At 56.5% G+C, this 56,650-nt stretch carries 57 protein-coding genes and 1 tRNA gene (2 of these 58 cut by a window edge); 10 read left to right on the top strand and 48 right to left on the bottom strand.

The annotated features are described in order from the left end of the window. From HNR64_RS12485 to HNR64_RS12470, 4 genes are all read right to left on the bottom strand, one after another. On the bottom strand, nucleotides 1-1,372 hold the 5' portion of the coding sequence (locus tag HNR64_RS12485) for a long-chain-fatty-acid--CoA ligase (RefSeq protein ID WP_204996769.1). It extends 1,355 nt beyond the left edge of the window; only the first 1,372 of its 2,727 coding nucleotides appear in the window; its start codon is at nucleotides 1,370-1,372; the stop codon falls past the left edge of the window. Between the two features lie 9 nt (nucleotides 1,373-1,381). Then, a complete protein-coding gene (locus HNR64_RS12480; RefSeq protein WP_204996768.1) occupies nucleotides 1,382-2,560 on the bottom strand; it encodes an acyl-CoA dehydrogenase family protein in 1,179 nt (392 codons plus the stop codon). Nucleotides 2,561-2,682: 122 nt separating this feature from the next. Then, nucleotides 2,683-3,456, bottom strand: coding sequence for a 3-hydroxyacyl-CoA dehydrogenase (locus tag HNR64_RS12475; protein ID WP_204996767.1), 774 nt, complete (start codon nucleotides 3,454-3,456; stop codon nucleotides 2,683-2,685). 35 nt (nucleotides 3,457-3,491) lie between these two features. Beyond that, nucleotides 3,492-4,664 (bottom strand): acyl-CoA dehydrogenase family protein, encoded by a 1,173-nt coding sequence (locus tag HNR64_RS12470; protein ID WP_204996766.1) that lies wholly within the window; start codon nucleotides 4,662-4,664, stop codon nucleotides 3,492-3,494. Between the two features lie 288 nt (nucleotides 4,665-4,952). On the opposite strand from HNR64_RS12470, the gene HNR64_RS12465 reads away from it, so the two are divergent. Together HNR64_RS12465 and HNR64_RS12460 are read left to right on the top strand one after the other, a co-directional pair. Continuing rightward, complete coding sequence (locus HNR64_RS12465; protein WP_204996765.1) at nucleotides 4,953-6,311, top strand: cytochrome P450; 1,359 nt, start codon at nucleotides 4,953-4,955, stop codon at nucleotides 6,309-6,311. A 206-nt stretch (nucleotides 6,312-6,517) separates the two neighbouring features. Beyond that, nucleotides 6,518-6,955 carry a PaaI family thioesterase gene (locus tag HNR64_RS12460; RefSeq protein WP_204996764.1) on the top strand — a complete coding sequence of 146 codons (438 nt, stop codon included), beginning with the start codon at nucleotides 6,518-6,520 and terminating at the stop codon, nucleotides 6,953-6,955. A gap of 55 nt (nucleotides 6,956-7,010) precedes the next feature. Here the strand turns inward: HNR64_RS12460 and HNR64_RS12455 are convergent, their stop codons facing one another. From HNR64_RS12455 to HNR64_RS12330, 26 genes are all read right to left on the bottom strand, one after another. Further along, entirely contained in the window at nucleotides 7,011-7,226 is a 216-nt protein-coding gene (locus HNR64_RS12455; RefSeq protein ID WP_204996763.1) for a TIGR02450 family Trp-rich protein, read from the bottom strand. A 143-nt stretch (nucleotides 7,227-7,369) separates the two neighbouring features. After that, nucleotides 7,370-8,086 carry an NYN domain-containing protein gene (locus HNR64_RS12450; protein WP_204996762.1) on the bottom strand — a complete coding sequence of 239 codons (717 nt, stop codon included), beginning with the start codon at nucleotides 8,084-8,086 and terminating at the stop codon, nucleotides 7,370-7,372. A 424-nt stretch (nucleotides 8,087-8,510) separates the two neighbouring features. Continuing rightward, the gene (locus HNR64_RS12445) at nucleotides 8,511-9,740 is read right to left on the bottom strand and encodes a TonB-dependent receptor domain-containing protein (protein ID WP_204996761.1); all 1,230 of its coding nucleotides are present in this window, start codon (nucleotides 9,738-9,740) and stop codon (nucleotides 8,511-8,513) included. Continuing rightward, on the bottom strand, nucleotides 9,718-10,875 hold the full coding sequence (locus HNR64_RS12440; RefSeq protein WP_204996760.1) for a TonB-dependent receptor: 1,158 nt from the start codon (nucleotides 10,873-10,875) through the stop codon (nucleotides 9,718-9,720). Before HNR64_RS12440 ends, HNR64_RS12445 begins: the two co-directional genes overlap by 23 nt. A gap of 181 nt (nucleotides 10,876-11,056) precedes the next feature. Beyond that, nucleotides 11,057-13,429: a TonB-dependent receptor gene (locus HNR64_RS12435; protein WP_204996759.1), complete on the bottom strand. Its 2,373-nt coding sequence runs from the start codon at nucleotides 13,427-13,429 to the stop codon at nucleotides 11,057-11,059. Between the two features lie 112 nt (nucleotides 13,430-13,541). Next, nucleotides 13,542-15,431, bottom strand: coding sequence for a CocE/NonD family hydrolase (locus tag HNR64_RS12430; RefSeq protein WP_204996758.1), 1,890 nt, complete (start codon nucleotides 15,429-15,431; stop codon nucleotides 13,542-13,544). Between the two features lie 322 nt (nucleotides 15,432-15,753). After that, on the bottom strand, nucleotides 15,754-16,629 hold the full coding sequence (locus HNR64_RS12425; RefSeq protein WP_204996757.1) for a lysophospholipid acyltransferase family protein: 876 nt from the start codon (nucleotides 16,627-16,629) through the stop codon (nucleotides 15,754-15,756). A gap of 229 nt (nucleotides 16,630-16,858) precedes the next feature. Then, a tRNA-Lys gene (locus HNR64_RS12420) sits at nucleotides 16,859-16,933 on the bottom strand. A gap of 78 nt (nucleotides 16,934-17,011) precedes the next feature. Then, nucleotides 17,012-17,683 (bottom strand): 7-cyano-7-deazaguanine synthase QueC, encoded by a 672-nt coding sequence (gene queC, locus HNR64_RS12415; protein ID WP_204996756.1) that lies wholly within the window; start codon nucleotides 17,681-17,683, stop codon nucleotides 17,012-17,014. 15 nt (nucleotides 17,684-17,698) lie between these two features. Continuing rightward, entirely contained in the window at nucleotides 17,699-18,346 is a 648-nt protein-coding gene (gene queE, locus HNR64_RS12410; RefSeq protein WP_204996755.1) for a 7-carboxy-7-deazaguanine synthase QueE, read from the bottom strand. Nucleotides 18,347-18,498: 152 nt separating this feature from the next. Continuing rightward, nucleotides 18,499-19,293, bottom strand: coding sequence for a tol-pal system protein YbgF (gene ybgF, locus HNR64_RS12405; RefSeq protein WP_204996754.1), 795 nt, complete (start codon nucleotides 19,291-19,293; stop codon nucleotides 18,499-18,501). 18 nt (nucleotides 19,294-19,311) lie between these two features. Beyond that, the gene (pal, locus tag HNR64_RS12400; protein WP_027874345.1) at nucleotides 19,312-19,809 is read right to left on the bottom strand and encodes a peptidoglycan-associated lipoprotein Pal; all 498 of its coding nucleotides are present in this window, start codon (nucleotides 19,807-19,809) and stop codon (nucleotides 19,312-19,314) included. Between the two features lie 72 nt (nucleotides 19,810-19,881). Continuing rightward, nucleotides 19,882-21,177, bottom strand: coding sequence for a Tol-Pal system beta propeller repeat protein TolB (gene tolB, locus HNR64_RS12395; RefSeq protein ID WP_204996753.1), 1,296 nt, complete (start codon nucleotides 21,175-21,177; stop codon nucleotides 19,882-19,884). Then, complete coding sequence (locus HNR64_RS12390) at nucleotides 21,177-21,938, bottom strand: energy transducer TonB (RefSeq protein WP_204996752.1); 762 nt, start codon at nucleotides 21,936-21,938, stop codon at nucleotides 21,177-21,179. The genes tolB and HNR64_RS12390 overlap by 1 nt, the downstream gene beginning before the upstream one ends. A gap of 2 nt (nucleotides 21,939-21,940) precedes the next feature. After that, complete coding sequence (tolR, locus tag HNR64_RS12385; protein ID WP_027874342.1) at nucleotides 21,941-22,381, bottom strand: protein TolR; 441 nt, start codon at nucleotides 22,379-22,381, stop codon at nucleotides 21,941-21,943. Nucleotides 22,382-22,392: 11 nt separating this feature from the next. Further along, nucleotides 22,393-23,067: a protein TolQ gene (gene tolQ, locus HNR64_RS12380; protein WP_027874341.1), complete on the bottom strand. Its 675-nt coding sequence runs from the start codon at nucleotides 23,065-23,067 to the stop codon at nucleotides 22,393-22,395. A 28-nt stretch (nucleotides 23,068-23,095) separates the two neighbouring features. After that, nucleotides 23,096-23,512, bottom strand: coding sequence for a tol-pal system-associated acyl-CoA thioesterase (ybgC, locus tag HNR64_RS12375; protein ID WP_275587353.1), 417 nt, complete (start codon nucleotides 23,510-23,512; stop codon nucleotides 23,096-23,098). Then, nucleotides 23,509-24,528, bottom strand: a complete 1,020-nt coding sequence (gene ruvB, locus HNR64_RS12370) for a Holliday junction branch migration DNA helicase RuvB (RefSeq protein ID WP_204996751.1) — start codon at nucleotides 24,526-24,528, stop codon at nucleotides 23,509-23,511. The genes ybgC and ruvB overlap by 4 nt, the downstream gene beginning before the upstream one ends. A 17-nt stretch (nucleotides 24,529-24,545) precedes the next feature. Beyond that, the gene (gene ruvA / locus HNR64_RS12365) at nucleotides 24,546-25,145 is read right to left on the bottom strand and encodes a Holliday junction branch migration protein RuvA (protein WP_204996750.1); all 600 of its coding nucleotides are present in this window, start codon (nucleotides 25,143-25,145) and stop codon (nucleotides 24,546-24,548) included. Beyond that, a complete protein-coding gene (gene ruvC, locus HNR64_RS12360) occupies nucleotides 25,142-25,684 on the bottom strand; it encodes a crossover junction endodeoxyribonuclease RuvC (protein ID WP_204996749.1) in 543 nt (180 codons plus the stop codon). The genes ruvA and ruvC overlap by 4 nt, the downstream gene beginning before the upstream one ends. Before the next feature lie 68 nt (nucleotides 25,685-25,752). Further along, the gene (locus HNR64_RS12355) at nucleotides 25,753-26,499 is read right to left on the bottom strand and encodes a YebC/PmpR family DNA-binding transcriptional regulator (RefSeq protein WP_204996748.1); all 747 of its coding nucleotides are present in this window, start codon (nucleotides 26,497-26,499) and stop codon (nucleotides 25,753-25,755) included. A gap of 40 nt (nucleotides 26,500-26,539) precedes the next feature. Continuing rightward, entirely contained in the window at nucleotides 26,540-28,309 is a 1,770-nt protein-coding gene (gene aspS / locus HNR64_RS12350; RefSeq protein WP_204996747.1) for an aspartate--tRNA ligase, read from the bottom strand. A 56-nt stretch (nucleotides 28,310-28,365) separates the two neighbouring features. Then, nucleotides 28,366-28,605 (bottom strand): FmdB family zinc ribbon protein, encoded by a 240-nt coding sequence (locus HNR64_RS12345; protein ID WP_204996746.1) that lies wholly within the window; start codon nucleotides 28,603-28,605, stop codon nucleotides 28,366-28,368. A gap of 224 nt (nucleotides 28,606-28,829) precedes the next feature. Further along, nucleotides 28,830-29,225, bottom strand: coding sequence for an HU family DNA-binding protein (locus HNR64_RS12340; protein ID WP_027874333.1), 396 nt, complete (start codon nucleotides 29,223-29,225; stop codon nucleotides 28,830-28,832). A 208-nt stretch (nucleotides 29,226-29,433) separates the two neighbouring features. After that, the gene (gene lhgO, locus HNR64_RS12335) at nucleotides 29,434-30,633 is read right to left on the bottom strand and encodes an L-2-hydroxyglutarate oxidase (protein ID WP_204996745.1); all 1,200 of its coding nucleotides are present in this window, start codon (nucleotides 30,631-30,633) and stop codon (nucleotides 29,434-29,436) included. An 8-nt stretch (nucleotides 30,634-30,641) separates the two neighbouring features. Continuing rightward, on the bottom strand, nucleotides 30,642-31,067 hold the full coding sequence (locus HNR64_RS12330) for an HIT domain-containing protein (RefSeq protein WP_204996744.1): 426 nt from the start codon (nucleotides 31,065-31,067) through the stop codon (nucleotides 30,642-30,644). Between the two features lie 98 nt (nucleotides 31,068-31,165). Between HNR64_RS12330 and HNR64_RS12325 the strand changes: the two genes are divergently transcribed. Together HNR64_RS12325 and HNR64_RS12320 are read left to right on the top strand one after the other, a co-directional pair. Further along, nucleotides 31,166-32,893, top strand: coding sequence for a proline--tRNA ligase (locus tag HNR64_RS12325; protein ID WP_204996743.1), 1,728 nt, complete (start codon nucleotides 31,166-31,168; stop codon nucleotides 32,891-32,893). Next, nucleotides 32,862-33,479: a transglycosylase SLT domain-containing protein gene (locus HNR64_RS12320; RefSeq protein WP_338061853.1), complete on the top strand. Its 618-nt coding sequence runs from the start codon at nucleotides 32,862-32,864 to the stop codon at nucleotides 33,477-33,479. The genes HNR64_RS12325 and HNR64_RS12320 overlap by 32 nt, the downstream gene beginning before the upstream one ends. On the opposite strand, the gene HNR64_RS12315 is transcribed toward HNR64_RS12320, so the two are convergent. The 6 genes from HNR64_RS12315 to HNR64_RS12290 form a co-directional block, all read right to left on the bottom strand. Beyond that, entirely contained in the window at nucleotides 33,473-33,946 is a 474-nt protein-coding gene (locus HNR64_RS12315; RefSeq protein ID WP_204996742.1) for a periplasmic heavy metal sensor, read from the bottom strand. The two genes, HNR64_RS12320 and HNR64_RS12315, sit on opposite strands and share 7 nt — an antisense overlap. Then, the gene (locus tag HNR64_RS12310; RefSeq protein ID WP_204996741.1) at nucleotides 33,946-34,374 is read right to left on the bottom strand and encodes a hypothetical protein; all 429 of its coding nucleotides are present in this window, start codon (nucleotides 34,372-34,374) and stop codon (nucleotides 33,946-33,948) included. Before HNR64_RS12310 ends, HNR64_RS12315 begins: the two co-directional genes overlap by 1 nt. Then, nucleotides 34,367-34,930 carry an RNA polymerase sigma factor gene (locus HNR64_RS12305; protein WP_204996740.1) on the bottom strand — a complete coding sequence of 188 codons (564 nt, stop codon included), beginning with the start codon at nucleotides 34,928-34,930 and terminating at the stop codon, nucleotides 34,367-34,369. The genes HNR64_RS12310 and HNR64_RS12305 overlap by 8 nt, the downstream gene beginning before the upstream one ends. Nucleotides 34,931-34,957: 27 nt before the next feature. Next, on the bottom strand, nucleotides 34,958-35,383 hold the full coding sequence (locus tag HNR64_RS12300) for an EF-hand domain-containing protein (RefSeq protein WP_204996818.1): 426 nt from the start codon (nucleotides 35,381-35,383) through the stop codon (nucleotides 34,958-34,960). Between the two features lie 115 nt (nucleotides 35,384-35,498). Then, a complete protein-coding gene (locus HNR64_RS12295; protein WP_204996739.1) occupies nucleotides 35,499-36,176 on the bottom strand; it encodes an NUDIX hydrolase in 678 nt (225 codons plus the stop codon). Continuing rightward, nucleotides 36,173-37,012: a peroxiredoxin family protein gene (locus HNR64_RS12290; RefSeq protein WP_204996738.1), complete on the bottom strand. Its 840-nt coding sequence runs from the start codon at nucleotides 37,010-37,012 to the stop codon at nucleotides 36,173-36,175. The genes HNR64_RS12295 and HNR64_RS12290 overlap by 4 nt, the downstream gene beginning before the upstream one ends. Nucleotides 37,013-37,271: 259 nt before the next feature. On the opposite strand from HNR64_RS12290, the gene HNR64_RS12285 reads away from it, so the two are divergent. The 6 genes from HNR64_RS12285 to HNR64_RS17485 all read left to right on the top strand — a co-directional run bounded on the left by HNR64_RS12285 (nucleotide 37,272) and on the right by HNR64_RS17485 (nucleotide 42,246). Continuing rightward, complete coding sequence (locus tag HNR64_RS12285; protein ID WP_204996737.1) at nucleotides 37,272-38,690, top strand: wax ester/triacylglycerol synthase family O-acyltransferase; 1,419 nt, start codon at nucleotides 37,272-37,274, stop codon at nucleotides 38,688-38,690. Between the two features lie 118 nt (nucleotides 38,691-38,808). After that, entirely contained in the window at nucleotides 38,809-40,797 is a 1,989-nt protein-coding gene (locus HNR64_RS12280) for an SDR family oxidoreductase (protein ID WP_204996736.1), read from the top strand. A 332-nt stretch (nucleotides 40,798-41,129) separates the two neighbouring features. Then, nucleotides 41,130-41,306 carry a DUF1328 domain-containing protein gene (locus HNR64_RS12275; RefSeq protein WP_204996735.1) on the top strand — a complete coding sequence of 59 codons (177 nt, stop codon included), beginning with the start codon at nucleotides 41,130-41,132 and terminating at the stop codon, nucleotides 41,304-41,306. Nucleotides 41,307-41,396: 90 nt separating this feature from the next. Then, nucleotides 41,397-41,597 (top strand): CsbD family protein, encoded by a 201-nt coding sequence (locus HNR64_RS12270; RefSeq protein WP_204996734.1) that lies wholly within the window; start codon nucleotides 41,397-41,399, stop codon nucleotides 41,595-41,597. 88 nt (nucleotides 41,598-41,685) lie between these two features. After that, nucleotides 41,686-41,883, top strand: a complete 198-nt coding sequence (locus HNR64_RS12265; protein ID WP_204996733.1) for a BON domain-containing protein — start codon at nucleotides 41,686-41,688, stop codon at nucleotides 41,881-41,883. A 6-nt stretch (nucleotides 41,884-41,889) separates the two neighbouring features. Further along, nucleotides 41,890-42,246 carry a BON domain-containing protein gene (locus tag HNR64_RS17485; RefSeq protein WP_204996732.1) on the top strand — a complete coding sequence of 119 codons (357 nt, stop codon included), beginning with the start codon at nucleotides 41,890-41,892 and terminating at the stop codon, nucleotides 42,244-42,246. Nucleotides 42,247-42,353: 107 nt separating this feature from the next. On the opposite strand, the gene HNR64_RS12255 is transcribed toward HNR64_RS17485, so the two are convergent. The 12 genes from HNR64_RS12255 to HNR64_RS12200 all read right to left on the bottom strand — a co-directional run. Next, nucleotides 42,354-43,268: an SDR family NAD(P)-dependent oxidoreductase gene (locus tag HNR64_RS12255; RefSeq protein ID WP_204996731.1), complete on the bottom strand. Its 915-nt coding sequence runs from the start codon at nucleotides 43,266-43,268 to the stop codon at nucleotides 42,354-42,356. A gap of 19 nt (nucleotides 43,269-43,287) precedes the next feature. Further along, nucleotides 43,288-43,749: a MaoC family dehydratase gene (locus HNR64_RS12250; protein ID WP_204996730.1), complete on the bottom strand. Its 462-nt coding sequence runs from the start codon at nucleotides 43,747-43,749 to the stop codon at nucleotides 43,288-43,290. A gap of 24 nt (nucleotides 43,750-43,773) precedes the next feature. Next, a complete protein-coding gene (locus tag HNR64_RS12245; protein WP_204996729.1) occupies nucleotides 43,774-45,579 on the bottom strand; it encodes an acyl-CoA dehydrogenase in 1,806 nt (601 codons plus the stop codon). A gap of 96 nt (nucleotides 45,580-45,675) precedes the next feature. Next, entirely contained in the window at nucleotides 45,676-46,506 is an 831-nt protein-coding gene (locus tag HNR64_RS12240; RefSeq protein WP_204996728.1) for a helix-turn-helix domain-containing protein, read from the bottom strand. Nucleotides 46,507-46,577: 71 nt separating this feature from the next. After that, a complete protein-coding gene (locus HNR64_RS12235; RefSeq protein ID WP_204996727.1) occupies nucleotides 46,578-48,353 on the bottom strand; it encodes an acyclic terpene utilization AtuA family protein in 1,776 nt (591 codons plus the stop codon). Continuing rightward, entirely contained in the window at nucleotides 48,350-50,311 is a 1,962-nt protein-coding gene (locus tag HNR64_RS12230; RefSeq protein ID WP_204996726.1) for an acetyl/propionyl/methylcrotonyl-CoA carboxylase subunit alpha, read from the bottom strand. Before HNR64_RS12230 ends, HNR64_RS12235 begins: the two co-directional genes overlap by 4 nt. Next, nucleotides 50,308-51,135, bottom strand: a complete 828-nt coding sequence (locus HNR64_RS12225) for an enoyl-CoA hydratase/isomerase family protein (RefSeq protein WP_204996725.1) — start codon at nucleotides 51,133-51,135, stop codon at nucleotides 50,308-50,310. Before HNR64_RS12225 ends, HNR64_RS12230 begins: the two co-directional genes overlap by 4 nt. 8 nt (nucleotides 51,136-51,143) lie before the next feature. Then, nucleotides 51,144-52,757, bottom strand: coding sequence for an acyl-CoA carboxylase subunit beta (locus HNR64_RS12220; protein WP_204996724.1), 1,614 nt, complete (start codon nucleotides 52,755-52,757; stop codon nucleotides 51,144-51,146). Nucleotides 52,758-52,777: 20 nt separating this feature from the next. Then, nucleotides 52,778-53,935: an acyl-CoA dehydrogenase family protein gene (locus HNR64_RS12215; protein WP_204996723.1), complete on the bottom strand. Its 1,158-nt coding sequence runs from the start codon at nucleotides 53,933-53,935 to the stop codon at nucleotides 52,778-52,780. A 26-nt stretch (nucleotides 53,936-53,961) separates the two neighbouring features. Further along, nucleotides 53,962-54,636 (bottom strand): glutathione S-transferase family protein, encoded by a 675-nt coding sequence (locus HNR64_RS12210; protein ID WP_204996722.1) that lies wholly within the window; start codon nucleotides 54,634-54,636, stop codon nucleotides 53,962-53,964. Between the two features lie 9 nt (nucleotides 54,637-54,645). Continuing rightward, complete coding sequence (locus HNR64_RS12205) at nucleotides 54,646-55,821, bottom strand: acyl-CoA dehydrogenase family protein (protein WP_204996721.1); 1,176 nt, start codon at nucleotides 55,819-55,821, stop codon at nucleotides 54,646-54,648. Between the two features lie 105 nt (nucleotides 55,822-55,926). Then, nucleotides 55,927-56,650, bottom strand: the 3' portion of a protein-coding gene (locus tag HNR64_RS12200) for an AraC family transcriptional regulator (protein WP_204996720.1). The gene runs 284 nt beyond the window's last position; 724 of the gene's 1,008 nt are visible here — the last part of the coding sequence; its start codon lies off the right edge, out of view; its stop codon occupies nucleotides 55,927-55,929.

Below are 56,650 nucleotides of genomic sequence, written 5' to 3'. Positions count from 1 at the left end.
AGTTGTCCAGGGAGTTTTTGCTGAGAATGGCCACTCGGTCACCCTTGGTGATACCGCGCGCCTGCAAGCGCGCCGCGACGTGACCCATTTTCTGCCAGGCCTCGGCGTAGCTTAAATGGCTGTCTGCGTCATTGCCGAAGGGCGCTTCGGGGCGCATTTTTGCCTGAAAGGCCAGGTACTCAACAAAACTATCAAACATGGATGTATTCCTTATCGTTTTTATCAGAGGGCGCGCGCCCCGCTGCGCAGCCTGCGGCCCGTAGCGCAGCGCCGCAAACCGCCGACGTTGCCAATCACTGTCACCGAACAGGGTGTCGATAACCATTAGTCGCTTTAAGTAGTCGCCAATACTCAGCTCTTCCGTCACGCCCATACCGCCGTGAAGCTGCACCGCTTCCTCGGCGACTGCGCGGCCGTGTTTGCCGACCATGGCTTTCAGCGCCGCCGTATCACTGGCTGCCTGCGCTTCGCCACCACTGTGCGAACACAGCGCACGCACCAGTAGCGAACGGCATTGCTCAGTGGCCGTGTACATATCCACCATACGGTGTTGTAGCGCCTGGAATTTGCCGATGGGCTGGCCAAACTGCTTGCGGGTATTGCTGTATTCCACCGTTTCCTTCAGCAGCTTTTCCATCGCGCCAACCGCTTGAGCCGACACCGCAATGGTCGCTTCGGCAATCACCGTTTCGACCATTGCCAGGGCGGCATCGCCATCGCAGATCACGCTATCGCCGGTGAGCTCCACCGCATCGAAATGAATATTCGCGACGCGCTGGCCGTCCATCAATTTGAAGGCATCGCGCTGTACGCCATTGCTTGTCGCGGGCACCGCAAACAGTGTGTAGGCGTCATCCAGCCACGCGGCCACAACCAGCACATCGGCGGCCGCGCCGTTGAGCACCAGCGTTTTACTGCCGCTCAGGCGATACCCGTCAGCACTGCGCTCAGCGCGGCAGTCCATGGCATCGAGCTGGTGGCGGCTACGACGCTCCTGATAGGCAAACGCGGCGTGGCAGCTGCCCGCCATAATTTCTTCCAGATAGCGGCCTTTTACTGCCGCGTTATTGCCGCGCGCAATCAACTGAGCGCCCAGCAGAATCGAACCCAGATAGGGCTCAACGGCAACGCTGCGGCCCATGGCTTCCATTAGCACAGAGGTATCCACCACCGAACCGCCAAAACCGCCTTCCGATTCAGGCAGGGGCACGGTCAGCCAACCCAGCTCGGCGTAGTCCTGCCACACCTTGCCGGAAAAGCCTGTCTCTTTAGCCAGGTACTGCCTGCGTTGGTCGGCGTCGTAACGCTCGGCCATATATTTATCGATACTGTCTTTGAGCAGTTGCTGCTCAGCATTGAGTGAAAAGTCCATAACGCCCTCCTACAGCCCCAGCCCAAATTTCGCGATGATATTTTTTTGTACTTCGTTACTGCCGCCGTAAATGGTGCAGGCCCGACCGTACATATACTCCCGTCGCGCTTGGTCGCCGTAGTCATGGCCCAGCGATGACAAATCGGCATCGGCCGGCAGCACGCTGCCGTACAGTCCCGCCACATCGAAAAACAAATTCTGCACAGCCTGTTGCAGCTCCGTACCTTTGAGCTTGAGCAAGGACGACTCCATGCCCGGTGCGCCGCCATTGGCCACGGTGGCCAGCACGCGCAGCTCGGTGTATTCCAACGCCATCAACTCCATTTCAATATCGGCCATGCGCGCCTGAAACGTGGGGTTATTCAACAGCGGCTGGCCGTCGTCGTTCTCATCGGCCGCCAGCTTGCGCACGTTGTTCAGCACTTGTTTGCAGTAAGCGATGCCAGACAGCGCAGTGCGCTCGTGGCTGAGCAGCGCCTTGGCATAGGTCCAGCCCTGATTCTCTTCACCGATGCGGTTTACCACTGGCACCCGCACGTTTTCAAAGCTGACTTCGTTTAAATGATGCTCACCGTCAATGGCAATAATCGGCGACACGGTGATGCCTGGCGTGCGCATATCAATCAGCAAGAAGCTGATGCCCTGCTGCGGCTTGCCGCTGTTGTCGGTGCGTACCAGCGCAAACATCCAATCGGCATACTGGGCGTATGTGGTCCAGATTTTAGTGCCGTTAATCACATAGTCGTCGCCATCGCGTTCGGCGCGGGTTTGCAAACCGGCCAGGTCACTGCCCGCGCCCGGCTCGGAGTAGCCCTGACACCACCATGTGTCGCCGTTGAGAATGCCAGGCAAGAATTGCTGCTTTTGTTCCTCGGTGCCAAAGGTGTAAATCACCGGCCCGACCATCTTCAAACCAAAGGGCGGCACATCCGGCGCGCCGGCTTCAGCCAGGGCGCTGTCGAAAATGTATTTTTGGGTATCGCTCCAACCACAGCCGCCATGCTCAACCGGCCAGCCCGGCGCCACCCAACCCTTGTCAAAACGCTTTTTCTGCCACTCAATGGTCGCGGCTTTAAAGGTCTTGGGGTCGCGAATTCGCGCGGCCATGTCGTCGTTAAAGTTGTCGCGCAAAAACGCCCGAACTTCCTCTTGGAAGGCGAGCTCTTCTGCAGAAAATGTCGCGTGCATAGCTTTCTCTCTATTATTGGCAGGCCACGCTGCATCCTGAATTTAGGCTATCAGCAGCGTAAAGAAAGGGGTTAGTCCCCGGGCGCCGTTTGTTGGCAGCGGCCGACCCGGGGCAAGCAGACTTACCGCGGCTGCATGCGAATGCCGCCATCCATACGGATCACTTCAGCATTGAGGTAGTCGTTGGCGATAATGTGCATCGCCAGGCTGGCAATTTCCTCGGGCTGGCCGAGGCGCTTGGGGTTAAGTACCGACTGCGCCAACGACTGGCGCGCTTCTTCAGGCAAAGACGCCAACAGGGGCGTGTCGATCAAACCCGGTGCAATGGTGTTAACGCGAATGCCATAGCTCGCCAGGTCGCGAGCGATCGGCAGGGTCATGCCGACAACACCGCCCTTACTGGCGCTGTAGGCAGCCTGGCCAATTTGGCCGTCGAAGGCGGCAACCGATGCAGTGTTGATAATCACCCCGCGGCCACCAAATTCGTCGATGGGGTCTTGCTTGGCCATGGCCTCGGCCGCCAATCGCAGCACATTGAACGAGCCCACCAGGTTAATGTCGATCACACGCTTAAACTGGTCCAGCGGGAAGGCGCCTTGCTTGCCCACTGTTTTAATAGCGTTGCCAATACCGGCGAAATTGCAGCAGATGTGAATCGCGCCGAAGGCCTCCAAACAGGCCTTCACCGCCGCTTCAACAGAGGCTTCGTCCGCCACATTCGTGGCAACAAACAGCGCTTTTTCACTGCCCAGCTGCTCAGCCAGGGCCTGACCGAGGGCTTCATTCATATCCAGAATGGCGACCTTGCCACCCGCTGCCACAATCGACTCTACCGTCGCTTTACCCAAACCCGATGCACCACCGGTGACCAGGGCAACTTTTCCGTTTACATCCATCTTTCTACTCCTAAACGTGATGAGTGAAACCGCGCTTAGGCGCGATCAACAAAGGGAACGAAGCTGTCGGCGAATACATCGCGGGCAATAATCAGCTTCATAATTTCTGAGGTACCGGCAAAAATGCGGGTAATACGCGCGTCGCAGTACATACGGGAGATCGGATACTCGTCCATGTAACCCGCACCACCGTGCAGCTGCACGCCTTCGTCAACCATGCGGCACAGCAACTCACTGGTATACAGCTTGGCTTTGGCGGCATCTTCTGCGGTTAACTGGCCACGGTTATGCACCGCAACACACTGGTCAACATAGGCCTGAGCCACGTCCAACTCGGTGCGCAGTTCAGCCATTTTGAACTGGGTGTTCTGCATTTTTGACAGCGGCTTGCCAAACACCTTGCGCTGCTCACAGAATTCACGCGTCACTTCAAACGCCTTCTGCGCTGAAGACAAAAAGCCGCAGGCGCCAATCAAACGCTCTTCAGCCAGACCTTCCATCAGGTATATAAAGCCCATAGTTGGGTCGCCCAGTACGTTCTCTTTGGGAATACGCACTTCATTGAAGAACAGTTCCGCAGTGTCCTGGGCCTTCATGCCCATCTTCTTCAAATTGCGACCGCGCTCGAAGCCTTCCATGCCGCGCTCCACCAAAAACAGGCCCATCGCGTGGGGGTTGTTTTCCGGATCGGTCTTGGCCGCTACGATCACCACATCGGAATTAATGCCGTTGGTGATATACGTTTTGTTACCACTCAGCAGCCAGTGGTCGCCCATGTCTTTAGCCACGGCGCGCATACCCGCAAGGTCGGAACCGGCGTCGGGCTCGGTCATCGCCACTGCCAGAATCACCTCACCACTCACACAGCGCGGCAAAAAGCGCGCCTTTTGTTCTTCACTGCCAAAGCGGTCGATATAGGGGCCAACCAAACGGCTGTGTAGGGTATTCGCCCAGTCACCGGCGTAAACGTTGGCGGTTTCTTCAATAATGATCTGCTCAAAACGGAAGTCGCGGTCGCCCATGCCGCCGTACTGCTCGTCGGGCCAAACCATCAAAAAGCCCTGCTCACCGGCCTTTTTAAATACCTCCCGGTCAACAATGCCCTGCTCGCGCCAGGCATCCACATTCGGGGCCACTTCCTGTTCCAGGAATTTGCGGTAGGCCGAACGAAACATTTGCTGCTCTTCTGTAAAATCTCTGGGAAGCATGGTTCTTCTCTCGTTATTCAATCGGCGCGCTGGCGCCGAGGTTTGTTTTTCCTGCCAGAGCCGAGGCTCGGCACTGCGTGTCGACGCACAGCATCGCCTCGCCGCCCCCAAAGCGGCAATGATTGACCGTGACAACCACTTGACATTTTCTTACAAAAAACGGGAATCCCCCGCCCACTGGCGCGCATCGACCACCGCCGTCGCCTGCCGACTAGACCCTAAAAAACGCCTGCCCTACTGTGTCTGCCAAGATGTGCCGCACTGCGGCTAGCCACAACGAGGAACACCATGAACAGCACCAGCGTTGACTACCAAGACTACCCGCGCCAACCCAATCGCAAGCTGACGCATATTCCCGGTGACAGCGGCCTGCCCCTGTTCGGCCAGACCTTCAGTTTTTTGAAGAACTACAAAGCGCTCACCGAAATGCGCTACCGCAAATACGGCAAAATTTCGCGCGGCAATACCCTGTTCCAACACAGCCTGACCCTGCTCGGCCCGGAAGCGAACGAACTGGTACTGAAAAACAGCGACGGCCAGTTCTCCAGCATGCTGGCCTGGAACCCATTACTGGACCGACTCTTCCCCAACGGGCTGATGCTGAAAGACGCCGAGGCCCACCGCTACGACCGTAAAATTTTGCAAGGTGCTTTTAAGAAGGCATCGATCGAAGGCTATTTGCACACCATGAGCCCGCACCTGGAGCGCGGCCTGGAAGAATGGCCCAAGGGCAAAGAGTTCCACTTTCAACACGCCGTAAAACAGCTGCTGCTGGAAGTGGCTGCCGAGGTGTTTTTAGGTGTGGAAATGGGCGAAGAAGCCAGCGGTGTGAATACCGCCTTCGTGGACACCATGCTTGCCTCAATGGCGGTATTAAAGCTCCCCATCCCCGGCACGCTTTGGCATCGCGGTCTGACCGGCCGCAAGCATTTAGAAGACTTTGTGATGGCGCATATCGACGACAAGCGCAAACACGAAGGCCGGGATATTTTCTCGCAGATCTGCCACGCCACCGATGAAGACGGCAACTACTTCTCCGACGAAGCGGTGCGCGACCATATTATTTTCCTGCTGTTCGCTGCCCACGACACCACAACCAGCACACTGTGCTCCATTGTTTACGCACTGGCCAAGAACCCCGAGTGGCAGCAGCGACTGCGCGAGGAATACGCAGCCATCGGCAAAGACCAGCTCGACTACGACGACCTGAATAAACTCGACGACAGTAAGCTGGTGTTTAAAGAAGCCCTGCGCATGTATCCCCCTGTGCCGGCCATTCCGCGCCGCACTCTGAAAGACATGGACATTTTTGGCTACCACGTACCCAAAAACACCGCGGTGGCCATCTCGCCACTACTCACCCACTACATGGAAGAGTATTGGAGCAACCCCAACGACTTCGACCCCGAGCGCTTTTCCAAAGAACGCGCCGAAGACAAAAAGCACTTCTTCCAATGGGTACCCTTTGGCGGCGGCGCTCACAAATGCCTGGGCCTGAACTTTGCCGAAGTACAAACCAAGCTGTTCCTGTTCCACATGCTGCGCCGCTACAACATAAAAGTGAAAGACGGCTATGAAATGCCCCGCAGCTGGGTGCCGCTGATCTTCCCTGCCGACGGCCTGCCCGTGAGTTTTGAGCCCATCTAAAACCGCTAGCAAAACCATCTAACGGCGGCTCGCGTACACGGGCCGTCGTTTTTATTTTCAGTGGATACTCATGCTTAGCAACGCTCCGCTATCGCGATGCGCGAACGTCCTGCGCGCCTTCACGCCAATCACCGCTGTGCGCCGTTAGACAGCACAGCGATGAATAAGTAGGCCACCGCACAACATAACTGAACGAGAAAACCACCATGCCCGCTCCTTACTTCCCCGAATGCGAAAGCTCAGACTGGCAAACCATGCCAATGGTAGAAGGCACCTCCTTCGACAGTCACCTCGGCGCATTTGAATTTCGAAAACTCGGCAATAACACCGCCCAGGCCCGCTTTGGCTGCGACGACAACAGTAAAAACATTCAGCACGGCATACACGGCGGCTACCTCGCCGCCCGCGCTGAACAAGTGTTTTACCTGCCGCTCTATACTGAGCGCTGCGTAGCACTGGGGCGCGTTGTCACCATCGATTTCAGTATGCAGTTTTTACAGGGCGGCAAGCTCGGGCAAGACATAATCGCCGATGTTGAGCTACTTCAGGAAACCGGCCGCATGGGTTTTACGCGCGGCACGCTCAGTCAGGCTGGAACGATACTGTGCAGCTTTAGCGCCACACTACGAAAGTTGCCGGCTTAAGGTTTAATCGGCAAGAGAGCGGTAGTGGAACGAAATGGTGTAAGCGGAGCAAACGCTACTTCCACCCCTGCCGCCAGTTATCCGTATTCTTCAACACCGTCCAGTCAATCGACTCGGTGCGTTTGGACATGACCGCTTCTATCACACAGTCCACCACCACACCCTCTTCATCAAACTCCACCTCCGTCACCATAAAGTGCTTTTCTTTGTTAACCGGCTGTACCGCCGTCCACTTGCTGAGGAGGAGTTTTTTGGGATTGATGGGGTTCATGGTCAAGCTTGCTCCTTTACTGCTCGTTGGTACTAAGACCACGCCGCTATATGGGCGGTGGTATTCTGGCAGGTCTACGCATCCTGAACCATACGAGGAATCGCATCAAACCGGGGTACTAAGCGAGCGCATACCGCGCCTTTTTAGGGCTTTCTACACTTTCTAATATCTCGAACTAAGAAAGAATTCCCCTGCCCTCGCTTAAGCTCGAACAGATCAATTGCTTTGAACAGACTACTCAGATTTTTGAACCCGTAGTTTCTACAATCGAACGACGTCCTGTTAGAGATGTTTGCACCAACAGGCCCTAGAGGCGCCCAACCATCGTCATCTTCAGTCGCCTCAATTGCCTGGCGTAGAAGGTTAATTAGCTTAGTATCAGATTTTATGTTCTTCGGTTTAGAACTCTTTTCAGACTCTATCTCTTCGGTATGATCCAGAAAGAGAAATTTTGAACATGCATTTACAAAAGGTGCAGGTGTCTTTCGTTCACCGAACCCCAATACCACCTTCCCCTCGGCCAATGCTCTCGTCACCATTGGAGTGAAATCACTATCCGACGAAACAAAGCACATAACATCAATGTCTTTGGTGTACATGACGTCCATCGCGTCTATGACCAAAGCTATATCAGACGCATTTTTACCCTTGGTTAGGTTATACTGCTGCACTGGCTGGATAGCATACTCATGAAGCAGGTCTTCCCAAGGCTTGAGACTTGGTGACTTCCAGTTTCCATAAGCTTTACGGATCGTCACCACTCCGTACTTTGCTACCTCGCTGAGGACATCTTCGAACCTGCTGGCCGGCGCGTTGTCAGCATCAATAAACAGGGCTATCTTTTGTTTTATCTCGTCCATTCTTAACTCGTGTATGACTTATTAGCCTTAACATTTGTATATCGCGCACGCTCGGTTTGCCCGAGCACCACTCGACCGTCCAATGGCACATAGCATTAAATCTATTACTAAACCGACGTATTCACGCAAAATCTGGAGCTGGCATAACGCGCATACGCGTTTATCTTGAAGGCGGGGTGTCATAGCTCTTGCCCGTATTTCCTTATGTGGCTGTTTTGCCGCGCGTTTTTGAAAATCGTTCAGGATTAACGCGCATTCCTTGCTGGAAATACGAGCATAAAGGCTTGGCGTGCAAAAAACTATAGGCGGTGTGTATGGCTCGTTTGCCAGCAGACAACAGCGCGAACGCTGGGCTTTATTGCCAGTGCTGGAAACAAAAAGGCCCTCGAAAGAGGGCCTGTTAGGTGGTTTACACGCGAGAGGTTTAGAAGCGCAGTACCCCTTCCACGGCGACGCTGCGCGGCGCGTCGGTAGAGGCAAAGTGAGCGCCTACAAACAGCGGAACGTCGTTACCGTGTGAGGTGGTGATTTCGTTGGTGAGGTTTTTACCCAGCAGGGCCAGCTCCCAACCCTGGGCAAAGCTCATCAGCGACAGGCGGCTGTTGATTTTATAGAAGGCGTCTTGCTTGTCTGCTTCGTCGCGGTCCTGCGTGGTGTAGTACTCCTCGGTGTAGTTCAGGTCCAACTGGAAGCGCATTTCCATGCTGTCGCCAATGGGCCGAACATATTGCCCGGTGAGGCTCGCCGTGACCTCCGGCGCGTAGTCGGTGCCCTCGCCAGAGAGGTCCTGGCGGCAGTCGGGGTTACCAGCGCGGAAGGCGGCATCGGTTTGCACAGCGGTACAGGGGCCATCTTCAAAGGAGGTGAAGTAGGAATCCAGCCACGCTGCCGACGCGCCAATGGTGAGTCGTTCACTCAGGGCCATGCGGAAGTCCGCCTCTACCCCTTGGGTGATCGACTCCGCAGCGTTGCCCACCACATAGCCGGTAAGGGTGAAGTTACTCACCTGGCGATTGGCAAACTCGGTGTAGAACGCCGCGGCATTGAAGGTAGCGGCACCGTCAAACAAGGTGGTTTTTACCCCTAGCTCGAAGGTGTCGGCTTCTTCGTCTTCATAGGTGAAGGCGTCCTGACTGGAGGTGGTGTCGCTGGCGTTAAAGCCGCCGTCTTTAAAGCCTTTGGCGTAGCGGAAGTAGCTCATCACATCTTCAGTGGCGTACCACTGCAGGTTGAAAGCCGGTGAGACGTTCTCCACGCTGCGTTCGTTTTCGATATCGTGGTTTTCGGAGTTGTTCAGTGCGCCAGCGATGACTGCATAGAGCGGGTTGATGGCCCGCTCTTTGGAGCGGAAGCGCGCAACATCCAAGTACTTAGTGGCTTCTTTTTGGTCTTCACCCCAGCGCAAACCTAATGTGGCGCTAAGTGTGTCGGTGATATTCCAGGTGGCCTGACCAAATACCGCGAGGCTGTCGGTGGTTTGTTCAAACTCGGTAAAGGTCGCTAACTGGGTGGGCAGCGATAGGCCCAAGAGCGAGCTGGGAATCCCCACGGCGTCGAAGTCCAGGTTCAGCCACAGAGTGCTGGTCAGGTCTTGGGTGTGGGCGTAAATACCGCCTATGTAGTCGATGCGCTCACCCCACAGTACCCGCGACACGAAATTCCTGACTGATTTGGGTGAAGTCTTCGGTGTTTTCGGTGCCGATAAATTCCAGGTCGGTAAAGTCGGCGTCCAAATTAAAGAAGAAGTCGAAGTGGGAGTAACCGGTAATGCTGGTTAAGGTCACGGTGTCAGTGAGTGCATACTCGAGCGTAAACACAGCAGCTTCACTGTTGTTTTGGGTGAAGGCCGGTTGCCAGTCGAACTGCTTGTCGGACTTGCGGCGGTCAAACTTGCCATCTTCACGCGGGTCGATTTCGTCTTCCAGGTTGAAGGACAACAGCGGCAGTGGCAGGTTTATCGGCAAGTTGATGGGCAGTGAAATATTCGACTGGTACAAGTTAAAGGTACCGGTGTTGTCGGTGAGCTGGAAGGTGGTGCCTTGAATACCGAAGTCGGATTTTTCCAGCTTGAGGTTTACATCCAGCTTGTCGGTGGCGTCCCAGCGCAGTGCCAGGCGCAGCGAGTCTTCGGCGCGCTGGGCTTCGTCGCGGTCGAGAATAAAGTTGTCGATATAGCCGTCTTCTTCTAGGCGCTTGTAGGCAGCACGCGCTGAGAAGTTACCCCCTAGCGGCGTATTCAGAATGGCGGTCACTTCCCGCGCACCGATCTCGGGGTTGTATTGGTAGGCAATTTCACCGCCCAACTCGTCGTTGGGGCGGCTGGTGCTGATATTCACCGCACCGGCGATGGTGTTCTTACCAAACAGGGTGCCCTGCGGGCCCTTGAGCACTTCAACCAGTGCAATATCCAGGAAAGGCGCTTGGAACTGCTGGCCGCGACCGGCGTAGATACCGTCGATAAACATCCCTACCGACTGTTCAAAGCCGCGGTTGTCACCCGAGCCAACCCCGCGAATATAGATGGCGTTACCCTGACCGGTAACGGCCATTTTAAAGTTGGGTACGTAGGCGGTGAGCTCTTCGATACGCTGCAAGCCGGCATCGCGAATTTTGGCGCCATCTACTGCGGCAACGGCAATGGGAACATCTTGCAGGCTCTGCTGTTGTTTCTGGGCGGTGACAATCACTTCTTCGAGCTGGGCGCGAGGTTTACCTTCAGCCGCGAACCCGGCGGCTGGCAGCACGGCCAAGGCCAACGCGGTAGTGCACCATCGTCTGGGGTGTACCATAGCAATTCCTTATTAGTGTTATTCGCCAGCATAGTGACGCAAACAGGCATAAGGAAGATTGTTCAACGGTGCCGGATGTGTCGCGGCGCGACACATCCGTTATCCGCTGGCGGTATCAAGAAAACCCCATCGGAATTGCGCAGCGCCCCATTGCAGGTGCGCTGAGGCGATGCCTACCCCGCTAGAAGCGCACAACGCCTTCCAGGGCCAGGCTGCGCGGGGGATCGGTGGCGGCAAAGTGGGCGCCAACAAACAGGGGAACATCGTTGCCCGCCGGGCGCGTCATTTCGTTGGTGAGGTTTTTGCCGACCAAGGCCAGCTCCCAGCCCTGATTAAAGTGTGCCAAGGACAAACGGCTGTTTATTTTGTAGTAGGCCTCCTGCATATCGGCGGCGTCCCGGTCCTGGGTGTAGAAGAATTCATCGCTGAAATTCACATCCACCTGCAGGCGCAGTTCCATGCTGTCGCCAATCGGTTGCAGATACTGACTGATGAGGCTGCCGCTGTATTCCGGCGCGTAATCGGTGCCCTGGCCGCTGAGGTCCTGGCGGCAATCCTTATTGCCCTGCTCCGACGCCGTGCGGGTTTGCTCGGCGGTACAGGGGCCGTCGGGAAAGGCGGTGAAATACGAGTCCAGCCATGCCACAGAGGCGCCAACAAGCAGCCGCTCGGTAAGCGCCCAGCGCATATCCGCTTCAAAGCCCTGGGTAATGGACTCGGCGGCATTGCCCACCACGTAGCCGGTCAGCGTAAAGTTACTGACCTGGCGTTCCATAAACTCGGTATAAAACAGCGCCGCATTCACAGTCATGGCGCCGTCGAGCAAGGTGGTTTTGATACCCAGCTCGTAGGTGTCGGCCTCTTCGTCCTCGTAGGCAAAGGCGTCCTGACTGGCGGTGGTGTCGTTGGCGTTAAAGCCGCCATCTTTAAAGCCTTTGGCGTAGCGGAAATAGCTCATGACATCTTCATTGGCATACCACTGCAGATTGAAGGCCGGTGAAATATTGTCGACTTTGCGGGCGTTTTTAATGTCGTGATTTTCCGAGTTATTGAGCGCACCAGCCAGCACCGCATAAACGGGATTGGGGGTGCGCTCCTTGCTGCGGAACTCGGCAATATCCAAATACTTGTGGGCCTGCTTCTCATCCTGCCCCCAGCGCAAACCCAAGGTGGCACTCAGCGACTCGGTAATGGCCCAGGTGGCCTGACCAAATACCGCCACGCTGTCTGTGTCTTGCTGGTATTCGGTAAACGTGGCGAGTTGGCTGGGTAGGGAAATGGTGGTGCCCGGCAGCGAAATGGAACTGGGTACCCCCAGTGCCTGGAAGTCCAGGTTTAGCCAAAGCGTGCTGGTAAGCTGCTGCTTGTGGGCGTACACGCCGCCGATAAAGTCGATGTTGTCGCCGATATTCCCCGCCAGACGAAACTCCTGGCTGAGCTGGCTGAAGTCTTCAGTGTTTTCGGTGCCGATGAACTGCAGGTCGGTGAAGTCGGCGTCGAGGTTAAATCGAAAATCAAACTGGGAATAGCCGCTGACGCTGGTGAGCGTGAGGGTTTCACTCAGGGCGTATTCCACCGTGAATACGGCGGATTCACTGTTATTTTGGGTAACTGCGGGTTGCCAGTCGAACTGACGGTCTGACTTGCGGCGGTCCAGGCGGCCGTCTTCGCGGGGATCAATTTCGTCTTCAAGGTTTACCGAGTACAGCGGCACGGGCAGTGACACTGGCGGCGTGACGGGCAAGCCGAAATTCGACTGGTACAGTGAAAAGGTGCCGGTGTTATCCACCAGCTGGTGGGTGGTGCCCACTTGGCCAAAATCCGACTGCTCCAGTTTGAGGTTGATATCGAGATCATCGCTGGCGCGCCAGCGCAGGCCCAGGCGCAGCACATCTTCGGCGCGCTCGGTTTCATCCTGGTCGAGAATAAAATTATTCACGTAGCCGTCTTCGGTTAAACGCTTATACGCTGCCCGCACTGCAAAGGCATCGCCCAGCGGCACATTAACGGTGGCGGTGACCTCTTCTGCGCCAATTTCCGGGTTGTGCTGGGCGCTGAATTCGCCGGAGAAGGCATCACTGGGTTTGGCGGTACTGATGTTGACGGCGCCGGCGATAGTGTTTTTACCGAACAAGGTGCCCTGCGGTCCTTTTAGTACTTCCACTAAGGCAATATCGAGGAACGGCGACTGGAACTGCTGACCGCGCCCGGCGTAGATGCCGTCGATAAACATGCCCACCGATTGCTCAAAGCCGCGGTTGTCACCCGAGCCCACACCGCGAATGTACACCGCATTGCCCTGCCCGGTGACCGCCATTTTAAAATTGGGCACATAGGCGGTGAGCTCTTCAATACGCTGAATACCGGCATCGCGAATTTTAGCGCCATCGACGGCGGCCACGGCTATTGGCACATCCTGCAAGCTTTGCTGCTGCTTCTGAGCGGTGACCATCACCTCTTCCAACTGCGGCCGCGATTTGCTGTCCTCGGCCAGCGCCGCAGCGGGTAATACGGCCAGCGCCAGCGCACCGATACAGCATTTGCGAACTCCCATAGTCACTCCTTATTTGTATTATTTTGGTATGGAGGATCAGTGGCCTTAATGAGTAAGGCCGTAAATTGCGTTACGACTTTTAGTTATCAGTTATTTATTTGCCAGCCACCGCCTATTCACCACTGGAGACGATAGGCAAGGCCTCGATAGGTATCACCGGCAGCACCACACTGGAGGGCCGGTCGGCATCGCTGTATACAGTCATCACCCCCGCCAGCTGGTCGACAAGGTCTAGCACTGGCGGGATGCCGCGCGGGAAGTCACTGGCACCGACGGAGATGCGCAGCGCGTGCCCGCGTTTAATCACCGCGCTGGTTGAAAATATCTCCACATTGATGGCCACCACCTCGTTCATTGCCAGGGGCTGACGGCTCTCGGCGGTATATAGGTGCCAGGGCTGAATCATATTGCCGGCAACATAGCGCGACTGGTTAGGGTCCACCGCCCGCGCCGACGCCGTAAGCAAACCACTGGTCAGTTGCCGCGATACGCCGTCGGGGGAGACATCGCTCACCCTCACCACTACGCCGGCATCCAGAGCGGTGGTGGATATCCACAAATCGGCCTGAATGGGGCCGTTAATAAAATAGTCCTCCTTCATCGGCGCACTGGTGTAGGTGACTTCCAGGGCCTCATTGATTCGGTTGTCGTCGTAGCAGGGAGAGGGAAGCAAACCGAGAATGCCCGCCGACCACTGGGCCGTGCTATCTGAGCAGATACCGGCAAAGGGTTGCTGCAAGACAATCTTGCTCCCCTCATCAGCGGCAGCGCCCTGCTGGCTTAGGCTGCCATCGCCACGCAAATACCAGCGCTCACTTTGCAACTGTGGGTGTGGCCAGTCTGGCAGCGTTACATAGCGCTCTTCGCCATAGAGATATTGGGTGACGGCGGGCATGTCTTCTGCCCCGTTGTTCATGCCCTTCAGGTAGTGGTCGAACCAGGCCAGCGCAATATCGTCGCCGTGGGGAATGCCATCGACCGGCAGCCCCTCTAACTGTGAGCCCTGCAAATGATCCCAGGGACCGATAAGCAGTTTGGCATTGGTGTTGTCCTTTAGCCCTTCATAGGCCATTGGTTCGCTGCGCTGAAAAATATCACGCAAGCCGCCAACCACGAAGGTGGGCACTTTCACTTTGTCGATATGAGTCAGAGGCGAGCGCACACGCCAGAATTCACTGTCGTAAGCGGTTTCATCACTGCCGGTAAGGCCACCGATCAAGGTTGTTGCCTGAAATTCCGTCACCGCGTTGGCGGTGTGTTCGGCAAACACACTGAGCAGTTGCTCGGGGTCCTGGAAACTTTCCTGCGCGGGAATTAACGACAAACCGGTTACCAGGCCCAGCCATGCCGGCACAAAGGCACCGTTGATCTGACCACCGGCAAAGGTGATATCGCGATAGACATCCCCCGGCGGTACGATTGCAAACAGGGCTTTGTGTGCTGGGTGATTGTGCTGCGCGGTAAGCAGCTGCGTGATGGCCATAAACGATGGCCCCCAGGTACCCACGTTGCCGTCTGACCAGGGTTGCTTGGCTACCCAGTCCATTACTTCCAGGTAGTCAGCCTGCTCAACCGGCCCCCAGGCTTCCCACACGCCTTCAGAATTTCCGGTGCCGCGCACGTCGACATACACCTGCGCGTAGCCGCGTTGAACAAAATACGGGTTGGCAGCCGTTACACCACCGGTACTGCTGTTGTATCCGGTCTGCGTGAGAATCACCGGCAGCGGTGTCTCGACGGGATTCCCCGCCTCATCGGCCGGTAAGGTGATATGGGCCGACAGGCGAACGCCGTCGCGCATTTCGATAAATTCGCGGGGCAGGGTCACCATCGCGCTGAATTCCTGCGGACGCTCGTAGGGCTGCCACCCTCGTGTTTCTGCCGAACCGGTGTCATTGGCTGTGGTGGTTTGGCCGCTGCTTGAAGAGCCGCCGCAAGCCGTTAACATTGCACCGAGACAGATCAATAGCCCGGCCACTACTTGGTCACGCAAGCCCATCATGATGATTCTCCGCGTTGAGAGCGCACCGGCCGATAATTGCCGGGCGGATTCTTATCTTGTTTATTATTGTTATTGATTCGTTGCGAGCGAGAGCTGTGCCTGAGTATCCATGCTAAAGCGAGCCGCTACACAGCGAGACAAACCTGGCGCCTCGCCAGCATTATTATGATTATGTTGATCAATACTGACCCAAAACCCTGGCTGTGGATTGTCTGCCAATGCCACGCAGTGTCCCACACCGCCAAATACACTATACGGTATATTTGCTACGTAGATATCGACGAACAAAAAAAAATGCCGGGCTTAGCCGACATTTTTAACATTAAGCGCTGAGCACTCGCCGCCAGAATTTATCTTTGAAGCGCTGCTGAGCGCGCTTGAGAAACAGCGAGGAGATCATCCCTTCAATCGTTTCAGCAACCTCGCTGCGAATCGCCATTTGCTGTGCCTTGCTGGGCACTTTGCCTTTGTATTCGCTCAGATCAACGGGGTCGCCAAACTGAATAAAACAGCGCTGGGGTTTGGGCAACAGCGTACCGAACAAGCCAACCGGAATCGGCCCCATCAGATCAGTGCGGGAGTTTTCATTTAACAAGCCAAAACGGGTGAGCAATTTACCCAGCAGCGAGTTTGGCAGGTCGCGACCTTCCATTAAGTGGCGGTAAAACTCCTCCGGGCCCACTACCGCCGTGGGAATAATGGTATAGCCATGCTTAGCGGCCATGCGCACAAAGCCGGTGCGCTCTTTCCACTGCAGAGTGTATTTCTGGTCGGCTGGTTTGGTGGCCTCGTGGGCACCGCCGGGAAATACCAGAATATCCTGGCCGCCTTCCATCAGCGCACTGCACACCTCTGGGTGGCCGATGACCGCGCCCTGGTTAAGCAAGAACTGCTCATTGACGCTGTTCCACATCCATTTATCGCTTAAGGCACGCAAAAAGCGGCCATGTTCTGCCAGCATCGGCAGGCCGAGAATCGGGCCATCGACCGCGTAGATGGAATGGTTAGCGACAAACAGGCAGGGCTTGTCTGGCAGTTTGTCGGCATCGAGAAACGTCGGGGAAAACAGGTATTTGAGCAGTTTATATACCCAGTCCCGCGCGGGGTGGGTGGGCGGTTCAACCGCGATTACGCGCTCGATGTAGCGCTGCATATCTTCGCCCTCGTAGGGCACATAATCCTTGTCGTTGATACTCATAACGCTATGTCATGCCTTTTTCGGTTGTAGTTCGCCCCGCCCTCGTGGCGGGTCGTACGCTTACGCAATAACTCCATGTCTCGTTGCGCAACGCGCCAAGAATACCGAGACAGCGCAGCTACATCGACGTTTTATTCGTCAATAAATACGCACTTGGCGAAATTCGTGTCGGAAAAGTAAGCGGCAAAAAAAAAAGCACTGCAAATGCAGTGCTTTCTTCGGAATTTGATGGTGGGCCGTGATGGATTCGAACCATCGACCAATTGGTTAAAAGCCAACTGCTCTACCACTGAGCTAACGGCCCCGAAAGAGGCGCTTATAATACGGATTTTGAGATCAAAAACAACAGCATAAGCATAAAAAAATTGTTTTTTTTACCCGATTAACGATAGCGCGTCGGATCGCTGACACCGGCCTCGATAAAGCCTTGTCGACGCAGGTGACAACTGTCGCAACGCCCGCAGGCATAGCCTTCATCATCGGCCTGATAACAGGATACGGTGAGGCTGTAATCCACACCCAGGTCAGTGCCCAAACCAATGATCTGCGCCTTGCTGAGGTCGATAAGCGGCGTGGCGATATGCATGGCCTGCCCCTCTACCCCCACTTTTGTGGCGACATTCGCCAAGTGTTCGAAGGCGTCGATAAAGGCGGGGCGACAATCGGGGTAGCCGGAATAGTCCACCGCGTTCACGCCAATGTGGATGCTGTTGGCGCCGATTACCTCGGCCCAGCCCAACGCGATGGATAAGAACACGGTGTTGCGCGCAGGCACATAGGTGATAGGTATGCCTTCGCCACCGGCATCGGGCACATCAATACTGGCGTCGGTCAGCGCCGAGCCGCCAATGCTGCTCAGGTCCAGTTTGATAATCTTAAATTCTTTCGCGCCGTGCGCATCGGCAACGCGGCGGGCGGCAATCAGTTCGGCGTGGTGGCGCTGGCCGTAGTCAAAGGCCAGGGCATAGCATTCATAACCATCGGCGCGGGCCTGAGCGAGCACGGTGGCGCTGTCGAGACCGCCTGATACCAATACAATTGCTTTCTTTGTCACTACTCTGCCTATTGCTTAATGTCCGGGGGCGTCCTGCCATAGAAGTTTGTGTAGCTGAAGCTGGAAACGCACCGGCAAGTTGTCGCCGATGATCCAGTCGGCGAGGTCGCGCGCCGGCAACTGTTCAAAACTCGGCGAAAACAGCACCTCGCCAACGCGCTCCGGCAACCGGTGCTGGTCGACCTGGAAACGCGCCCAGTCGTAGTCGTCGCGATCACAAATAACGAACTTCACCTGGTCGTTTGCGCCGAGGTGGTCGAGATTTTCCATCAAATTGCGGTGTTGTTCGCCCGAGGCAGGGGTTTTTAGATCCACGACTTTCGATACGCGTGGGTCGACATCGGCAACGGGCATGGCGCCACTGGTCTCCAGGGACACCTCGTAACCGGCATCGCACAGTGCCCGCAATAAGGTTAAGCACTCCGGCTGGGCAAGCGGCTCGCCCCCTGTTACGCAGATGTACCGCGGCGAATAACTGGCAACCTGCGCAAGAATGTCGTCGATGCTGCGACGTTCACCGCCGTGAAAGGCGTATTCGGTATCGCAGTAGGTGCAACGTAGCGGGCAACCGGTTAAGCGCACAAAGACGGTGGGCAGGCCAATGGTTCTGGACTCGCCCTGTAAAGAGTAGAAAATTTCGGTAATTCGCAGACTGGCGCTCATGCTTGTGCCGCTCCGGGTGAAACGGCCTGGCCGTTAGACGGGCTGGTAAACCCAAAGGGCGCTATTTTAAGAGCTGAGCCGCCCGAGGGCAACGCGCAGCGAATGCGGTGGCTCTTTATGAGTCACTATTGGCTATTAGCAACTCTTGGCTGTTAGTAATTCTTGCGCAGGAATTCGCGGGCTTTTATCACCGCCGAATTACCGGTGTTGCCGTAGCGGTCGATAACATGGGTGAGCATTTCACGCGCTTTGTCTTTGTCATCCTGCAGGAAGTAGACCGTTGCCAGCTTGTACATGGCGGCGGGTACTTTGCCGTTTTCGGGGTAATCGGCTAACAGCTTTTGGAAAGCGGCAGACGAAGCCTCCAGGTTTTGTGGTGAAATCGCCACATAGAGCTCTCCCAGCCAATACCAGGCATTAGGCGTGTAGCGCTCGGAGGGATAGGCTTTTACGTAGGCTTCGAAGGCGGTAATGGCGTCGGTGTATTGGCGCGCCTTCACCAGGCTGTATGCCTGTGCATAGTCGACCGAGGGTTTGCCGGTAAGGCCATTATCGGTGCTTGCCGGAGCAGGTGCCTCAGTGCTTTGTTGATCTGCCGGTGCAGTGCTTGTCGCAGGCGCCGCAGCGGGAGGAAGCGCGTCAGTAGCAGAAGGGGCAGCTGCCGCCGCGCCACCCGCCACACTACTGAGCCGTCGATCCATATCGATATAACGGTCCAGACTTTGTTGCTTCAATTGACGAAGCTGATGCCCCTGCTCTTCTACCGTTCCACGCAGCGCCATAATCTCTTGCTGGAGCTGCTGAAGCTGCTGGTAGATGCCCGCTTCCAGGCCCGCCCCGGCATTGTTGCGCCGGTTTGGGTCATTGATATCCTCCACCGGAGCCTGAGCCCATACCGAAGGGCCAGACGCCAGCAGGGCGATCATCACGGTTTTTTTCAGTTGCATCAGCTTGCCTTATTTCTATTACTTAAGTTCTACGCGACGGTTTTTAGAGTACGCAGACTCAGACTGACCGAAAGCGATAGGACGCTCTTCACCGTAGCTTACGGTTTCAATACGGTAGCGAGCAATGCCGTTGATTGCCATGTAGTCGGCAACAGAGTTGGCACGACGCTCACCCAGGGCCATATTGTACTCGCGAGTACCGCGCTCGTCAGCGTGACCTTCCAGGCGAATAGGGCCAGTGGTTTTTTGCAGACGGGCAATCTGTGCATCCAGGTTACGGCGCGCTTCAGCAGTCAGCGTGGCTTGGTCGAACTCGAAGTAGAAGATGTTTTCCAGAACCACTTCTGGCTCTTGCGCTTCGTATGCCGACACATCAGATTCCATGCTCTGAGTTGGCTCAGAGTAGGTGTTCATATCGCTGGTTTGGCCGCTGCTGTCAGTATCGTTTGACGCACAACCTGTGAGCAAAGCACCGGCTAAGGCAACACCCAGGAACAACTTAGATTGGTATTTCATTGTATTTCCCCACTTGCAAAGTTTACTTTCAGTAGCAGATAAACCATTTATCTGCAGGATTTTATCCGGCCACTACTTATACAGAAAAGGCGACCACGCCGGCTCACGCACATCTCCAAACCGGGATGGCAAGCGGTAACGCACACCGCCATCCACAGATACTGCTGCCAACACCCCTTTGCCGTTGTACGTTGTAGAATACAACAACATACTGCCATTGGGAGCGACACTGGGCGATTCATCCAAGTCGGTGGAGGTTAGTATTTCCACTCGGTTGCGCTTGAAGTCCTGCACGGCAATATGAAACCTGCCCTGCACCCTGTGTACCATAACCAGTCCCAAGCCGTCGCCCAATATTCTGGCGCGGGCATTGTAGTCACCTTCAAAGGTGACACGTTCGACACTTCCTGACGCCAATTCTACTCGGTAAATTTGCGGTTTGCCGCCTCGGTCCGACGTAAAATAGATCGACTTTCCATCCGGTGCCCAAGCGGGCTCAGTGTCGATGGCAAAGTGATTGGTCACCTTTTTCAGGCTCTGGCTTGCCAGATCCATCACGTATATATCGGGGCTACCATCTTTAGATAGCACCATGGCCAATTGTTTTCCATCCGGCGAAAATGCCGGAGCACCATTGAGACCGCGGAAATTCGTTAATTGTTTCCGTTGGCCGGTCTGCAAATTATGTAAATATATCGCAGGACGCGTCGTTCTGAATGAAACATAGGCAATATTCTTGCCATCGGGTGACCATGTCGGCGCCAAAATTGGCTCCATGCTGTCGGCCAACACCTCCTCACCCACACCGTCGATATCGCTTTTCAGCAAACGGTAGCGAAAGCGGTTGTCCCCTTCACGCACCGCCGACACATATAACAGCTGAGTACGGAAAGCCCCGCGAACATTGGTTAACTTTTCGTATATCCGGTCGCTAATGGTGTGAGCGAGAAAGCGCACTTTGTCAAAAGTCTGCGACTCTTCCCCCTGCAGGATGCTGCGCTGGGTATTAACATCAAGCAGCTCGTAGCGGGCGACCAGGTTGTTGTCGCGGCCAAAACTCAGCTCACCGACCACCACATAGTCAACACCGAGGCTTTTCCAGTCGCGGTAGTAGACTTCGTTGGCATTGGCCGGACGACTGAGCATGTCGGCGCGACTCAATGGCTCGAACAGACCGCTGCGGTGCAGGTCGCGTTCAACAATGGATGCCACATCCTCGCGCAGGGTCACGCCGGCCTTCCAACCAAATGGCACAACGGCGATGGGCACGGGGTCGTCTTTGCCCTCATTAATTTCAATGGTGAGGTCAGCGACGCTCGGCAGCGTCCACAGCAGTAGGAACAGCGTTATTATTAGCGGTTTTCGCATTATCGTCTCAAATCAGTTGGCTCAAATTTAAATTGGAAATGGCGGAATTTCCGCTCGTAGGCAGCGCGATTTTGCTGGGCGAGCTCACCCAGCTCAGCGATTTCTCCCAGACCTTTGACAGCGCGTAAGGCAGATTGATCAAACGCCTCGTTGCCGCTGCCTTTGACTACTGAGGCGCTAATAATTTCCCCTGTTGGCAATGTGCGAATGGCAACCGTCACGGACATACCATTGCGGGCGCTGGGCGGACGCGACCAGTTGTTTGTTACCAGCTGGGCGATAAGCTGCTCGTAACTGCTAACCAGCTCGGCTTCCTCCAACGCGGCATCCTCAGACGCCAGCGCCGCCGCCAATTCCTCTTGTTGCTGTTTGCGAATCTGCTCCTGCAGCGCGCGCTGTTTGGCCTCTTCCGCCGCTTTCTCAGCCGCTTTTTTCTGGCGAATTTCTTCCGCTGTTGGCCCCTTGGGCTTGGGAGCGGGCTTCGGCTTGGGTTTAGGCTTTGGCGCAGGCTTGGGCTTTACTTCCGGTTTAGGCTTCACCACCGGCTTTGGTTTAGGCGCGGGCTTGGGCTTGGCTGGCGGCGCGGGTTTAGCGCGGCTGGGCGGGACTTTGTCGATAACCAGCTTCGCCTGAATCACCACCGGCTTTGCCTTAAGCTCCTGGCTGTCGCTAATACCGGGCAGGCCAATAAGCAACACGGCAGCCACTAGGCCGTGCAGCAAAAGTGTGACCATTGCCGGAATTAAACGGAAGCCCTGCATGTTTACTTGCGCCCCGCCGCCGGCGGCTCTTCGGTAATCAAACCTACCGATGGCGCGCCAGCGCCCTGCAATACGGCCATCGCCGCCACCACCGCGCCGTACTCCACGGCGTTGTCGCCGCGTACCATCACCGGCGTTTTGGGTTTGTTGCGCAGGATTTTACTGAGCTTTTCACCGATCTCGGCCAGCGGCACCGGCTCGCCCTGTTTGTCCGGGTCGCCAAGGCTCACATAGTAGCGGCCGTTTTTATCTACCGAGACTATGATCGGGTCATCATCGGTGGGCGGTACCGGCTCGGTCGAGGCCTCGGGTAAGTCAACCTGCACCCCTTGAACCAACATCGGCGCGGTCACCATAAAGACGATCAACAGCACCAGCATTACGTCGATATAGGGGACGACGTTAATGTCCGACATGGCTTTGCGTTTATTGCGACGACTCATGTCTGTGCCCCTTAGCGCACGTGAACCTGGCGGTGCAGCAGGCTGGAGAATTCGTCGGCAAAGGTTTCATATTTGCCCATATACGAATCCAGCTTGGCGGAAAAACGGTTGTAGGACATCACCGCTGGGATCGCAGCAATCAAACCCATTGCCGTTGCCACTAGCGCCTCAGAAATACCCGGTGCTACCGTCGCCAGTGTGGCTTGCTGTACCTGCGCCAGACCGTGGAAAGACCCCATAATGCCCCACACCGTACCAAGCAGGCCGATGTAAGGGCTGGTGGAGCCGACCGTTGCCAGGAAGGGCAAGCTCTTTTCCATGTGTTCTTCTTCGCGCGAAATGGCAACGCGCATGGCCCGCTGACAGCCTTCCATCACGGCGTCGGAGTCGATATTGCGCTGGGCCATGCGGCTGAACTCTTTGAAGCCGGCGCGGAAGATGCTTTCCATGCCCACTGCCAAGCCCTGCTTGTTGCTGCCTTCTTGATAGAGGGTGTTCAAATCGCCCCCCGACCAAAACTGCGCCTCAAAGCGCTTCATTTCCCGCTCGGCCATGGAGAAATACATCACCCGCTGGGCAATTGCATACCACGACAGCAGCGATGCCAGCACCAAAATAGCCATGATCGCCTGCACAAACAGGCTGGCCTGACTAATCAGCGTAATAATGGACAGGTCTTGCTCCACAGCAGCTCCCCTCTGAATCGAATTTTTGTTACTGAGCGGCTTCGGCCTCGGCGGCCAACACCTGATAAATAGTCTTTGGCAATCGCCTTGCCCGCCCGACAAGCGGGTCGACACAAGCGATCTGTATGCATGCCTCGCACAGTAACTCTTGGTCGCGATAGACATGCTGTTCAAACATTAGTGCCGTCGGACGCAGAGATTTTATATTTGCCGTGACGCGCAGCACATCATCCAGCTTCGCCGAGGCGTGGTAGCGCGCCTGCACGTCGCGAACCACCATGAGCAAACCATCATCGGCCATAGCAGCTTTCGCAAAGCCGCGCTCGCGCATATATTCGGTTCGCGCCCGTTCCATATACTTCAGATAGTTGACATAGTAGACGATGCCACCGGCGTCGGTGTCTTCGATGTAGACCCGCAGTGGCAGCGAGAATTCCGCACTCATTGGTCGGCCCCGTCTGGCCGGCTCAATCCGAAATGCTGGTAAGCGTGGTTAGTGACCACGCGACCACGCGGTGTGCGCATAATGTAGCCCTGCTGTATCAAGTAGGGCTCGAGCACATCCTCGATGGTGCCGCGCTCCTCACTGATCGCCGCAGCCAGGCTTTCAATGCCCACGGGGCCGCCGTCAAATTTTTCGATCATGGCCAGCAGCAGGCGGCGGTCCAGATGGTCGAAACCGCGATTGTCGACATTGAGCATATTCAGCGCTGCATCGGCCACGTCGGCACTCACATTGCCATCGGCTTTGACCTCCGCGTAGTCGCGAACACGCCGCAACAGGCGATTGGCAATACGCGGTGTGCCGCGCGAGCGCATGGCGATCTCTTTGGCGCCGTCGTCGTCGATGGTCATGCCGAGAATCGCTGCCGAGCGGCTAACAATGGTCGACAGGTCGTTGACGCCGTAAAACTCCAGGCGCTGAACAATGCCAAAGCGATCGCGCAGCGGTGACGTCAGCAGTCCCGCACGGGTCGTTGCGCCCACCAGAGTAAAGGGCGGCAGGTCGAGCTTGATCGAACGCGCCGCAGGGCCTTCGCCGATCATAATATCGAGCTGGTAGTCCTCCATCGCCGGATAGAGAATTTCTTCAATATGGGGGCTGAGGCGGTGGATCTCGTCAATAAACAACACATCGCCTTCATCGAGATTGGTCATCAACGCCGCGAGGTCGCCGGCCTTTTCCAACACCGGGCCTGAGGTAGTGCGCAGCGACACGCCCATTTCATTGGCCAGAATATTGGCCAAGGTGGTTTTACCCAGCCCGGGCGGGCCAAAGATAAGGGTGTGATCAAGAGGCTCGCTGCGGCGGCGCGCGGCATTAACGAAGATATCCATCTGCTCGCGAACCGCTTGCTGGCCGATATAGTCCTCGAGACTTTTCGGGCGAATGGCGCGGTCAAAGCGCTCCTCGGCACTTTCGGCGGGCTCAGGGGCAATCAGGCGATCGACTTCTATCATAGTGTTTTCCAGCGTGATTAGCTGACCATATTCTTCAATGCGGCGCGAATCAGCGCTTCACTCGTTTGCCCTTCAGTATCCAGCGCGCTTATCGCCTTGCTGGCCTCCTGAGGTTTGTATCCCAAGGCTACCAGAGCGGCTTCAGCCTCGGCCAACACCGCCGACGCCGAGGGCTGTGCAGCCACCGCGGGCGAGGCCGCCGCAGCCGGCGCCCAGCTTTCCAGGCGGTCTTTCATTTCCATAATCAGCCGCTCTGCGGTCTTCTTGCCCACGCCGGGCAGCCGGACCAGCGATGCGGTGTCGCCCTCTTGCACACAGCGTACAAAATCGTCGCTGTCGATGCCCGACATCACCGTCAAGGCAAGCTTGGGGCCGACGCCGTTCACTTTGATCAGGTCGCGAAACAACTGCCGCGAGCGGGTGTCGCTAAAACCGAAGAGTAACTGGGCGTCCTCGCGGACAATAAACTGAGTGTAGAGCGACACCTCTTCGCCCAGCGGCGGCAGGTTATAGAGGGTGGTCATCGGCACCAGCACTTCGTAACCGAGGCCGTTGATATCCACTACAATTTCCGGGGCCTGCTTTTCCAACAGGACACCGCGCAAACGAGCAATCATGAATTTACCTTAGCGCTAAGTCGACCGCGACGCAGGCGCGCCGCGGCAAGGGGTTCTGACATACTGTGTAGGCCTTCGCGGGCATGGGCGTGGCAAATGGCTGCGGCCAGGGCATCCGCGGCATCTTCCTGGGGCGCTGCCGGCAGTTTGAGCAAGACTTGCACCATATGCTGGATCTGATCTTTATTCGCAGCGCCAGTGCCCACCACCGCTTTTTTTATTTGTCGCGCGGTGTATTCGGCAACCGGGATATCTTCAGACACGCAGGCCACCACCGCGGCGCCGCGCGCCTGCCCCAGCTTAAGTGCCGAGCCCGCACTTTTGGACATAAACACCTCTTCCACCGCGGCTTCATCGGGACGGTACTCGTCGATAATGGTCGACAGGCTGCGGTAGATAATTTTAAGACGCTCGGGCAGTGCGCCCTGTGGCAAGCGAATGACACCACTGCTGACATAGCGGTGACGACGGCCTTCAATCGAGATCAGACCAAAGCCCGTTTTCTGCGAACCGGGGTCGATGCCAAGAATAATTGTCATAGCGTATCACTGTTCGAAACTGCGCCTATTATGCACAGATCACACAGCGAAATGACAATCACACTTGCCTACTCAAGCTCGGCAAGCACGGCATCGGGGATGTCGGCATTGGTATAGACATTTTGCACATCGTCGAGGTCTTCGAGCATGTCCACCAAGCCCATTACCTTCTCAGCGCCGGCTCTGTCCAAGGTCACGGAGGTGGAAGGCTGCATGATGACATCGGCCGACTCGTGCTCCAGACCCGCCGCCTGCATCGCGTCTTTTACCGCCAGAAACTCTTCCCAAGGGGTAAGCACTTCGACGCTGCCATCGTTATGATCAATCACGTCGTCGGCACGGGCCTCCAGCGCCACCTCCATCACCCGTTCTTCATTAACGCCGGGCGGGTAGAGAATCTGCCCCAAGCGATTAAACAAATAGGCGACCGAGCCGTCGGTGCCGAGGTTGCCACCGCGCTTACTAAACGCATGGCGCACATCCGCAACCGTGCGATTGCGGTTGTCAGTCATGCACTCCACCAGTACGGCAACACCACCAACGCCGTAGCCTTCGTAGGTGACTTCGTCGTAGTTATCACCCTCGGCATTGCCGGCGCCGCGCGCAATGGCTTTGTCGATGGTGTCGCGCTTCATGTTGGCGCCAAGCGCCTTGTCGACCGCTGCGCGCAGCCGGGGATTGTCTTCAGGCTGTGGGCCGCCCGCTCGGGCGGCAACCACTAACTCGCGAATCAGCTTGGTAAATACCTTGCCGCGTTTGGCGTCCTGCGCCGCTTTGCGGTGTTTGATATTGGCCCATTTGCTGTGACCCGCCATAGCTCCCTCACTCGGCGGCCCTACCCTGCCGCCGTGTTACTTACTCTTCGTTTTTACGCAGACGAATGCTCAACTCGCTGAGTTGACGGGTTTCTACCACGCCGGGCGCGTCGGTCATCACACAGGCCGCTGTTTGCGTTTTAGGGAAGGCGATCACGTCGCGAATCGACTTCGCGTCGCTCATCAGCATTACCAAGCGGTCCAGACCGAAGGCCAAACCACCGTGCGGGGGCGCACCGTATTTCAGTGCGTCGAGCAGGAAGCCAAATTTTTCGCTGGCTTCTTCGTCGCTGATCCCCAGTACGCGGAATACCGCTTCCTGCATGTCTGAGCGATGAATACGGACCGAGCCGCCGCCCAGTTCGGTGCCGTTGAGCACCATGTCATAAGCAATAGACAGGGCGTCGCCGGGCGCATTTTCCAGCTCTTGCGGGCTGCACGACGGCGCCGTGAAAGGATGGTGGAGGCTGGTCCAACCGCCCTTGTCATCTTCTTCGAACATGGGGAAGTCAACCACCCACAGCGGCGCCCACGCGGCGGTGTAGAGGTCGAGGTCTTCACCCAGCTTGCAACGCAATGCACCCAGGGCTTCGTTAACGACTTTGGCGCTGTCGGCGCCGAAGAAGATCAAGTCGCCATTTTCTGCAGCGACACGCTCCAAGATCGCCGCGCGCACCGGCTCGGGCAGGAACTTAACAATGGGTGACTGCAAGCCGCCTTCCAGGTCCGACTTGTCGTTGACCTTGATATACGCCAAGCCCTTCGCGCCGTAGATACCAACAAACTTGGTGTATTCATCAATTTGCTTACGGCTCAGCTTATCGTTGCCGCCGGGCACTTTCAGGGCGGCTACGCGGCCTTTGGGGTTGGTTGCCGGGCCAGAGAATACTTTGAACTCGACTTCGGCCATCAAATCGCCAACGTCAACCAGCTCCAGCGGGATACGCAGGTCTGGCTTGTCGCTACCGTAGCGGTTCATTGCCTCGGCGTAAGGCATGTGCGGGAAGTCGCCCAGATCCAGGTCCAGCACTTCCTTAAACAGATCGCGAATCATGCCTTCGGCGACAGCCATAATCTGCTTGTCGTCCATAAAGGAGGTTTCGATATCGATCTGGGTAAATTCAGGCTGGCGATCGGCGCGCAGGTCTTCGTCGCGGAAGCACTTGGCAATCTGGTAGTAGCGGTCGAAGCCAGACACCATCAGCAGCTGCTTAAACAGCTGAGGTGATTGAGGCAGCGCGAAGAATTTACCACCGTGGGTACGGCTGGGTACCAGGTAGTCGCGCGCACCCTCGGGGGTCGCACGGGTCAGAATGGGCGTTTCAATATCCAAGAAGCCCTGCTCGTCCATGTAGCGACGCAATACCGAGGTCACCTTGGCGCGCAAACGCAATTTATCGGCGATCTGCGGGCGACGCAGGTCAAGGTAGCGGTAGCGCAGGCGAACATCTTCGCCAACTTCGGTGTGATCGTCGAGCTGAAATGGCGGCGTCTCGGATTCATTGAGAATCTCGATCTCTTTACCCAGCACTTCGATCTCGCCGGTCTTCATATTGGGGTTAACGGTGGCTGCATCGCGAGCACGTACACGGCCGCGAATTTTTAGCACGTACTCACTGCGCACCCGGTCTGCGGTAGCAAAATGCTCTTCGGTATCGGGGTCAAACACGACCTGGACTATGCCCTCACGGTCGCGCATATCCAGAAAGATAACCCCACCGTGGTCGCGGCGACGATCCACCCAACCGCAGATCGTGACGTCCTGATCGATGTGCTCGCTTCCGAGGCTCCCGCAAAAATGGCTGCGCATTGATTCTTTCCTGCTTCTGTAAAGTCATAAATGGGCCGCAATTGGCGGCCCCTGAATTAGCTATCTGATCCCGACGAGGCTCCGCCGTCGCCAGCTAGATTTTTCTTCTTTCCACCCGATTTAAAATCGGTTTCATACCAACCACTGCCTTTTAGGCGAAAACCGGCCGCTGATATTTTCTTGACCAGCTTGTCGGCATGGCACTGCGGACACTCAACTAGCGCCGGATCACTCATTTTTTGCAAGGCTTCCAGCTCGTGCTGACAGGCCTGACACTGATATTCATAAATGGGCACTGGAATCCCCTCCAATACAAATCATGAAAACGTGACCTTCTGGAAAAACCGTCGGGCACAACCACAGGTAGAAAAAGGAGCGGGATTATAACGCAAAGCAGTGCCGGCGATAAACGCAGTACAGCGGGAATATGTCGATCAGTGCAGAAGGGTTAAAAACCTACAAAAAAGCCGCACCGATACGACGGAATCGCACGTATCGGCGCGGCTTTTGACGCCTGGGCTTAGGAGGCGAAGTCCTTGAGCTTTTTCAGTGGGCGTACTTTTACCGCCACACTAGCGGGCTTGGCTTTAAACGTGGTCTCTTCACCGGTAAAGGGGTTGATACCCTTGCGCGCTTTGGTGGCAGGCTTTTTCACGGTGGTAATTTTCATCAGGCCTGGAATGGTAAATTCGCCCAACGAGCGCTTTTTAATGCTGCGTTCGATCAGCACTTCGAGCTCTTCCAGCACGCTGGCCACTTGCTTGCGGCTAAGTTCGGTGTTGGTGGCAATCTCGTTGAGAATCTGGGTTTTGGTCATCTTCTCACTGAGTGCCGTCATTTTGCGCTTGGGGGCAGCCTTCGCCGCCGGTTTTGCTTTGGCAGCGGCCTTTTTCGGAGCAGTTTTACGTGTCGCCATAGGGATCAGTCCTGTTCAGGGAAAGTTTATTATTGCTCGGTAAAAGTTGGCACTGAGCCGATACCGCTTCGCTGCTGCCCGGGGCTTCGCAAAGAAGCCTGCACGCAACAACGAGGCCGTGCCTCGCACTACTAATAGTCGATTGGCCTCGGCAAAACAAGGCTTAAATACGACATCCGCACAAAAACCCCTATTTTTTGCGTGGAATTTATCGACGAGCCAACACCTGGGCGGCGATATGCTCCCCGATTAGCAGGGCCGACGTCGCTGCCGGCGACGGCGCATTGCCCACATGAATACTGCGAGCACTCTGCAAAAAGTGGAAGTCATTGAGCAGCTCACCGCGTCGACTAACCGCTTGAGCCCTGACCCCGGCAGGGGCAGGCAGCAGGTCATGTAACTCAATCGCCGGACAGTATTGCTGCAGCCCTTTGAGGTAATGGCGCGCCGAATACGCATTATGCAGCTCGCGCAGACCGGCGCGTGGGTGACTAGCCAACAGGCGCCAAAACCCCGGAAACGATGCCATTTCTCGCAGTGAGGCAGCATCGATATCCCGGCGGCGATAGCCCTCTCTCGCCAGTGCGAGCATCGCATTGGGGCCCGCCAACACGCCACCGCCTACCCTGGGTGTTAGGTGCACACCCAAAAAAGGCAGCGTGGGGTCGGGCACCGGATAAACCAAGTGGGGCACCCAATCGTCGCAGCGCGGTGCCAAACGATAGAATTCGCCACGAAAGGGAATAATGCGAAAATCACAATCGATGCCCTGCAGTCGCGCCAAGCGGTCCGACATTAATCCCGCACAGCAAAGCAGCTGTCGCGCGTGAAACGTCTGCTCGCCGCTGCCCACGACGATCTCCGATGTGCGCTCATCAATACGATCCACCGGCAAGGCGCAGCGCAGCTCTGCCCCTGCGCGCTGCACGTCGTGTAGTAACTGGCGACAGATAGCGGCGTAATCAACAATGGCCGACTCCTTCACCGACAGCGCCGCCACGCCGGCGAGCATTGGCTGGCGCTCGCGCAGCTCGCCGTCACTCAACCACGTGGGCGCAAGACCATTTTGCCTGGCCCGCGCTTCGAGCGCTCTAAGGCCCGGCACTTGCTGGGGCGTCGCGGCGACAATCCACTTGCCACACTGACGGAACGGCAGCGCGTGACGCTGACAAAAATCCCGCGTTTGCTGTAAGCCCTCTCGGCACATGCGCGCCTTGAGGCTTCCCGCCGGGTAATAGACGCCGGCGTGCACCACACCACTGTTATGACTGGACTGATGCTGAGCCGGCGCAGATTCTTTTTCTATGATCAACAAGCGACACGCTGGCCACTGACGAAGAATCTGCCAGGCACTCGCCGCGCCGACAATGCCTGCGCCTACCACTATGACGTCGTAGCGTGCTGCCATGGCAACGATTAGGCCGCTGAAAACTCAGGGTCTGCGGCAAAAGCCTGACGCAGTTCACTCAGACGCTGGGCAAGCGCGGCCTCGCTGTACGCCTGCGGCGGCAGCTGCCCCCATACCGGTTTGGGCCAACAAGGGTCATCTGTAAAGCGGGCGATATGATGAATGTGCAGCTGCGGCACCATATTGCCGAGGGCGGCAATATTCAATTTCTCGGCATTAAATTGACGCGTCAGAATGGCGGCAGCCAGGTCGGACTCACGGCAGTACTGAGTGCGCTGCTCGGCAGAGAGTTCAAAAAGCTCTCTCAAGCCCGCCTGACGTGGCACAAGAATCAGCCACGGATACTGGCTATCATTCAATAACAGCACACGACAGAGCGGTAAATCGCCGACGACAGCGCAGTCGGCAGCCAGTTGTGGGTGCAATTCAAACATCTACTTTCTCCATTAAACGCGGCCCACCCTGTACCGGGCTGGCTATCAATCGTAAAATGCGGCGACTTCATTCGCAGCTTTAAGGCCAGATACCCACCATGCGCGCTAGCCAAACACTTATTGCCACTGTAAAGGAAACCCCTGCCGATGCCGAGGTTATTAGCCACCAGCTAATGCTGCGGGCCGGCATGATACGCAAGCTGGCGACCGGCCTCTATACCTGGCTGCCGTTGGGCCTGCGTGTATTGCGCAAGGTCGAGCGTATTATTCGCGAAGAAATGGACAATGCAGGCGCGCAAGAGGTGCTAATGCCCGTGGTGCAGCCCGCCGAACTCTGGGAAGAGTCTGGTCGCTGGGAGCAGTACGGCGCGGAACTGCTGCGTATTAATGACCGTCACCAACGCGAATTTTGCCTCGGCCCCACCCATGAGGAAGTAATTACTGACCTGATCCGCAACGAAATTCGCAGCTACAAACAACTGCCCGCCAATTTCTATCAGGTGCAAACCAAATTCCGCGATGAGATTCGGCCCCGCTTCGGCGTTATGCGCTCACGCGAATTTATTATGAAGGATGCCTACTCCTTTCATAATGACCAGGAGTCACTGCAGGCGACCTACGAGACAATGCACGCCGCCTACACGCAGATATTTACGCGCCTGGGCTTGGACTTCCGTCCGGTTATCGCCGACACCGGCTCAATAGGCGGCAGCGCCTCCCATGAATTCCACGTGCTGGCAGAGTCCGGCGAAGATGACATTGCCTTCTCAGACAGCTCTGACTACGCCGCCAATGTCGAAATGGCAGAAGCCGTGGCGCCCACTGGCGAGCGCCCCGCTGCCAGCGAAGCCATGGAAAAAGTGGCCACCCCCGAGGTGAGCAGCATCGAGGACGTTTGCCGCTTTTTCGATTGCGCGCCCGAGCGCACAGTAAAAACGCTGCTGGTATACGGCGAGGCCGATGAAGATGGCAAGCAAGCCTTGATCGCCCTGGTGGTGCGCGGCGATCACCAGCTCAACGAAATCAAAGCAGAGAAACTACCCGGCATTGCCAGCCCGCTAACCCTCGCTGAAGAGAAAGACATCAAAGCGGCGCTCAATTGCGCACCCGGCTCTATCGGCCCCGTGGGCCTGAACCTGCGCTGCATTGTGGATCGCAGCGCGGCGCACTGCAGCGACTTTATCTGCGGCGCCAACGAAGACGGTATGCACCTGCGCGGCGTCAACTGGCAGCGCGATGTCGAGCTGGGCGAAATTGCCGATCTGCGCGACGTTGTCAGCGGCGACCCCAGCCCGGACGGCAAGGGTCAGCTGCAGATCAAGCGCGGCATCGAAGTCGGCCATATCTTCCAGCTCGGCACCAAGTATTCCGAAGCCCTGAACGCCACCGTGCTCAACGAGCAAGGCAAAGAACAGGTCATGATCATGGGCTGCTACGGTATTGGGGTAACCCGTGTGGTCGCCTCAGCTATTGAGCAGAACAATGACGACAAAGGCATTATCTGGCCGGACGCAATCGCGCCCTACCAAATTGCCCTGGTGCCACTCAATATGCAGAAGTCTGAGCGTGTGCGCGACACCGCAGAACAGCTTTACAGCCAATTGAAAGCCGCCGGCTATGATGTGTTACTCGATGACCGCAATGAACGCCCAGGCGTGAAGTTCGCCGACATGGAGTTGATGGGGATTCCTCACCGCATTGTGATTGGCGACCGCGGGCTGGACAAAGGCCTGCTGGAATACAAACACCGCCGTGCTAGCGACAACGAAGACATCGCTATCGACGACTTGATGAGTGTTATTCAGCAACGTGTTGCCCTGGCCTAAGCTCGCCCTTGCCGGGTGCCTGCTACTGATAGCGGGCACCGCTTGGACTCAGCCGCAGGATCCGGCAGAGCGCGCGGCGCTAACCGCTTATTTGAAAGAAGCGCTGCACCGCGACGACAGCTTCCAAGATCGCTTTGATGCCGAAGTCTGGCTGACTGATATGTCGGCCCGTCTGGCGAGCATTATCCGTGAACCGGAGCAACGCTTGGCGTTATTGCGCAGCGTGCACCGCGAGGCCAAGGCCGCCGACCTGCCTCCCGAGCTGGTACTGGCACTCATTCAAGTGGAAAGCTACTTCGACCGCTTTGCTATCTCCAGTGTCGGCGCGCAGGGCTTAATGCAGGTGATGCCCTTCTGGAAAAACGAAATTGGCCGCCCCAGCGACAACCTCACCGACATGGACACCAACCTGCGCTACGGCTGCCAAATTCTGCAGTTTTATCTGAAGCGGGAAAAAGGCAATATGCGCCGCGCACTGGCCCGCTACAACGGCAGCCTTGGCAAAAACTGGTATCCGGATCGGGTGTTTCGCGCCTGGAAAAAACGCTGGTACAACGGCCAACTGCACTACAGTGGCATTTACTGAACCGGTGGCTGCGGCGGCTTCCTATGTTCCTTCGGCGGGCATGCCCGATCGCCTTTGCGCTTATGAGGGCGCAACATCGCCAAACGTTCCTCTGGCGGCATTGGCGGCAATACCTGCAACAGCACCTCGTGACTGAGTCGCTTCAGGGCAACATCGGCCTCACGCACCTCAGCCAAGGCGGCGGCCAGCGCCACCGTATCCAGCGGCTGCTCAGACAGCAGTGCCGCAACGCCACGGCGTTTTTCACGCAAATTGCGATAGGCCTTGCGCATAGCGCCTCGCTCCGCTTTGAGCACCTCTCGTGCCTGTTCGCTCAGTGTCTCCGGTGGACGCTTCAAAATATGTCGGCTCATCGAATGCATGATCGGGTCGCCGTGTAACCTGTGGCCCACCCACGAACCAATCAGCAAAGCGTTGATCACCAGCGAACTCACTAGCGCAATTAGCAGGCCTTTACGCTTTGTCATCACTCTCCCTCCAACCAGTCTGCAACGTCGTTGCTACCCGCAATATCCAAGCTCGCAAAGGCTTGGTAGTCGTCGCTAAATACACTGGATGACGATGTTAAATCCGTCGCCCCTATCACAATACCCAACACCATTGCCGCCGCCGTCGCCATACTTACTGGCAAAAACACTGGGCGCTGGGGAGGTGCCACTTGGCGGTGTGCACCGGGAATGGCAGATAAGCGCTGCTGCATAGCAGCGCCGGGCGCTAATGACAACCCATCGCTCTGCAACTGTCGCCGCCACGCTGCGTCTTCGGCGAGGGCGCTCCGCCTTGCTGCTCGGCCACGCCGACTCAACATACCCAGCAAGGCAATTGGCCATAAATGTGCCGGCCACTCCCGGAGGTTTGCGCCGTAACATTGCAAAGCCCGAAAATAGCTAGTCATTGTTCTCTCCTAAAAGTTGCCGCAGTCGCTTTCGCGCACGCCCCAGTAACGATTCCACTGCTTTGGGACTATTGCCGAGCACGTCGGCAATATCCCGCACTGGCATTTCCCGATAGTAGCGAAAGGCAATGGCCGCTCGTTGCTCTTCAGGCAACGCTGACAAGGCCGCCGCCAATGCCGGCAAATCGCCCGGCTCGTCGTTCAGCGGCGTTGACGCGTCGGCCAGCTGTTCGGCAAGCTCGCCGTCCACAACAAAACGCTGCTGCACACGCTGACTATGGTTAATCGCCAGGTTACTCGCTACCCGGTACAACCAGGTGCTCAGTTTTGCCTCATCCTGCCAGCTTGGCGCCTGCTTCCACAGGCGCACAAATACCTCCTGGCAAAGGTCTTCGGCATCTGCGCGCGACAACACAATGCGATAGATCACATTGAGTACCGCGCTGCTGTGGCGGTCGACAAGCTGCTGAAAGGCCTGGGCGTCACCCTCGGCCGTTCGCGCAAGCAGCGCGGCATCGCGAGACACCATCACCACCTTCCATGCCTTGGTTGCCAATCAACCACCGCCGGTATCACCTCTCAATTACTGATCGTCTGCCCAGGGCCCGGCTTGGCGTTTACCGTGTTTAAAGCCTTTGCGCATTTCCTTGCGGGACAGCTCGCCGTCGCCATTACTGTCGAGCTTGCTTAACTGGGCCTCAGCCGCTGCACGCGCCTCGGCCGCAGACACGCTACCGTTTTTGTCGGTATCGGCCCGTTCAAAGCGGTCGGCCCGAGACCCAGTGCGTTGCTCACGCATTTTCGCGCGGTACTCTGCAATCTCTTCACGGGTAACTTCGCCGTTGCCGTTCAGGTCCATCGCCATAAAGTGGGCACTGCGTTTTGCGACCATATCAGCAACGCTATGACCGCCTTCTCCACCGCGCTCGCAGCCGCCGGGCGGCTTTGCCTGAGCACTCATTGCGGCACCCATCGCCAATACTGCCAAAATTTTGCTAGACGTTTTCATTGTCGTGACTCCATAAACGAAAAAGGGTTTTAACGGCCGTTATTGATTAAACACCGGCTGCGTCAAAACCCCTCGCTATGGCAATAATTCTTTTGCGTCGTGCAGTGCAGCTCGCCTAGGAAGCCAAAAACTCGTAGCGCCAAACCCCTTTGTCTAAATAGCAGCGGTTGCGAGAACCTGCCGCGTCCGGGTCCATCTGGCAATACCCCGCGTCGCCGCCGTAGAGCATGCATACCACGCCCTGATGGTCGGTCACTTTGGGGTGAATATCGGGAACCTCACGCGCGGCATAAAACGCCTTTGCCTGCGCGACGGTTGAGCACTGTGACAGTTCCGACAGGGTCACCAAAGTCGGCGGTAACAGGGCCAACTCACCGGAGCAATGCGCCTGCACAAAATCTTCCGCGGCGCCCCACTGATGGGCATCCATTTCCTCGCCGTCCACTTCTACCTCCATCCCCTGGCCGTCAGCGAGGAAAAACGCCGTCTCGAAGCGCCGCCCCATATGTGCGGGCGTTGTCCAGTAAGAGATATGTTGCAGTGCTTCCGGCGCCAGATTGATCGCCGCTTCTTCTTCGGTTTCCCTTACCGCTGCCAAGCGAAATGCCTGCATGCGATCGCCCTGGGCGTCGGCAACATCATCAGGGTCCACGGTGCCACCGGGAAACACCCAGTGTCCGCCTCCCACTTTTAACTGCTCGTGCCGCCGCAGCAATAACACTTCAAGACCAGAGGGTGTGTCCCGCAACACCACCGCTGTTGCCGCCAGACGAATCGCTTCCTTGTCGCTCACAACCAATGTTCCTCCAGGGCCGACAGCAGACGCTTTGGCTGCGGGCCGATACGAAAATTCTCTGGCAGGTCGGCGTAGCGGATAACACCGCTTTCATCAACCACCAGCAGGGTAGGCAGCACCGTATCGCGACTACCCAAGGGCACGCCAAATGGCATGCCTGCCGCATGGACAATATGCAGCGCCTTCGCCGCATTCAATGAGGGGTCGCTATACACCTCGACACCATCAGGCAGGTCGCCAGCCAGTTTGCGACTCTCCGCAACGGTTTGAGGGCTCACCAATACCAGGCGAATACCGTGCCCCAGGAACTCGCGGCAATAGCCCATAAACTCGTGTAATTGGCTCCGGCACAGCGGACACCAACTACCCCGAAAAAATAAAAAGGCGGTTTTCCTGCCTTGAAACTGCTCAGAACCGACGCACTCCCCGCGCTCATTTTGCAGCTCAAAATGGGGTAGCGTGTGGCCGACAATCAGCTCGGGATTGTCATCCCGATCCAGATAGGAATACCAGAAAACGTAGAGGAAAACGCCGCCAAGCCCCAAACTTAAACCGTAGATAGTCGGCACGATATCCATCTCGACCACCACCAACATTGCCCCCAGCAACGCGGCAATTAGCTGGATAACAATAAAGCGCCCGACATGAACAAAGGCTACGCTGTATAACAGTGCCACGAACAACGGAACCGGGGTGACGGCCAACCAAGCACCAAACCACGACAGACTAAAACCGCCGCTCAACTGCCACGCACTGTGCAGCGATGCAGCCCCACAGAGCAGAATATAAGGAAGTACAAAGAAGCGCTTGGCCAACGCTTTAAGTGATGTCATAAATAGTCTTTGTGGCCATTATTGAATAATTATCCTACTAGCCGCCCTGTTCAGCGCCGACATTCTGCGCTAGCGTAAGGCGTAAGCATTGACCCTTTTTTACGAGGTTCGAGCAGTCACGGCAATAGCGAGATCGCCCATTAGGGCATAGACTATTTTGGTATTCAATCTTAGAGCCCACACCAGAGCGATTTAAATAAAGTTGTATTAACTCGCCTGTACAAATGTTTTACGACAACAATAGGAAGTATTGGCGGCTATGGCAAAACTCTCTCTAATGGACTTGGCTTTCTTCTTAACCGAAACCGAAGCCAGCCCCAAACACGTCGGTGGCATGATGATGTTCCGCAAGCCCGCGAAAGCAGGCAAGGACTTCGTGGAAACCGCAGTGCGTGAATACGTTGGCACCAATGCCGACATTCGCCCTCCATTTAATCAGATCGTCAAATTCAGCCGATTCGCTACGCCCAGTTGGGCGGACGCTCCCGACTTCAATATCGACGACCATATTTTTTACCACCAACTTGAGGGCGACGATTTTCGCGACGCACTCTACGAGCTGGTCGGTGAACTTCACAGCCCGAAGATGGAACGCGATCAACCGATGTGGGAGATCCATGTTATCCAGGGGATCGACGATAAACGCTTTGCCATCTACACCAAACTACACCACGCCTATGCAGACGGCGTGACCATGTCATCCATTCTCGCAAAGAGCCTGAGTCAATCTTCACGCGCGCGCAAAGCCACGCCGATGTGGTCGGTAATCCCAGAGAAGCGCTTAGAGAATGCCGCCGACAGCGTGTCGATCATGAAGGTGTTGAGCAAGCTGGGCGGCCGCTCAACCGACTACCTGCGCTCCGCGCTGGGCCTGTCAAAGCTAAGCGTCCAGCTCGCCCTGGAAGCCATGAAGCTGACTAAAAATGCCGTGGCAGTGCCCTACCAGGCCAACCCCAACACCCCCCTTAATGGTCAGGTTGTTCCCGGCCGCCAGGTGGCTACCGCAGCAGTGCCCATGGAGCGCGTGAACCACCTGCGCAGCCTGACCCGCTCCACCCTGAACCACATTGCCTTAACCTGTATCGACGGCGCCTTGCACCGCTACCTGCAAGATTGCGAGTCGGATATCGATGAACCCATCACCATTCAAATGCCGGTAAATCTGCGTCGCCAAGGCGATAACAGCATGGGTAATAAAATCGGCATTGTATTGGTTGAGCTGGCCAACAAAACCACCGACCCCTATGAGCGCTTGCGGGAAATTGGCTTTACCCTGCGCAATGTTCGCTATCAGGTCGACGGCGTTCCCCCGGCGTCGGTAATGGCCTACACCGTATTACTAGGCAGTTTGGCGCAGCTTGTTGAACTGCTAGGTATCGACGATAAGCTGCCACCACTGGGTAATACCCTGGTGTCCAATGTGCCCGGGCCAGTGAAACCCCTCTACCTGAAGGGTGCGCGGCTGGAGGAGATGTATCCAATCAGTGCGCTGCCTCCGGGTTGCCACTTAAATATCACACTATATAGTTATGATGGACGTTTGCAGTTTGGTTTGGTAGCGAGCTCCGCCCTACCCAAACTCGAGGTATTGAGTGACTATATACACGAGGCATTTGCAGATCTCGAAAACGCAGTATCACCGCAGTTACTCGAACACAATAACAAGGCGGCTGGCTAAACCGGCCGAATAAAACAACCAGAAAAACCCCCTGCTTTCACTGACGGAAGCAAAACAGCGGCGGGCCGTTTTAAGGCCCAACGCTGTGGAGAATTTTTAAAACATCTGGAGAGGCACTATGAGTTACTTCGTTACTGGCGGCACCGGCTTTATCGGTCGATTCCTTATCGAACGCCTTGCGCGCAGAAAGGGCACTATTTATGTTCTGGTTCGCCGCAGTTCTAAACAAAAATATCTCGACCTGCTGGAAAAAACCGGCCTCAGTAAAGATCGTCTGGTTCCGGTTTGGGGCGACCTCGCCAAAAACAAACTCGGCATCAGTGCCAAAGAAATGGCCAAGCTAAAAGGTGAAATCAAACACTTCTACCACCTGGCAGCCATCTACGATTTAAAAGCCGATGCCGAAAGCCAGGAAGTGACTAACATCCAAGGCACCCAAAGCGCTATCGACGCGGCAGAAGCAATGCAAGCCGGCTGCTTCCATCTCGCCAGCTCTATTGCAGCTGCTGGACTATATCGCGGCGTGTTTCGCGAAGACATGTTCGAAGAGGCTGAAGGCCTTAAGCATGCCTACTTCCGCACCAAGCATGTCTCTGAAGGCTTAGTACGCAAGGAATGCAAAATCCCCTATCGCATCTACCGCCCGGCAATGGTTGTGGGCGACTCCAAGACTGGCGAGATGGATAAGGTCGACGGCCCCTATTATTTCTTCAAACTCATTCAGAAGCTGCGTTATCGCGTCCCCCAATGGTGCCCGATTATTGGCATTGAGGGCGGCCAGATGAACATCGTGCCGGTGGACTATGTCGCCGATGCTATTGACCATATTTCCCACAAACCCAAGCTCGACGGACGCTGCTTCCACCTCGTTAACCCCGACGCGCATAAAGTGGGCGAAGTGCTCAACATCTTCTCGAAAGCTGCCCATGCACCGAAAATGGCGCTGCGCATCGACTCGCGGATGTTCGCCTTTATCCCCTCTTCCATAACCGGTTTGGTGAAAAACATGCCGCCGGTTAAGCGCCTCACCAGCGCGATACTGGCAGACTATCAAATTCCTGAAGACGGCTTGCAGTTCATGAATATGCCAACGCGCTTTGATAACCGTGAAACGGTCAAAGCACTGCGTGGCAGCGGCATAGAATTACCCGCGCTGGAAGATTACGCCTACAAGATTTGGGACTACTGGGAGCGTAACCTCGACCCTGACCTATTTAAAGACCGCAGCCTGCGCGGCAATGTTGAGGGCAAGGTCATCGTGATTACCGGTGCATCCTCAGGTATTGGTAAAGCCAGCGCGCTCAAACTGGCTGAAGCCGGTGCAGAGGTTGTATTGGTCGCCCGAACGGTTGAAAAACTCAAGGAAACCCAGCAGGAAATTGAAGAGCTTGGTGGCACCAGCTACGCCTACACATGCGATGTTTCTGACCTTGAGTCCTGCGATGAACTGGTCGCTACGCTGCTGAAAAACCACGGCCATGTTGATGTGCTGGTGAACAATGCCGGCCGGTCAATTCGTCGCTCGCTCGAGCTGACCTTTGATCGCTTCCACGATTTTGAGCGCACGATGCAGCTCAACTATTTTGGTGCGATTAGGCTGGTGATGGGGCTCGCGCCTTCAATGCTAGAGCGCAAGTCGGGGCATGTGATTAACATCTCGTCGATTGCCGTTATTGTTGGTACCTCACCCCGCTTCTCCGCCTATGCGGCGTCAAAATCGGCCCTTGATGCATGGTCTCGCAGCGCGGCGGCGGAATTCTCCGACCGCAATATCGCCTTCACTACGATCAATATGCCGCTGGTACGCACCCCAATGATCGGGCCCACCTCGATCTACAATGCTGTGCCGACACTGTCGCCAGAAGAAGCCGCGGACATGATCTGTGAAGCGATCGTGAAGCGTCCTAAGCGCATAGCGACCGGCTTGGGCATCAGCATGCAAGTACTCAACGCGGTGATGCCGAAGGCAACGGAAATTATTATGAATACCGTCTTCCGCACCTTCCCGGACTCCGCCGCTGCAAAAGGCGAAGGGGAAGAAGGCAAAACCGAAGCCTCGTCAGAACAGGTCGCCTTGGCAGCGGTACTCAAAGGTATCCACGTCTAAAATAGGTAGCGATTCGCAGCACGTAAACTCTGCGTCGTAAAACCACCAAACCGCATTGCTCAATACATGGGCCATGCGGTTTTTTTACGCCTTGCAAATGGTGCAAATGTACGCGGAATGAAGAGCGATGCCCTGCCGCGAAATAGCGCGCCTGCGGCGGCGAATAGCGGCTGTCCTCGCGCACTTAATACAACGATGTTCACATCGCAAAAAAAGCCACTGTTTCAGTTTTTCATCGGCAAGCTCAGCCCCAACAAGGCATACCAAGAAAAAATATTGAACTGTTTTTCTTAGCGCTGTCATATCCAATAACGAAGCAACTTGGAGGCAGTATGCTAGGTTGGACATTGATGTTTCTCGTTATCGCACTGATCGCCGGCGCCTTGGGCTTTAGCGGTGTAGCGGGTGCAGCGACTGGAATCGCTAAAATTCTGTTTTTTATCTTTATCGCATTATTGCTTCTCTCCCTTCTTGCACGCGCCTTGCGCGGCAAACCTCCCCAGATGTAGCGCCGCGACGCTTACATAGCGGGAGAAATCCCCCGGGCAATTCGCCCAAAACTCTTCACTGCATCACCTTGACCACATAAGGAGAACGCTATGAACCGAGATATCGCTGAAGGCAAATGGAAACAACTGAAAGGTCGCATCAAAGAGAAGTGGGCTGAATTAAGCGACGACGAACTAGAGAGCGTGGATGGCAGCAGTGAACGCCTTATCGGCGCGTTGCAAGAACGCTACGGTTTGGCCCGCGATGAAGCCAAACAGCAATTTGAAGAATTAAAGAAAAAAGTGTCGTAAATCGGCACAACCGAGTCCATTACACTTGACTCGCACCCAGTGACGATGCATGCATCGTATTTGATTAGAACCGAAATGGAGGTCAACTATGACTATCAAGAAGACGCTAATCACCAGCCTCACCTTGGGCGCTTTGGCAAGCACTCCCGTACTGGCTGACAGCTGGCAAGGCAAAACCAAAGATGCCTGGCTCGACGGGAAAGTCGAAACCGCAATTATGCTCAATGGCGAGCTCAATAACTTTGATATCGACACGGATGTAGACCAGGGCAAGGTTACTCTCTAAGGCACTGTGAGCAGTGATATCGAAAAGGACCTGGCCGGCCAGCTCGCGAGCAATGTAGACGGCGTTACATCGGTTGAAAACAACTTACATGTTGAAGGGAGCTATCGCAGCAAGCTGGAGAAAACCAGCAATGACTTTGCCCGCAAGTGGAATGACTTGAGCACCACCGCGGCCATCAATATGAAGTTTGCCGCCAACGATGATATTGCGGCAACCAAAATTAATGTCGACACTCATCGCGGTGTAGTGACCCTGCGCGGCACTGTGAAAAACGAGGCCGCACACGACTTAGCCATTGAAATAGCCAAGAGCTTCGACCACGTTTCCGAAGTGGACGATAAGCTCGACGTGACCAATAGCTAAGTCCGGCATCGAAACCCCTTATAGCAACGGGCCGGTGGATACTCCGCCGGCCCGTTTGTGTCGCACCGCCCCTCTCGCTGAGACTTATGCCACAAAGCCAGGACCGGTTATTCCGCCGACATCGCCGCCATGGCTTTGGCGAGGAATTTCTCAGTCTGCTTACTTCCCGCCTCTAGCGGCCGCTGCGCGGCTTCGCTGGTAATGGCATCCCAGTTTTCAAGGATCGCCTCAGGCGTTTGTTGTTCAACACCCAAGAATACGCCATCGGTCTCAAAGATTCGCGAGCTCGCATAACCACCCGCGCCGGCGCAAAGAATATGGCGATTCGGTGCAGATTCATGGCACAGCACCAGCGCACCCGCCGTTACCGATTCCGGCGTGAGTAGATCCAGTACTTCTTTCGGCAGCAAGTCTTCGGTCATGCGCGTTGCCGCCGTCGGTGACAGCGCATTGACCCGCACGTTCTTCTTGGCACCCTCAAGGCCCAGGGTATTCATAAAACCGAGTACCGCCATCTTGGCGGCGCCGTAATTACTCTGGCCGAAGTTACCGTACATGCCCGACGACGACGTGGTCATCACGATGCGGCCATATTCCTGCTCACGCATAATGTCCCACACGGCCTTGGTGCAATTCACCGAGCCCATCAGGTGCACATCCATCACCAGACGAAAGTCGTCCAGAGACATTTTGGCAAAGGTTTTGTCGCGCAAAATACCGGCGTTGTTTACCAGAATATCGACGCGCCCCCACTTGTCCATTGCCTGGCGGACCATATCCTCAACTTCTGCCATTACCGCAACATTGGCGCCGTGGGCCATGGCCTCTCCGCCATTGGCCTCTATGGTCGCAACCACTTCCCGCGCCGCCTCAGAGGACGCGCCGCTGCCGTCGCGGGCGCCGCCCAGGTCATTCACCACAACCTTGGCTCCGCGCGCTGCCAATGCCAGAGCGTGACTACGCCCCAAGCCATTTCCCGCGCCCGTTACAATGGCTACCTGGCCATCAAATCTCACATCCATTTTTATTTCCTTTTTATGTTTACGCCACTAATTGCATGGTCAACCACTCTGCGATGAGAGCGGGTTTATCCTGACCCTCGATCTCTATTGTCACCTGGGTGGTGAAGCGAAACTGCCCCGGCTTGGTTTCGGTGATGTCGATAAACTTGGCGCGGGCGCGAATGCGGCTATCGACGGCGACAGGCGCGATAAAACGAACCTTATCAAAACCGTAATTCAAGCCCATATGGGCACCCTCGATCATCACCATAAACTCTTCTGCGAAATGCGACAGCATCGACAAGCTTAAAAAGCCATGGGCAACCGTACCACCGAAGGGCGTTTGTTTCGCGCGCTCGGGATCAACATGAATAAACTGGTGGTCCAGCGTACAGTCGGCAAATTCATTGATGGCCGCTTGATCCACTGTGTGCCACTGGGTCGGCGGTGTCTCCCGGCCGATGTATTCCATCACCTTCGTTCTATCTACTGTTGTCGCCATTTTCTTTATCCTTATTTAGGCCTGTTAAAACCAATCATCACGCATAGCATAGGCACTGTCTTCACCTTGCATAAGCAAGGCAGACCAGCGCTCAGTGTGCGGCAACTCCACCGAAAAGAAGTAGCGCATCGCCTGTAACTTGCCACGATAAAAATTCTGCTCGTCACCGTGCTGACTTTGCGCAAGTGCTTGATGAGCAACAAGCCCCTGCTTCAGCCACAGCCAGGCCACAACCACATGGCCAAACAGCTTCAGGTACATAACCGAGTTCGCCAATACCTTGTCTATGTTGGTGTCAGCCATGGCTGCCAACAGGGTTTCGGTGGTATCAGTCAGCCGTTTAATCGCACTTTCCAGCTGTTCCGCCTGCTTTTCCAAACCGGCGACAGCGCCGGCCTGCGCGACCGTTTCGCGCATTAACGCCAGACAGTAGTGATAGCCAGCCATGCCCTGCATGGGCACCTTCCGCGCCAGCAAGTCGAGGGACTGAATGCCGGTTGTTCCCTCGTGAATGGGGTTCAGGCGATTGTCTCGGTAAAACATTTCAACGGGATGTTCATTGATATAGCCCGCGCCACCGAGTACCTGAATGGCCAAACTATTGGCCTGAGGGCCGTACTCAGACGGCCAGGTTTTGATCATGGGGATCAAGAAATCGAGCAATAATTTAGCCTGACTGCGCTGCTCTTCGGTTGGCGCGGTGTGCTGGTCGTCGGCCAGCTGTGCACCAAACAAACAGAGAGCAAACGCGCCCTCGGCATAGGCCTTCTGGGCCAATAACATGCGGCGTACGTCGGCGTGTTCAATAATATTAACCGACGGTGACAGCGGGTCTTTACATGATGGCAAGCGGCCCTGCGGGCGCTCGCGGGCATAGTTTAGTGAGTATTGAAAGCCGGTTAGCGCGATGGTTGCCGCACCCGTGCCGACCATAATGCGCGCTTCGTTCATCATGTGGAACATATAGCTCAGGCCGCGATTTTCTTCACCGACCAAATAGCCAACGGCGCCACCACGTTCACCAAAGTTAAGCGATGTGGAGGTTTGCCCACGACCGCCCATTTTATGGAACAGCCCCGCCAAGGCTACATCGTTCTGCTCACCCAGGCTGCCATCGTCGTTAACCAGAAACTTAGGCACAATGAACAGTGAGATGCCTTTGGTCCCCTTTGGCGCTCCCTTCACCCTGGCCAACACCAAGTGCACAATATTTTCATTAAGCTCGTGATCGCCGCCAGAGATATAGATCTTATTCCCGGTAATGCGGTAACTGCCATCCTCAGCCCGTTCAGCACTGGTGATCAGGTCAGCCAGGCCGGAGCCCGCTCCCGGCTCCGTCATCGCCATGGTGCCGGCAAAACGGCCACTGCGCTGGGGCACGGCCCACTTGGCAATCTGCTCCGGCGTGCCGTGCGCTTCAATCAAACTGGCGTTAGCGGTGGTTAAGCTCAAGTACCCCAGGGTCGTGCTGCCTGCGGCGGTAAGATACGCATTGGCGACCGTGGCCACGGGCAGGGGCAGTTGCATCCCGCCCACTTCGTAATCAGCCGTTGACGAGACAAACCCTGCCTCGGTAGCGGCATCGACCGCCTGTTTGATCTCGGGGAGCATTTCCACACGGCCATTTTCAAAACGTGGCTCATTGCGGTCGACCTTGCCGCGAATCGGCAGGAAGTACTTTTCCGCAACCTGCTTGGCAGTGGCAATAGCGGCATCAAAGCTTTCGCGATTGTGGTCTCGATAACGCTCGCGCGCACACATGCTCTCGCTGTCCAGAAATTCGTACAGCATGAAATCGAGATCGCGTTCGTTGAGTAGCGGAGCAGGCATGGTAGTACCTCATATCGAAAAAGAATTGTGACAGCAGTATGCCCAGCACCCCCAGAGCCAGCCACGACATCTGATGTCAGGCAGCGCCATCGCCACCTAGTAAAACAGCAGCGGGTGACTGAGGTCGGTGTCAGCGAAGGCATCCACATTCAGCTGACGATCTTCCGGGTAAAGCGCGGTAACGGTTAACTGAGGCTCGGAAACAAAGGCCGTTGGCCCCAGTGCCCCCACGGTGGTGCTCACACTAAAAAATCGCTGCATCACACCGTCTATCGCCAGCTGCACGCGAAAGCTCGCCATCGGCTCTACCGACGCGGCGCGCTGCTGCCAGTCACTCGGTACGGAGGGATAACTGCGCAGCCGATCCAGGGTTGCCTTCACCGTCGGGTCATTGCTGAATAGCGCCGACTGCTGGATCGACATAAGAATGGCCGACAGTGTGTCCTCCCAGTTGCTCACGGCATTTTCCGCAGATTGGGAGCTGAACATAAAGTCGTAAAAATTGCTGATATTGTGCAACTCATCAGCGGGCATAAGACGGGAGTAAAACCCCAGCCAGCTGCGGTTCACCATGAGAATATTAGTGGAATTATCCACCAGACATGCGGGATAGGGGTCCAGCGCCTGCAGCGTCATGGTCATGGCGCTGCGCAGCCATTTGAGCTCTGCGGAATTAAAATCGACACGCTCGTCGCGCGGCGCAAAGCCCGCCGCAATAAGCAAATGACTTTGGTCGCGCCGCCCCAATTTCAGCGCTTTGGCGATCTCCAAAACCATCGTTTCGCTGGGGCGACTGCTGCCATTTTCAAGGCGGCTGATATGGCGCGGTGAACTGCCCAACTCAAATGCCAGCTGCTCCTGACTGAGGCGGTGCACACCGCGCCAAAATTTTAAAAACCGCCCAAAGCTCGATGCACTCTCTACCACACGCCAACCCTGAAGAAATGATGCTCAAGGATACTACGCGCGATAGCGGGTGCGCTCAAACCCTTAGGGCATTAATCAAGCAGGTGTCGCGGGATTGCCACGTCCATCGACAGCAGCATTTGCGCCAGCGCTTTGCCCTGCGAATCCACCCGCAGCGAGGCACTGCCGCCTCCGCCCAACGCGTCGCGCAACAAAAAGTTAAAGGCGTGGAAACCCGGCACATCAAAGCGGTGTACATCGCCATCTAGCAGATGCTCGAAGTACTCCGCCACGGCGCTCTCCGACAGGGCTTGGGCGATGTACGGCAAATAACACTCGCGGCGCGCAATCACACCGATATTCGCGTTATTACCCTTGTCGCCGCTGCGCGCGTAAGCCAGTTGCTCGAGCGGCACGCGGCAGTCGACACCCTCGCTGACAGCCAGTGATGAGTAACGGCTACCGACCGCGGGGCTGGAACCTGGCGTTGGGTAGCTGCGCTCACTCAAGCGCTGATCGCCCATTTGTACGGTGACGGGAACACGGTCTTTGGCGAGTAGCGACGAGTGAATGCGAATCAATGGGCCGGGCTTGGCTCGGCCAGCACCAAAGCCACTCATGCCCGGTGCCGCCGAGGTCGCGAGATAGGCGAACTCGTTGGCGGCGAAGGTAAGCGCCTCGCGGCTGTTGTGGTGCAAACCGTATTTGGCCATCACCTCCCTGCTAGCCGTATCGCGCGCGTGACGGCCATAGGTGTCCTCGGCTCCAATGACTTCGATGCTGACATCGCGAAAGTCTTCCCAAGCGCGTTCTTTAAAAACACCACGACAGCGTTGTAACCAAGCGTCAAGGCTACAGCGCGCTTTTTCGGCAGCGCGCAGCCCGCCGATAAAGGCACTGCCCATCAAGCGATAACCGTCCACCCAGGTTGCGCAGACCTTGTAGCTATCGCCGGGCGCACGGCCCTTGGCATTGCTCACCCTAAGCCGGTTTTCGCCGACCTCGTCCAAGCGCACATCACTGAAGTCACAGGCAACATCCGGCAACAGGTAGTTTGCCGGATCACCAATTTCATAGAGGATCTGCTCAGCGACAGTGGCGCGGTTGACCAAACCGCCGGTCGCGGGTGGAATGGTCACAATGAAATCGCCCTCTGCCGCAACCTCAGCAATGGGATAGCTCATCGTGGAAAAGTCCGGCACTTGGTGCCAGTCGGTAAAGTTACCGCCGGTACACTGGGCGCCGCATTCCAGTACGTGCCCGGCCAAAGCCGCCTGCGCCAAGCGGTCGTAGTCCTGCCAGCTCCAGCCGAATTCATGCATCAGTGGCGCAATTACCACCGCACTGTCCACCACGCGACCGGTCACTACGATATCGGCGCCGGCGGCCAGCGCCTCGGCAATGGGCTGAGCCCCGAGGTAGGCATTCATACTGGCAAGCTTGTCGGGCAGCGGTGCGCCGCTCTGCATGTCGCTCAGGCCCTCGCGGGCAAATTCTTCCCTGCGTGACAGTAAGTCATCGCCATACACACCGGCAATATTGAGCTGTAGGCCCTGCTCCTGGGCTAAGGACTGTAGGGCGGCAATGCAGCCGGGCACATTTACGCCGCCGGCATTGGCAATAATCTTAATCCGTTTGGCAGCGCAGTCTGCCATCACATCGCGCATGGCAACGGTGACAAAGTCCACGGCAAAACCCAGCCGTTCATCCCGGGCTCGGGCTTTGGCAAGTATCCCCATGGTCACTTCGGCCAGGTAGTCGAAAACCAGGTAGTCCAGCTCGCCTTTGTCTACCAACTGCCGCGCCGCAAGCTGGCTGTCGCCGTAAAACGCCGAGGCACAGCCAATACGTACTGACGAACGACTCATAGCGCCTCCTCATTCAGCTCGACAAGCAATTGCCGCGACTTCACTTGATCGCCCGCTTGGCAGTGGATTGCCGCTACCGTGCCGTCCATGTCTGCCTTTAGCGGGTGCTCCATTTTCATCGCCTCCAACACGACCAGGGTTTGCCCACGGCTGACGCGCTCACCCTCTGCAACAACAACGTCCACAATGGCGCCGTCCATAGACGCTTTCAGCAAGCCGCTGCCGGCGGCCGCATCCGCTTTGGCGGCCGCGTGGCTGGTATCGTCGAAAATGAAGTGGCCGCTGCCGTCATCTAGGAACAGCTGCTTGCCATTGCGCGCAAAGTGGATGCGCCGCCGCACGCCATCCTCTTCAATAACGCAGGATTGGGCATCGCTAGCTGCCACCTGCAGGGTATGGCGCTGACCGGCAATACTGAATTCGCGTTGCCTACCCATCGCAACCAGTTCGATGCGGTATTCCTGCCCTTCCCAAGCAAGTGTGAAAACGCAGCTTGCCGGGGCGCTGCGCCGCCAGGCAGGCGCTGTTTTGGCCGCTGCGGCATTACATTCATATAGCACCGCCGCCGCCCTTGCCAGGCTGGCAGTGCCAGGCTCAGGCGGCGGTGTGCACTGCTCACCATGCTCGGCGATAAAGGCTGTGGTGGCATCACCGGCAATAAAACTCGGATGGCGCAGCACCGCCTGCAAAAACTGCAGGTTGTTATTGATGCCCAGCAATACCGTATCTTGCAACATCGACGCCAAACGCCGCAGTGCCTCTTCACGGCTCGGCGCCCAGCAAATCAGCTTGGCCAGCATGGGGTCATAATGGGCGCCGATAAGCTGCCCTTCGCTAATCCCACTATCCAGTCGCAGCCCCGGCCCCTGCGGCACTTGCCAGCGGGCAATGCGGCCGGTTTGCGGCATAAACTGCTGACGCGGCTCCTCGGCATACAGGCGCACTTCAACCGCGTGACCATTGAGGCGGAGCTGGGATTGCGCCATCGGCAGTGGCTCGCCACTGGCAATACGCAGCTGCCATTCCACCAAGTCAACACCGGTAACCATTTCCGTCACCGGGTGCTCAACCTGCAGGCGCGTGTTCATTTCTAAAAAATAGAAACTGCCCTGAGCATCGACCAAAAACTCGACCGTACCCGCACCGCGGTAATTGCAGGCCTTGGCCGCCGCAACGGCGGCATCGCCCATGCGCTGGCGCAAAGCGTCATCGACAAAGGGCGATGGCGCTTCCTCAACCACCTTTTGATGGCGGCGCTGAACCGAGCAGTCGCGCTCGGCTAAATGAATGGCATTGCCCTGGCTGTCAGCGAAAACCTGTATCTCGACATGGCGCGGCTGCTGTACCGCCTTCTCCAGAATCAGCTCGTCACTGCCGAAGGCTGACAAAGCCTCTGATCGGGCGCTGCGCAGTTGCTCCGGCAAATCAGCCGCATGATCAACCAGCCGCATACCGCGTCCGCCGCCGCCCGCCGAGGCCTTGACCATAATTGGAAAACCAATGCGCTCTGCTTCGGCCACCAAGCGCTCGTCGCTCTGATCGTCGCCTTCATACCCAGGCACACAGGGCACACCAGCGGCTATCATTGCCAACTTCGACAAGCGTTTGCTGCCCATCAATTCAATCGCGTCGCTGGATGGACCGATAAAAGTGATACCCGCCGCCTGACACGCGCGGGCAAAGTCAGCATTTTCTGAGAGAAAACCGTAGCCTGGGTGAATCGCATCTGCTGCCGTTTTTGTCGCGGCGTCAATAATGGCGTCCACGCGCAAATACGACTCCGACACAGCCGCCGGACCGATATTCACGGCCTCATCAGCAAGCTGAACATGGGGGGCATTGTCGTCGGCATCGCTAAATACGGCGACGGTGCGATAGCCCATTTGTTTAGCGCTGCGTATTACCCTCACGGCAATTTCGCCGCGGTTGGCGATCAGTATTTTGTGCAATGCGGTCATGCTGTTCCCCGTTCCGAATACCAGCTGGGTTTGCGCTTTTCGATAAATGCCTGCGTCCCCTCTTTGCCCTCTGGCCCATTCAGGCATTGGGCAAAAAGATCTGAAGCGTGGTCTAAAAGCGGTTCAAGTGCGGTAGTGCCGACATCAAGAAGTAGCGACTTGGTAAGCGCAGTTGCTGCCGGTGCACAGCGCCGCAACGCAGAGAGTTGGTTGTTTAACTGCGCGTCAACGTCGTCGTTGCTGTCCGCACAGAAATGCACCAGGCCGAGGCGCTGCGCTTCAGCGCCGTCGATGCGCTGCCCGGTTAATGCCAAGCGCCGTGCCTGCGTCAGCCCCACCCGCATCACCACAAAAGGCGCAATCTGCGCGGGCACAATGCCCAGGCCAGTTTCCGGCATGGCAAATTTGGCATCGGCTTTGGCAATCGCAATATCCGAGACACAGGCCAGACCAAAACCGCCGCCTAACACCGCGCCCTCCAAGATCGTGATAACGACCTGGGGAGCCTTATTTACCTCGGTGATAAGGTGACCGAAGCTACGGTTAAACTGCCAGGCTGCCTTATCCGGGGACAAGGGTTTGCCCGCTTCGTCTACCGCGCCGTCGTGCATGCCGGCAATATCGCCGCCCGCACAAAAATTCCCCTCTGCGCCGCGCAACACCACGGCGCGCACACTACGGTGCTCGGCGATGGCGGCGAATACTGCGCGCATTTCGTCGACAAGCCTTTTGTTCATGGCGTTGCGCTTATGGGGCCGGTTGAGGGTGATCGACAATACGCCGCCGTCCAGCGACAGCAGCAATTCTTTACATTCGGGTAACATGCTGCCTCCTACAAACGGCCAATGCCGAAGGTGTTGGCCGTGATCTGACGGGCATCGGCGTCGCGGCAAATATCGAGTACAAAACCCAGCACACTGCGTGTATCACGAGGGTCGATAATTCCGTCATCCCACATGCGTGCGGTATTGGCCAGGGCGTGCGACTTCGCCGCCATGGTATCCACGGTGTCTTTCTCCAGCGCATCGAGCATCTCTTCACTCACCTGCCCGGCGCGGCGCATTTTCGCCTCGGCAACCTGACGCATCACGCTGCCCGCCTGGGCCGGCCCCATCACCGAAACCACACTGCGTGGCCATGCGAACATAAAGCGTGGCTCCATACCGCGGCCGCACATCGCGTAGTTCCCCGCGCCGTAGGAACCGCCGACAACAATACTGATTTTGGGCACAGACGCATTGGTGACCGCCTGAATCAGTTTCGAGCCATGCTTGATGATCCCGCCCTGTTCCGCTTCGGTGCCGACAATAAAGCCGGTGGTGTTATGGAGAAAAACTATCGGCGTTTGGGACTGCTCGCAAAGCTGAATAAATTGCCCGGCCTTCGCCGCCCCCTTGGCAGTAATCGGGCCGTTATTGCCAATCACTGCACAGGCAATACCTTGAATCGCCATATGACCGCAGACCGTGCCAACATCGAAAGCACTTTTGAATTCCAGGAAGTCTGAATCGTCGGCAATGCGCGCAATAATTTCGCGCACGTCGTAGGGCGTTTTGGGGTCTTCGGGCACAATACCGAGCAGTTCCTCAGCATCAAAATGCGGCTCGGCATAGGCCACTTCCGCACTGGCCTGCAAGCGTTTGTCCCAGTCGAGCTTGCCCGCAACTTCCCGGGCAATGCGAATACCATCGGCGTCGTTTTCGGCGAGATAGTCCGCGGTACCGGCGACTTCCGCGTGCATCTCCGCGCCGCCAATCTCTTCGTCGCTGGCCTCTTCGCCGGTTGCCGCTTTAAGCAGTGCTGGGCCGGCGAGATATACGGTGGACTGACGACGTATCATAATGACGTAGTCGGACAAGCCGGGTTGATAGGCGCCGCCAGCGGTTGCACTGCCGTGCACCACGGTAATTTGCGGAATGCCCATCGCCGACAGTTTTGCCTGCACGGCAAAGCCAGCACCGGACGGCCCGAAAAAGTCACCGAGCAGCTTTAGGTTACCGCCGCCACTTTGCGCCAGGGTGAGCACCGGAAGCTTGTTCTCGATCGCGATACGCATCATCCGCTGACGCTTGGCACTGCCCAGCGGCGTAATGCTGCCGCCCTTAGTGAGATAATCATCGACCATAATCATGCAGCGAACGCCCGCCACATAACCGATACCGGTAATGCAGCTTCCGCCGGCGGCACTGCCATCGCGATCCTCTTCCTGCATATAGCCGCAGAGGGTCGACAGTTCGAGAAAGGGGGTACCCACATCAAGCAAGGCACTTAAACGCTCGCGCGGCGGCATAAGGCCGCGCTCGCGATAACGCGGTACTTTTTTCTCAGCTGCGGCAATCACTCGCTGTTCGATGTCTCGAAACTCATCAACGGCCGCCCCCATAACCTTGGCATTACGCTGAAAAGCATCGGCGTGTCGATCGATGTAAGACTCTAATATCGCCATAAACTCGTCCTTTTAGCCCCCTACTTTCTGCGGCCCGGATGGGTACCCATCAATTTACAGATAATGCCCAGCATCACCTCGTCTGCGCCGCCACCAATGGAGGTGAGCCGCGTATCGCGGTAGGCGCGAGAGATGGGGTTGTCCCACATAAAGCCCATGCCGCCCCAATACTGTAAGCAGGCATCGGTCACTTCTCTGGCGAGGCGGCCCGCTTTGAGCTTGGCCATTGACGCCTTCATGGTCACGTCGCTTCCGTGGATATATTCCTCCACCGCGCTATAGGTCAGCGCGCGCAGCGCTTCAACTTCGGACTGCAACTCTGCCATGCGAAAGTGAACCACTTGATTATTCAGCAGTGGCTCACCAAATATTTCGCGCTCGCGGGCATAGTCAATGGTTTGGTTGATGCAGGCTTCCATGGCCTTGAGTTGCCCCGCGGCGGCATACAGGCGCTCTTCCTGGAATTGCAGCATCTGGTAGATAAAGCCCTGCCCCTCTTCACCTATGCGATTGCGCTGGGGTACGCGAACATCGTCAAAGAACACCTGCGCGGTATCGGATGAGCGCATGCCCAACTTGTTCAAGCGCTCCGAAAAGGACACGCCCGGCGTGTTAGTCGGCACGACTATCAGCGATTTATTGCTGTGCGCCTTACCCTCGCTGGTATTGGCCAGCAGGCAGAGATAATCCGCCTGAGTGGAATTGGTGATCCACATTTTGCTGCCATTGACAATGTAGTCGTCGCCGTCTTTGCGGGCGGTGGTTTTAATCGCCGCCACATCGGAACCGGCATGGGGTTCACTCACCGCAATGGAGAACACCGCGTCCCCGCTTATCGCAGGCGTGAGAAATTCGCGACGCAGTTCATCGCTGCCGAACTTTGCCAGCGCCGGCGTTGCCATATCAGTTTGTACGCCGATGCCCATCGATACACCGCCGGTCGTAATCCTACCCAGCTCCTCTGAAAATACCGTTTGGTAGCTGTAATCCAGACCGAGGCCGCCGTATTCCACCGGTTTCGAAATGCCCAGCAGGCCCAGGTCGCCCATTTTTTTAAACAATTCATGGGCGGGGAAAATCCCCTCCGCTTCCCAGGCATCGGCGTGGGGGTTTATTTCTTTGTCGACAAACTGCGCCACGGTATCGCGCAACTTTTGATGCTCTTCTGTCAAAATCATAAAACGCTCCAACTACGCAAAATTATTTAAAAACAGCCTTCAAAGGGATAGGGCGTGGGGACGAAACTGTTTGGCCCCGCGCCCATCGGCTCGGCGCGTTGAAACGCCGGGCGCGCCATCAGGCGCTCGAGGTAAGCCGTAACCTGGGGCTCGTAGAACGCATCCAGCCCCAGCCCCTTGCCCAAATACAGCGCGTAGCCAACCGCGATATCGGCAATGGTGAAGCGGTCGTCGCACAGGTATTCACGGTCGAGCAAATGGCTATTCACGCGCTTTAATCGCGCCAGGTACCACTTGCTGTAATCTTCAACTGCCTGGGGCAGGCGGCGCTCCGGCGGTTCCAGCTGCGAATACCGCAGGACAATGGTCTGCGGGAAGGTCAGGGTCGCATCACTGTGAAACAGCCAGTTCAGGTAATCGCCGTAGCCGGGGTCGCTAACGCGCAGACCGAAATCAAAGCGCTGGTATTGTTCAACGAGATAGAGACAAATACCGGAGGACTCGGTCATCTCCACGTCGCCGTCCCGGAAGAAAGGCACCGTCCCCAGGGGGTTAGTCTCAAGGTACTCGCGCTGGAACATGCGCGGCGGAAAGGCCAGGTTTACCAGCTCGTAGTCGATACCCATTTCTTCCATCGCCCACAATGGCCGCAATGAACGGGACGGGTAACAGTGCCACAGCGTGGGTTTTTCACTGCTCATAACAACTCCTTACAAACGGTATTGGCGCGACGCCAGCTCACGCATGATTTCTTCGGAACCGCCGCCGATCGCGTTCACTCTCACTTCACGGTAAAAGCGTTCAACGCGGTTGCCGCGCAAGTAGCAGGCCCCGCCTAAAATTTGGCTGGCTTCACGGGCGCAAAACTCCATGGTCTCGCTGGCTTGAACCTTGGCCATTGCCAGGTCACCCGGGTCGCAGCGCCCTTCTATATAGGCTTGGGTTAAATAATTGAGGTAGCACTGGGTGGCATTTATGCGCTGCTTCATCGCAGCAATCTTGTGGCGAATCACTTGGTGGTCGGCCAGGCGTTTGCCGAAGGTCTTGCGATTGCGCGCCCACTCCACGGCATCTTCCAGGCAGGCGCGAGCGGCCGCTTCCATGGTGACAATCAGGCTTAGTCGCTCTGGGTTGAAGTTACTCATGATGACGAGAAAGCCGTGCCCTTCTTCCCCGATCAAATACTCGGCGGGCACGCGAACATCGTCAAAATAAATGGTGCCGGTATCGGCACACCACCACCCCTGCTTGCGGTCCAGGGGAGTGCGCGAAACGCCGGGCAGGTCGGTGGGAATCAGCAGCATCGAAACACCGCCAGCGCCTTCGCCACCCGTGCGTACAGCGGTACTCACCCAATCCGCTCCCATGACTCCGGAGATAAAGGTTTTACTGCCATTCACAATGTAGTGATCGCCATCGCGCTTGGCCGTCGTTTGGATGTTGGCAACATCCGAGCCACCGGAAGGCTCGGTAATTCCCAGTGAAATTCGCTTTTCACCGGCTAACACGCGCGGTGCAACCATTTCTTTCAGCGCATCACTGCCGCAGTTCGTCACGGGTGGTAAGCCAATGCCGTGCACCAGCAAATTACTGATCAAGCCCCCGGCGCTGCCCGCTCGGGTGATCTCTTCGTTGGCAATATTGATATGCCATTGGTCAATACCCTCGGAAATGCCGCCATAGGCCTCGGGGTAGCCGAGCTGGAGCAAACCGATATCCGCCGCTTTGGCCCACAATTCATCGGGAATCTTTCCCGCCTCTTCCCAGTCGTCGAGAAACGGGCTGATTTCAGCGTCGACAAATTTACGTAGTTGCACTCGCCATGCTTCGTGCTCGGCATTGAGGTAGGGGTTGTGTAGACGGGCGCCGTCAAAATCCAGTGACATGCGAACTCCTGAGTTAGTCATTATTAGCCTACTCAGTCTATAAGCTCTGTTGGGGCGCGCTTAGGATTTGGTGCCAGACTAGGAGATATTTGGTGCCAGAAGGCGTTATTTACGGCGATGTTCTCGCGGCGACTTGCCGAACCACGCTTTGAAGGCGCTGGAAAAACTGCCGTGGTCGGCATAGCCCAGCAGCAGCGCGATATCGGTAATACTCAAGCGCTCATCACTGAGATACTGCAATGCCAATTCACTGCGCAGCTCTTGCAGCACTTGGCCAAACTGGGTCCCGCTGTCGGCCAGTCGCCGCTGCAAAGTGCGCCGGGATATATTCTGCGCGGCGGCTGTTTTATCGATAGTCACCCCACCCGCTGGCAGCATTTTTATCAAGGTGTTGCGCAGCGAGCGCAATACCGGATCAGGCTCACCTTCGCCGAATAAATGCTGGGTAGATTGCCGGATCGACATACTCCATTCCGAGTCCAACTGAACAAGGCGATAGTCGAGGCTCGCCACATCGAAATACAGAGAACTACGCGGCTGGGAAAAATGCAGGTCGCAGCCAAAAATGCTTTCCAGCAAGTCGGTATTAGCGGGCTTTGGGTAACTAAAGTGGGCGCGCAACACGGGAATTGGCCGCACACACAGCGAGCGCACAATAGCTGCAGAGGTGGTCAGCAGACAGTCACTTTGATACCGCCAGCGAGCCGATGCCTCCCACAGGGGCAGCCAATCCAAGCGCAGGCGTTCATCTTCGCGGCGAATGCGAACCTCGCCGATATCACCAGCAAAATGCAGCACGCTGGGCATCAGATTCAAGTAGTCGCGGAAG

Origin of the sequence: Spongiibacter marinus, assembly GCF_016906995.1 — a bacterium.
In the GTDB taxonomy this organism is placed as follows: Bacteria; Pseudomonadota; Gammaproteobacteria; order Pseudomonadales; family Spongiibacteraceae; genus Spongiibacter; species Spongiibacter marinus.
Note: the sequence above shows the minus strand (reverse complement) of the source record. Positions and strands in the feature narration are given on the sequence as shown.

What these genes read in the sequence shown, in the direction of transcription:
- HNR64_RS12215 (WP_204996723.1), bottom strand. Translation starts at nt 53,935, where the DNA reads ATGATTTTGACAGAAGAGCATCAAAAGTTGCGCGATACCGTGGCGCAG.
- ruvC (WP_204996749.1), bottom strand. Translation starts at nt 25,684, where the DNA reads ATGACAATTATTCTTGGCATCGACCCCGGTTCGCAGAAAACGGGCTTT.
- HNR64_RS12470 (WP_204996766.1), bottom strand. Translation starts at nt 4,664, where the DNA reads ATGCTTCCCAGAGATTTTACAGAAGAGCAGCAAATGTTTCGTTCGGCC.
- HNR64_RS12430 (WP_204996758.1), bottom strand. Translation starts at nt 15,431, where the DNA reads ATGATGGGCTTGCGTGACCAAGTAGTGGCCGGGCTATTGATCTGTCTC.
- HNR64_RS12205 (WP_204996721.1), bottom strand. Translation starts at nt 55,821, where the DNA reads ATGTCACTGGATTTTGACGGCGCCCGTCTACACAACCCCTACCTCAAT.
- HNR64_RS12250 (WP_204996730.1), bottom strand. Translation starts at nt 43,749, where the DNA reads ATGGCGACAACAGTAGATAGAACGAAGGTGATGGAATACATCGGCCGG.
- ybgF (WP_204996754.1), bottom strand. Translation starts at nt 19,293, where the DNA reads ATGCAACTGAAAAAAACCGTGATGATCGCCCTGCTGGCGTCTGGCCCT.
- HNR64_RS12310 (WP_204996741.1), bottom strand. Translation starts at nt 34,374, where the DNA reads ATGACTAGCTATTTTCGGGCTTTGCAATGTTACGGCGCAAACCTCCGG.
- tolB (WP_204996753.1), bottom strand. Translation starts at nt 21,177, where the DNA reads ATGCGAAAACCGCTAATAATAACGCTGTTCCTACTGCTGTGGACGCTG.
- HNR64_RS12315 (WP_204996742.1), bottom strand. Translation starts at nt 33,946, where the DNA reads ATGACAAAGCGTAAAGGCCTGCTAATTGCGCTAGTGAGTTCGCTGGTG.
- HNR64_RS12465 (WP_204996765.1), top strand. Translation starts at nt 4,953, where the DNA reads ATGAACAGCACCAGCGTTGACTACCAAGACTACCCGCGCCAACCCAAT.
- HNR64_RS12275 (WP_204996735.1), top strand. Translation starts at nt 41,130, where the DNA reads ATGCTAGGTTGGACATTGATGTTTCTCGTTATCGCACTGATCGCCGGC.
- HNR64_RS12475 (WP_204996767.1), bottom strand. Translation starts at nt 3,456, where the DNA reads ATGGATGTAAACGGAAAAGTTGCCCTGGTCACCGGTGGTGCATCGGGT.
- HNR64_RS12435 (WP_204996759.1), bottom strand. Translation starts at nt 13,429, where the DNA reads ATGGGAGTTCGCAAATGCTGTATCGGTGCGCTGGCGCTGGCCGTATTA.
- HNR64_RS12255 (WP_204996731.1), bottom strand. Translation starts at nt 43,268, where the DNA reads ATGGATGTGAGATTTGATGGCCAGGTAGCCATTGTAACGGGCGCGGGA.
- HNR64_RS12265 (WP_204996733.1), top strand. Translation starts at nt 41,686, where the DNA reads ATGACTATCAAGAAGACGCTAATCACCAGCCTCACCTTGGGCGCTTTG.
- HNR64_RS12235 (WP_204996727.1), bottom strand. Translation starts at nt 48,353, where the DNA reads ATGAGTCGTTCGTCAGTACGTATTGGCTGTGCCTCGGCGTTTTACGGC.
- HNR64_RS12355 (WP_204996748.1), bottom strand. Translation starts at nt 26,499, where the DNA reads ATGGCGGGTCACAGCAAATGGGCCAATATCAAACACCGCAAAGCGGCG.
- queE (WP_204996755.1), bottom strand. Translation starts at nt 18,346, where the DNA reads ATGAGCGCCAGTCTGCGAATTACCGAAATTTTCTACTCTTTACAGGGC.
- HNR64_RS12270 (WP_204996734.1), top strand. Translation starts at nt 41,397, where the DNA reads ATGAACCGAGATATCGCTGAAGGCAAATGGAAACAACTGAAAGGTCGC.
- HNR64_RS12340 (WP_027874333.1), bottom strand. Translation starts at nt 29,225, where the DNA reads ATGGCGACACGTAAAACTGCTCCGAAAAAGGCCGCTGCCAAAGCAAAA.
- HNR64_RS12330 (WP_204996744.1), bottom strand. Translation starts at nt 31,067, where the DNA reads ATGTTTGAATTGCACCCACAACTGGCTGCCGACTGCGCTGTCGTCGGC.
- HNR64_RS12425 (WP_204996757.1), bottom strand. Translation starts at nt 16,629, where the DNA reads ATGAGTATCAACGACAAGGATTATGTGCCCTACGAGGGCGAAGATATG.
- ruvA (WP_204996750.1), bottom strand. Translation starts at nt 25,145, where the DNA reads ATGATTGCTCGTTTGCGCGGTGTCCTGTTGGAAAAGCAGGCCCCGGAA.
- HNR64_RS12245 (WP_204996729.1), bottom strand. Translation starts at nt 45,579, where the DNA reads ATGCCTGCTCCGCTACTCAACGAACGCGATCTCGATTTCATGCTGTAC.
- HNR64_RS12280 (WP_204996736.1), top strand. Translation starts at nt 38,809, where the DNA reads ATGAGTTACTTCGTTACTGGCGGCACCGGCTTTATCGGTCGATTCCTT.
- HNR64_RS12210 (WP_204996722.1), bottom strand. Translation starts at nt 54,636, where the DNA reads ATGAGCAGTGAAAAACCCACGCTGTGGCACTGTTACCCGTCCCGTTCA.
- HNR64_RS12220 (WP_204996724.1), bottom strand. Translation starts at nt 52,757, where the DNA reads ATGGCGATATTAGAGTCTTACATCGATCGACACGCCGATGCTTTTCAG.
- HNR64_RS12390 (WP_204996752.1), bottom strand. Translation starts at nt 21,938, where the DNA reads ATGCAGGGCTTCCGTTTAATTCCGGCAATGGTCACACTTTTGCTGCAC.
- HNR64_RS12480 (WP_204996768.1), bottom strand. Translation starts at nt 2,560, where the DNA reads ATGCACGCGACATTTTCTGCAGAAGAGCTCGCCTTCCAAGAGGAAGTT.
- HNR64_RS12460 (WP_204996764.1), top strand. Translation starts at nt 6,518, where the DNA reads ATGCCCGCTCCTTACTTCCCCGAATGCGAAAGCTCAGACTGGCAAACC.
- ybgC (WP_275587353.1), bottom strand. Translation starts at nt 23,512, where the DNA reads ATGAGTGCGGAATTCTCGCTGCCACTGCGGGTCTACATCGAAGACACC.
- HNR64_RS12285 (WP_204996737.1), top strand. Translation starts at nt 37,272, where the DNA reads ATGGCAAAACTCTCTCTAATGGACTTGGCTTTCTTCTTAACCGAAACC.
- HNR64_RS12325 (WP_204996743.1), top strand. Translation starts at nt 31,166, where the DNA reads ATGCGCGCTAGCCAAACACTTATTGCCACTGTAAAGGAAACCCCTGCC.
- HNR64_RS12455 (WP_204996763.1), bottom strand. Translation starts at nt 7,226, where the DNA reads ATGAACCCCATCAATCCCAAAAAACTCCTCCTCAGCAAGTGGACGGCG.
- HNR64_RS12450 (WP_204996762.1), bottom strand. Translation starts at nt 8,086, where the DNA reads ATGGACGAGATAAAACAAAAGATAGCCCTGTTTATTGATGCTGACAAC.
- HNR64_RS12300 (WP_204996818.1), bottom strand. Translation starts at nt 35,383, where the DNA reads ATGAAAACGTCTAGCAAAATTTTGGCAGTATTGGCGATGGGTGCCGCA.
- HNR64_RS12225 (WP_204996725.1), bottom strand. Translation starts at nt 51,135, where the DNA reads ATGTTACCCGAATGTAAAGAATTGCTGCTGTCGCTGGACGGCGGCGTA.
- HNR64_RS12440 (WP_204996760.1), bottom strand. Translation starts at nt 10,875, where the DNA reads ATGGTACACCCCAGACGATGGTGCACTACCGCGTTGGCCTTGGCCGTG.
- HNR64_RS12290 (WP_204996738.1), bottom strand. Translation starts at nt 37,012, where the DNA reads ATGACATCACTTAAAGCGTTGGCCAAGCGCTTCTTTGTACTTCCTTAT.
- ruvB (WP_204996751.1), bottom strand. Translation starts at nt 24,528, where the DNA reads ATGATAGAAGTCGATCGCCTGATTGCCCCTGAGCCCGCCGAAAGTGCC.
- lhgO (WP_204996745.1), bottom strand. Translation starts at nt 30,633, where the DNA reads ATGGCAGCACGCTACGACGTCATAGTGGTAGGCGCAGGCATTGTCGGC.
- aspS (WP_204996747.1), bottom strand. Translation starts at nt 28,309, where the DNA reads ATGCGCAGCCATTTTTGCGGGAGCCTCGGAAGCGAGCACATCGATCAG.
- pal (WP_027874345.1), bottom strand. Translation starts at nt 19,809, where the DNA reads ATGAAATACCAATCTAAGTTGTTCCTGGGTGTTGCCTTAGCCGGTGCT.
- HNR64_RS12230 (WP_204996726.1), bottom strand. Translation starts at nt 50,311, where the DNA reads ATGACCGCATTGCACAAAATACTGATCGCCAACCGCGGCGAAATTGCC.
- tolR (WP_027874342.1), bottom strand. Translation starts at nt 22,381, where the DNA reads ATGAGTCGTCGCAATAAACGCAAAGCCATGTCGGACATTAACGTCGTC.